This is a genomic window from Roseisolibacter agri (assembly GCF_030159095.1).
Classification (GTDB): domain Bacteria; phylum Gemmatimonadota; class Gemmatimonadetes; order Gemmatimonadales; family Gemmatimonadaceae; genus Roseisolibacter; species Roseisolibacter agri.
The window spans coordinates 115,343-173,013 of the sequence record NZ_BRXS01000008.1; the positions used below are offsets into that span (position 1 = coordinate 115,343).

Sequence of the window (57,671 nt, forward strand, 5' to 3'; positions counted from 1 at the left end):
ACCTGTGCGGCTTGTGGACACACGGCGTCGGAGAACCGCGAGAGCCAAGCGGGGTTCCGGTGCCAGCGGTGTGGCCACGCGGCGCACGCCGACGGCAACGCAGCCCACGTGGTGCGCCAGCGCGTGCTGGTCGCTCTCGGGCTACGCCCGGCCGTCGGATGCGAGACCGCAGGACCGTCGCCGCCGGATGGGCGGAGACGTAAACCGCTGGGGGAGCCGGGGGCTGCGCGAGCCCTGGCGGGGAACCTGGAACCTGCTGAGCGGCCGGTCGCGTTCGCGCGCGCTGGTTGAAGACTCAGGAATCCCCCGGCTTCAGCCGTGGGGAGGACATCAAGAACGAGATCCGCATCGTCCGGCATGCGGAGCACTGCCTGGTCTACGACCAGCCCATCCCCGCCGACGCCTTCGGTGGCATGACCTGGTCCGCTGGTGGGGCGCCCGGTCCCACGACGCCCCCCACGAGGCGCCCGACGACGCGAAGGCGGAGCGCGCGTTGTACCGACGCCTGCGGGCGTCCCTCGACGCGGGGATCGAGCGTCCGTTCTTCGAGCACTACTTCAAGGCCTGTCGCGCACGGCTCGGGGACCGGCTACCGGCGCTCGTGCCGCAGGTGTACCTCCACTACGACCCGAAGAGCGTGCACGAACGGGTGCGCCTCGCGGCGGCCGCGCCGCGGCCAGCCGCCACGGACGGCGACGCCCTGCCACTCCCACGCCAGCGCATGGACTTCCTGCTACTCCTGCCCGGGCAGGTGCGCGTCGTACTGGAACTTGACGGGCAGCAGCACTACGCCGTCGGCGCCGACGCGGGCGCGGCGGCGAGCCCCGCGCAGTACGCGCGGATGGTCAGCGCGGACCGCGACCTGCGGCTCGATGGCTACGAGGTGTACCGCTTCGGCGGCTACGAGCTGCAGGCCGGGCGGCTCGACGACGTGGTCGGCTCCTTTTTCGCCCGGCTGTTCGCCCGACACGGGGTCGCCTGACCGCCCGCGGCTGCGCCACCACCCTTTCGCCCTCCCTCACGATGTCGGACACGCCGTCGGACCCGTTGCACTCCGGTCGCGGCGCGCGGACGTCTGCGGAGCCGGACGCACCGACGCCGGCCGCCGCTGACGTCGGGCCGCAGGTCCCGCCGCAGGTCCCGCCGCCGCTCCCCGTGTGGGCCGGCGCGGGACGCCCGGCGTCGGCGAGCGCCCGGAACGTGGCGGACATCGAAGCCGCCACCGCGGACTACGCCGCGCGCGCGCGTGCGGAGAACACGCGCCGCGCCTATCGGGCGGACTGGGTGCACTTCGCGGCGTGGTGTGCGCGATACGGGGCGTCTCCGCTGCCGGCGGACCCGCGCCTCGTGGCGCGGTACCTGAGCGCACACGCCGGCCCCGGGCCCGAGCAGCTGAAGGTGTCGACGCTGCGGCGCCGGCTCTCCGCCATCCAGCACGTGCACCGGGAGGCCGGGCTGGACTTCGACAGCCGCCAGCGCGACCTCCGGGACGTGTGGAGCGGCATCCGGCGGACGCACGGCACGCAGCCCGCCGCGAAGGCGCCGACCGTCACCGAGGAGCTCCGCGCGCTGCTGGAGCCCCTCGGCACCGAGCGGCTCCTCGACCTCCGCGACCGCGCGCTGCTCCTCGTCGGCTTCGCGGGCTGCTACCGCCGGTCCGAGCTCGTCGCGCTCGACGTCGCCCACCTGGCGCGGCACCGCGACGGCCTGGTGATCGCGACGCCCCGGTCGAAGACCGACCAGGAGGGCGAGGGGATCGAGAAGGGCATCCCGTTCGGCGTGCACGCCGAGACGTGCCCCGTGAGCGCGCTCACGCGCTGGCTCGAGGCGGCCGGCATCGCGGACGGCCCCGTCTTCCGCGAGGTGACACGCCACGGTCGGGTGCAGCCGCGGCGGCTGTCGGACCGCGCGGTCGCGCTGGTGGTGAAGCGCTCGGTCGAGGCGGCGCGCCGGGTCGCGCTGCAGCGCGGGCAGTGGGGGTTGGCCGAGACGTTCGATCCGCGCCGCTACGCGGGGCACTCGCTCCGCGCCGGATTCATCACCTCCGCCGCCGCCGCGGGCGTGCCCACGCACGACATCATGCGGCAGAGCGATCACAAGCGCGAGGAAACGCTGCGGCGCTACATCCGGCACGCGACGGTCTTCCGGCAGAACGCGGCGGCGAAGGTCGGACTGTAGTCATGGAGGCGCGCCCACCGCGCCGAGCCACCACGCCGAGCCACCACGCCGAGCCACCACGCCGAGCCACCGCGTCCCAGTGCCACGCAGGGGCTGGACGTTTCCTCATCCCGGGCGCCTATTCGCCCGTCGCCCGCGGGGCGGCCTGGTCGCGACGTCGCGACCGGGCGCCTGACGGCGCGACGTAAGGCCTCCGACGCGTGGGGACGCCATGGCCGCGGCACACCTGAGGCGCTTCGCGCCGGCCCGATCCAGCACTCGCCCTATTCGCCACGCCGTCGCGGCCGCGACGGCAGTCCTCACGACGCTCATCGCGGGCACGACGGGGTGTGCGCTCCGCCCGACGGGCTACCGCGTGAACGACCACGCGGTGTTCGTCCACCCCGACGGGCGCGCGCTCCAGGGGCTCGACCCGGCGACCGCCGCGGGCCGCGGGCGCCCCGCCGGCCGGCCGTTGGGGGACACCGCGTATCGTGCACAGCTCCGCGTCCTCATGGACTCCATCCGCGCGAGCCCGCACGACGCGATTCTCGTCTTCGTGCACGGAGGCCTGGTCTCCCACAAGGGCGGCTACGAACACGCGGAGCAGCTCGGGCCGGCGATGGACAGCGCCGGGTACTACCCGGTGTTCCTCAACTGGAACGCCTCTGCCGGGTCGACCCTCCGCTCGCACCTGTTCCGGATGCGGCAGGGCGAGGACGATGGGCCTATCCTGGGTCTCCTCACCGCGCCGTTCGTGATCGTGGCCGACCTCGGGCGCACGGTTGCTCGGGCACCACTCGGCTGGCTACACCAGTCGGGCGACTACTGCCGGACGCTCACCCGACGGCTCAAGCGCGAGGCGAACGCCCGCCTCCCGGGCAACCAGTTCTGCCCGATCCCGGGCATCGACAAGTTCCGCCGCGCGGAGCGCGCGAAGGAGGAGCGCCTCGTTGCGGAGGCGCAGGCGCGTGTGGCGCTCGGTCCCGCGGCGGCCGGGGTCCCGCCGGACCCGCTGGAGATCGGGTTGGGCGACTACAACCTGACGGTCGGCCAGACGGTGGCCCGCGACCTGACCGGGGTGGTGACGTTCGTTCCGAAGCTCGTGGTGGGGCCTGTCGTCGACGGCTTCGGCACGGGAGCGTGGGCCGAGATGCGCCGCCGCACGCAGACGATGTTCCGCGCGCCGGTCGAGTTGCAGGCCACGCCCCGGGCCGCGCGCCGTTACCGGCAGCCGACGGGCGCCGCGTACGTGCTCTTCGACTCGCTGGCCGCCCTCATCGCCGCGCAAGGCGCCGACTCCGTGCCACCCGCGCGGCGGCGCGCCCGCCGCCTGGTGCTCGTCGGCCACAGCATGGGCGTCATCGCGCTGAATCGCGTCCTACAGGCGTTCCCGGCGCTGCCGGTCGACACGATCCGCTACATGGCGGCGGCTGCCAGCGTCGCGGAAGTGGAGGCGGCGGTCGTCCCGTTCCTGGAGCGGCACCCCCGCACGGTGTTCTTCCACGGGATGCTGCACCCGTACGCGGACGCCGGGGAGTGGCAGCCAAAGTACCTCGACGTCGTGCCACGCGGCAGCCTGCTGGAGTGGATCGACGACTACCTCACCGCGCCGGAGACGCCGCTCGACCGCACGGCGGGCAAGTGGCCGAACTTGATCCTCGCGGAGCACGTGTTCCCGGCCGCGGTGCGCGACCGCGTCGTCTTGAAGGCGTTCGGCGTGCGCGACACGCTGGACCGGGGCTCCCGGGTGTTCCGGCGCCCGGCGCGACACGGCGACTTCTCCGACCGGCGCATCGCGTTCTGGTCGGACAGCGCGTGGGCCCTCGCGCGACCCGCCGCCCTCTGGACGCGCTGAGCTTCGCCCGCGCGAGCGCCGACGACAGCGGTCGCACGCGCGGGCTCGTGCGCGCGGGCTCGTGCGCGCGGGCTCGTGCGCGCGGGCTCGTGCGCGCGGGCTCGTGCGCGCGGGCTCGTGCGCGCGGGCTCGTGCGCGCGCCGTGCACCGGTCGCCTCAACGGACTGTCTACTCGCATCCTCCAGCGGCGCGACGCCGGCTGCGGCTCCACCAGCGGGGGCCGTGGAGCGTCGGACGCCCCACCGGCGCGGCGGGCGTCGCGTCGTGTGTGAGCCGAACGCGCGCTGACGTACCGGGGCGGCCGCGCCGGACGCCCCCACGTCCTGCCCAGGTGCGGCGGGTCCGGCTGGCCGCCGGTTCCCGGCGGGCAGGTCGCGCCCCGACGCCGCCAGTCAGATCAACCCGTTCCGCGCCCTCATGACCGCACAGGGAGGACCGCCGCCGAGAAAGGGTCGGACGTCCGCGCCACCACCGGTGGGAGGCGCCGCGCCCGCGGCGTCCGCGGCGCCCGCCTCCCGAGGGCCGCGACGGCGCGACGCGCAGACGCAGGCGTCCCCTTCGCCGACCGACTCCCGGCGCGACCTCCACCGCGAGGCGTTCTGGCATGCGTACGGCGGGCAGTGCGCCTACCAGGGGGACACGCTCGGCGGCGGGCCGCGCAGCATGGCCTTCGAGATCGATCACGTGATCCCGCAGGAGCTCGGGCGTCGCCCGGACGAGCTCCGCGCCGTGCGCCACCGTTTCAACCTCCCGGAGACGTTCGACCTCGAGTCCTTCGAGAACCGCGTGCCGACGACCCGCCGGTTCAACAACGCGAAGGGCAACCGCACGACGGGTGTCTGGGAGGCCGTGATCCGGCACGGGCTCGACGTGGCGGCGGCACACGCGGCGCGCGTTCAGGAGCAGGTGCAGCAGCTCATCCTGCAGGATCGCGAGGAGCGGGCGCGCCGCGTCGCACGGCTCCACCATGCGCCGCCCGGCAGGCCGTTCTCCGCGCGCATGCCCTGGCCGATCCGCACGGACCTACTCGGGGAGGATCACGTGCGCGTGTGGCTCGAGGACGTGTACCTCGACTGCTTCCTCCCCAGCCCACAGCGGTTCCGCGGCTCGGCCCTGCTGCTCGTGGCGGCGGCCGGCATGGGGGAGTACCAGAGCACGTTCGACCACGGCGACGTGGTCGAGACCGTGCTGGCCGGGCGCGAGACGCCGCTCGACCGGGGCCGTCGTCCCCTGCTGCTCGCGCAGGGCGCCGGCCCCGTCACGCTCCGCCTGCCCAGCGCCTGGCTGCAGATCCGGCGCGATCACGCGGCGCGCGTGTGTGCCGCCCTCGACACGGTAGCGCACCGGTACGTGCGCGCGATGCGGCGCCTCGAACTGGATGTGCTGCACAGCGCCGGCGCCGCGGTCGGCGCGGCGGGCACGTGTCGCCTCCTCACGGTGCAACGCTCCCTCTGGCGTGCTATCAACGCATTCGCCGAGGCGGGCGAGGAGCAGCGGGGGCCCGCCGGTGAGACGTGGACGGTCATGGGCAGCCGCGGCTTCGGCGTGTTCACGTCGGCCGGCCACGCCCCGCGCGCGCTGCGCGCCCGGGTGGCGCCCGAGGCCGGCGGGAGCGTGCTCGACGCCACTGACGACCCCGACGTGCACCTCTGCTGGCACCCGCCGGAGCACGACCGCGCGTCGCTCGAAGACGACCTGCGGGCGGGGCACGTGTGGACCGTCGCCGAGACGCAGGCCTGGTTGCGGGACACCCTGATCCCGCACGTCATGCGGTGGGCCGACGCGCGCGAGCTGTTCGTGCAGCGCGAGAGCATGCACAAGGCGCCCCGTCTCCCCTGGCACCGGTCACGCGTCGTGCCCATAACGGTGCGTCGTTCGCCGCACGTGTCCCAGCCGACGCCGACGCTACCACCGCGCTGGGAGAGCATCCGCGATGACTTCGAGCAGCTGGCCGCGTGCGTTCCCACCCTGAGCGAGCCGGCGGAGTGGTCCCGCGACGTGGATCCGGCGGCCGTCGGTCGGCTGCGGGCGCTGCTCGCCGGCTGGGTGACGCGCGGGTGGATTCCCAGGACGGCGGAGCCGTCGTTCCTCCACGCACTCGGAGCGCCCGACCTCTCCCGCGCGGGCCTGACGCTGGCCGGGACCGCGCCGGCCGCGGCTTCGGCGACTGCCCGGCAGGTGTTCGCGGCGTTACATGCCGTCACGCGCGGGGCCGCCGCAGGCGCCGACGTCACCTCCGCGCGCGCGGCCCGTGAACTGGCGGACGCGCTCGCGCCGTTCTACGCCCGCTGGTGGGAGTCGCACCTGCGGGCGCGCGTGTGGACCGACGGCCGGCGGTGACACGGCGACGGCCCTGCGACGACACGGTTCCTTGCGTGCCCAGCTCCCCGATGCCGGGTCAGTTGGCGCGCCGGGGAGCGCGCGAGCGGGCGCGCTTCGACGGCGGGGAGGGGTCGTCGACGGGGCCGGCGTTCGGGACACGAGCGTCGGCTGCAGCGGCTTCGGTGGTGTCTCCCACGCCGACTCCGCCCGCCACGACGGGGCGCCCTTCCAGCGCGGCCGCACTGCTCGCGGCGACCGCCGCGCCGACCCGGGCCGCCGTCGCGCGTGTGACGCCGAACTCTCGCGCACGCTCGGGCCACCGCCGCACCGCGTCCACGACGGCCGTAACGATTTCCCCAGTCTCCGCCGCAGTGATGCCGGCAGGTTCGGCCACCTCCAGCAGGTTGCGATAGGTGGGGCGCCGCCCCTCGGTCCCGACCATCATGGAGTGCTCGCCGCCGGGACCCGCCGCGTACACGAGGTCGTACGCGGGACTCAGGCGCCAGGCGCCGTCGGGGCCGAGGAGGAACGCGAAGTTCTTCACGTGATCGTCGCGGTTCGAGGCGGCCACGTTGAACACCATGCGCCGGAACGCCTCGAGCACTTCGCGCCGGTCGCGCGTGAGCGCGGCCGTCGACCGGAGGTACTCGCCGTACGTGCAGCCGAACTCCCGATGGCTGGCGTGCAGGAGCCCGCCGAGCGTATGGACATGGCGCCGTTCGTGCGCGACGGGCCCGCCCCCGGCGCCCGCCGGCTCGGCGCCGACGGGCACCCGGTCGAACCGCTCGACGCCGAAGCAGCGCCTCCCCGCACGCGTCGTGAAGAGCCGCGTCGGCGGCATGTCGAGGCCGGCGTCGCGCGCCATCGCCGCGTACGCCATCTCCAGCGCTCCGATGTCCTCACCGTCCTCGCGCGTCGGAAACTTGACGAGGTAGTGCCGGTACCCGGCGGGGACGTCCTCGGCGCCCGAACGCATGGCGCCCGTGTCGGCGTTGTACGCCACGAGGACCTTCGGCCGGGCGCCCGCCGGCGAGCCGCCCGCCGCAAGCAACTCGGGGAGCACGTCTTCGGGGCTGCCCTCGTAGAGACGCTCGGCCTGGTCCGCGAGTGCGTCGAGGTCGAGGGGGGACGGGTCCGCGTCGGGGCCCAGAGCCGGCTGGTATACGAGGGCCCCCATCGCGCGCGCGCCGACGAAGCGGAGGCGCTCGACGGGTGTCACGGTGGCCGGCTCGATCCCGAGGCGCGCGAACTCGCGGTCCATCAGTCGCAGCCCCCACCCGTCGGGGAGCGAGTCGGCGAACACGCCGTGCAGCCCGTCGAAGACGCGGGAGCGCTCCTGCAGCCAGTCGAGCCGTCGCGGCAGGCCCAGAGGGGAGAGATCGAGGCCAGTGGCGACGAACGTCGGGTCGTAGCGGAACGCGATCTCGTGGCCGCGCTGGGCAAGCTGGCCGACGAGCAGCGACCCCGGCCGGTCGGCGAGGAAGACGTGCAGCGTGAGGTCGCGTGACCGCGCGCCGGCGGCCGCCGCGCCCCCCCCGGGCGTACGCCCTGGAGGCCTCAGCGACCGCCGCGGCACGGCCCCCCCTCAGTCGGCCGCGGAGGCCGGTCGGGCGCTCGTCCCGTCTGCGGCAGCTGCCGCAGCTGCGGCGGTTGGGATCCAGCGGCACGGGTCGCCGCCACGGCGGGCGGCCGGGCCACGCAGGCTATCCGGTGGGGCGCGCTGCGCGCGGCGCTCACGATACGCTCCACCCGAGGTTAGGGCTGCCGGGGCGGCCGCGTCGTGCGGCCGCGCTGCCGCGGGACCGCGGCCTCGAACGCCTCAAACGCGCCGACTCCGCGCGTCGGATTGGCCGGCGCGAGGACGCGCGCCATCTCGTCGAGCGCGCCGAGCGCGTCGAGCAGCCGCAACAGTCGGCCGAGTGAAATACTGCCCGTCTCCTCGAACTTGCGCAGGGTCGCGAGCGCGACGCCGGACCGGGCGCTCAACTCCTCCCGGCTCCAGGCGTGCTCGAGCCGTCGTGCCCGGACGCGTTGCGCCAGGATGCCGGACAGCTCATCGGGAGAGGTATGACCAAAGGACAGCATGATAGCACTTGTCGGCGAGTATCGGCGATAATGGTTATATATATAGCCAATATCGCTCAGAACATCAAGCACAAAACCGCTTCTGCTTTATCGCACAAGCGGACGCATCAGGAGAGACGTGGTGCGCCTACGCGCCGGGCCCAAGGCACCGCAACGACACCGCCACCAGCCCGCGCGTAGGGCAGGCCCGCGCCCCCAGCCGAGGCGCCCGTAGTCGACGGCAGCCGACGGCAGCCGCGCGCTACGCGCCGAGGCGCAGCGGGATCTGCGTCACCGGACGGAGCGGCTCTAGCACCGTGCGATAGCGCTGCCGGACCCGGTCGTAGAAGCGCGGCTCGCTCGGGGCGCGCACGGTGATCACCAGCGCGTACGGGATGTTCCGCGAGAGACTCGGCGCGTTGCGCCCGCCGACGCGCGCGTTGTAGTGCACGTCGAAGACCGGGTCGCGGAGCCGCGTACCGCGGAGCCGCCGCGTGCGGTGGAGCGTCGTCTCCCACTTGTGCGCGTCCCGCCGGAGCTCCCGCTCCGAGAGGTAGAACGCCCGGGGCTGGAAGAACGGCTCGGTGTCCGCGTCGCGTTGCTGCTCGTCTTCGCGCCGGTCGGCGTCCGGGCGGAACCGCACCTCGAGCCCGCTGCGCGTGTAGTTCACCGGGTCATGCGGGTCCGTGGCCGCCGCGAAGCAGAAGGTCGCACTCACCGTCACCAGCCCGGCGATGGGGGGTGCCGGCACCGGGATGCGCATCCGCACCCACGACCCGGGCTCGAGCTGCCCCTGATACACGACCCGGGCGGTGTGGTCGTCGCAGAGCACGAACTCGTCGAGGACCGCCGGCAGCCGCCCCCATCCGCACTCCGCGCGCTGCTCGAGCGTGGGATCGGCGCACACCGGCTCCGCCGCGTGCACCAGCAGCGCCTTGATCGCCACGGGCCGCAGCACAGGGCCGAAGAGCGCCCGCATCCCGAGCGCCGTGCGCAGGGCGAGCGGCGCCGCGTAGCTCGTGCCAGCGTCGGCGTGGAGCGCGGACGCCCCCACCTGGGCGCCCGGCGCGAGCAGGTAGAAGGGCTCCTCGGCGCTGCCGCCGAACGCCAGCACGTCCGGCTTCACGACGCCGGGCCGCCGCCCGGGCCCTACCGAGCTGTAGGGCGCCCGCGCCCACTGGGGTGTGGTCGACCCGCACGCCCCGACCGTGAGGGCGTTGACCGCGTCGGCCGGCGGACAGATCCGCGCGAGCCCCGCGGCCCGGTCGAGCGTGCCGTTGTTCCCCGCCGCGACCGTGGCCAGGATCTCCTTGGCCGCGAAGAGCGGGTCCAGCACGGCCGTCCACGCGTGCACCTCGTTGTCATCGACCGGGAGGTCGGGTCCGAGGCTCAGGTTGATGAACTGGTAGTCGCGCGCGAGCAGGGTGTCCCGGATCCGCCGGAGCACGGGAAAGAACTGGGTCTGGTTGTCCTGCGCCGTGTGGACGTCCAGCACGCGGACGTGGTCGACCGTGGCGAATGGGACGGCCGCCGCCTCGCCCGGCCGCAGGGAGCCGAAGAGCAGGGCGGACGTCACCCCGAGCCCGTGACGCACCAGGTCGGGCGCGGGCTCGGCGGTGCCGGGTGGGACGACTTCCCGCACCCATCGCGCGAGCGGGCCGCGCGCCGGCACGCCGCCGTCGAACACGGCCACCTGGACCCCTGAGTCGTGCGCGGGGGCGGCGGGCAACTCCGGCACCGGACCGACCAGCGGGCGAGCCCCCGCGCGCGCCGCCGAGCCCCCGCTCGTGCCCCGCGGAGTGCCCCCCCGCGCAGCCCCGCGCGGGGGAACCCCACTCCCCCGCACCGCGCCACGCGCGCCACCGCGCCCAGTCCCGTTGGGTCCGTCCCCGTCGGGTCCGTCCCTGTCCGCCGGCGCAACACCGGACACGTCGATCCGACGCAGCGTGGGCATCTCCCGGATCACCCGCACGAACGTGAAGTCCGCGACGGCCGGCACGTTGACGCGCGGTACGCGCACGGGCAGGAAGCACAGCCCCTCGGCGTAGAGTCGCTCGTCCAGTTGTGGCTGCGCGTCGAGCCCCGCGAGGAATCGGGTGAACGCCTGCAGGATGCCGTCGCCGTCCCCGCCCGCGCGCGCGTGCACGACGACCTCGAGGAGCGGCATGTCGGCGGCGGACCGGAGGGGCTGCACCCGCTCCGCGGCGGGCTGGACGCGGATCTCCTCGATCTTCACCAAGTCGTCGGCACCCGGCGTGTCCTCGGTCCACTCGCCGAGCGCGCGCGCGAGCGCGCGGAAGTGGACGCGCGGCCCCGCCACGAAGAGCTCCGACGTGGTCTCCGGCGCAGCCGCCCCCGCCCGCGTGTGGCGCTCCGGGGTGATCGTCCGGGCGCGCCCGCCGAGCGGGTCCAGGCCGGCACTCCGCAACAGCCGCGAGGGGTAGAAGCTCTTGGCGATGTATGCCGGGTGCAGCGTCAGCAGGGCGACCGCTTCGTCCCCCGGGCACAGGCGCTCCGGCAGCGCGTCGAGCGCGCGCGCCGCCGCCTGCGCCTGCGGGGCGAGGCGGGCGCGCGCTTCGGCGAACGTGTACGGGTGCCGCTTCGTCGGCACGCTCCGCGGCGCCGCGATGGGTTCGACCAAGCGCTCGCCGAAGCCGAGCAGGAAGTTGAGACGCTCTGGACGGTCCGGGCGTTGGCGGTCCGGCATGGGCGGGCGCGGGCAAGAAGAACGGGGGGACGATGGAGCGCGATACAGGCCGCGAAGACCTCGCGAACGGCCGCCGGCGCGGGTCTGGGCCTCCAGGAGCTACAAGACCCTACGGGAGCCGTGGCGCGCCGCGCGTGACTGCCGACCGCCGGGGCGGCCGACTCGCGGGGGCGCTGGGCGGCAGGCTGGGGGGAGCGGTGGCAGTCCCGCCGCGCGCCGCCAGCCCCTCCGGGCGGTCGGTGCCGCGTGCGCGGACCGGGCGTGGAGCCGACGGGGACACCGCGTCGGGGGTGGTTGGCGTGCGCTCGAGCTTGCGGAGCGTGTCCCGGCTCACGCCGGTCAGCTCGTTCACCTGACGCTGCGAGAGGCCGGACGACCGCAGCGCCCCCGCCAGCCGCTGACGGTCCGCCCGCGCGAGCGCTCCCGCGTGCTCCTGCACCAGGCGCACGGCGTGCCGCGCGAATGGCTCGCCGGCGACGACGGCGCCGCGACGCGCGCGCAGGAGATCGCGCTCGATGTCGGAGAACGACGCGCCGGCGAACGTGAGGGCGAGCGCGTCCACGAGCGCGCCGGACGCGAGGCCGGCCGCCTCGGCGGCGCGCTGCACCAGCGCGTGCACCTGGCGCGTGGTCGGCATCGGGAACTCGACGCGCACGTCGAATCGACGCCACGCCGCCGGGTCGAGGAGGTCGGGGTGGTTCGTCGCCGCGAGCAGCAGCCCGCTCGGCGGCCAGTCGTCGACCTCCTGCAACAGCACGGTGACGAGCCGCTTGAGCTCCCCGATCTCCTGCGCGTCGTCCCGCCGCTTAGCGAGCGCGTCGATCTCGTCGAGGAGCAGCACGCCGCGGACCCCCTTCGCGTAGTCGAGCACGTGCCGCAGGTTGGCCCCCGTGCGACCGAGGTAGCTGCTCATCACCGCGGCGAGGTCCAGGATGAGCAGCGGTCGGCCGAGCGCGCGCGCGACCCAGCGCGCCGCGAGGGTCTTGCCCACACCCGGCGGCCCCGAGAACACCGCCGTGCGCGTTGGCGTGAGCCCCGCCGCGTCGAGGGCGGCGGCTTCCTGGCGCTCGCGCACGAGCTGCTCGAGGGCGGCACGCACGGGCGGCGCCCAGAGGGGCTCGTGGTCGAGGACCGGCACCGGCTCGACGCGCAGCAGGTCCAGGCGGGAGTCCGTGTCGACGGGCACCGCCGCGACGGCCCCGCCGCGCACAGGGGAACTCGGGCTCGGGAGGTCCCGGAGAAGTTGGGCGAGTTCGCCGGCAATCGCCGGCGCGGACACGCGGTATCGGTGGGCGATCCGGCGCACCACGGCTTCGACGTCCTGGCGGCGGCCGGCAAGGGCAAGGCGGGCGAGGTGGACGAGTTCCGGCGGCAAGGCCGTCGTCTCGTCCACGCGCTCGGGGTGGGGAGCGGCTGTCATGGTACGAGCAACATACCGGGCGGGTGGACGAGGCAGCAACGCGACGCGTGACACTCGTCCACGTCCGGGTGGACGCCGTGCGCGCCGGATGGGCCGGCAGCGCCTCGTGGGCTCCAGAGCGGCACGCACGACCGGCCTGATCGGCCTCACGCGCTCTCCGCGCGACAGCGCACGGGGCAGTCGTCGTGGTGCGGCACCGGTGCCGCCCACACGGCACCCGAGGAGTCCGGCTGCAGCATCGCGCTGAAGACGCTCTGCGCCGACAGCGGCGCCGGCACGCCCGCCGCATACCGCGCGAAGAGCGCCGCCAGCCAGAGCCCCGCCCAGTGCGACACCACGGCGAGCGTAGGCAGCACGCCGCCGCCCGCCGCGTCGGTCGGATGCAGGCAGCCGGCGCAGGCGGTACCGTGGCGGTGGAAGGAGGCGACCGCGAGGTAGTGGTCGGTGGCGCCGACGCCGAGCCACGACGGGCGCGTCCGCTGCACGGCCCGCTGCACGGCCCGCTGCACGGCCCGCTGCACGGCCCAACGGGTGGGGATGTGGTCGACGCCGACCAGCACCGCCGGCGCCAGCGGCGCGAGCACGGCCTCCGTCGTCTCGTCGTAGCGCAGCGGCACGGGCGTGACGGTGATCCCGCCCAGCGTCTCCGCCGCAGCCTGCGCCGCGAGGTCGTCTACCTTCCGCAGGCCGACGCGCGAACGCCGCAGGAGCGCGTACCGGTTCACGTTCGTCAGGTCGTTCACGTCCGGTTCAATCACCCGCGCGGTGGCGCGCACGTCCGCGATCCGTGCGAGCGCGAAGAGCGCGGCCTGGGTAATCGCCCCCCCGCTCACGAAGTCCACCGCCCCCAGCAGGGGCGACGGCGCGGGCGTCCCCGGCGGCGCGAGCGCGACCGACGCCGATGCGACGGGCGCGAAGAAGCGCGGGAAGACCGCCGGAGCGAGGGCGGCCGGAGCGAGCGTCCGCATGGCGGCCTTGAACGCCTCACCGGCCGCGAGCCCGCCGGCCGCGAGCGCGCCGAACGGGGAGGCCTCGTCGCGCCAGCGAGTGCCGCCCATCGCCGCCGGCGCGATGGCGCCGGTCCACGCGTCCCCCGACAGCCGGATAGCGAGCGCGGCGCGGTGGCGGCCCGGGACCCACGGCGTGTCGCCGATCAGTACGGCCACGTCGGCGTCGACGCCGCCCGGCAGCCCCTCCAGCGCCGTCTGCCCGGGAACGAGGTCCGCCGTCGTCTCGAGCAGCGCGCCGAGGAGCCGGTCGCCCGTCAGTGGCGGTTGGGCGCCACGGCGCGGCACGTCCGGCAGGTCGAACACGAGCTGCGCGCCCGAGCGGGCGGCGAGGAGGCCGGTGGTGACGAGTGCGGTCTGGCCCGCGGCCGTCGCCAAGTTCGCGCGGTCCGCCACGAGCAGGACGCGCACGCCGAGCAGCGCGTCGACCAGCGCGCGGTCCGGTGCCGCCGAGCCCACGTGGTCGCGCATCAACACGACCGTGCGGTCGAGCGCCACCTCGGCGCCACCAACACCACCAGCGCCAGCGCTGGCGCGTCCGACGCCCTGCGGCGCGCCCGGCAGCGCCCCCGGTGGGATGACGGGCATGTCGGGCGTCATGGGCGCACCTCCAGGTAATCGGCCGGCGGCAGCGACCGCCAGCCGCCGCCTGACGTGATCTGCGCGAGGTAGGTGTGGATGAGCCCCGCGGGTCCCTGCGCGAATCGCGGAACGACGAGCGACAGGAAACCCGGGGTGTGAATCGCGGGCCAGGCGTCGTCCGTCGCGCTGTGGAACGCGCGACCCGGGTGGCTGTGTACCTGCGCGCGGATCCCCTCGCCGCGCTGCGCGAGCTCGACGAAGAATCCGGTCAGCCACGCCGGATCGATCTCGACCTCGGCGGCGCGTGCGCGGTGGGTGGGGTGCACGACGCGAGTGACCGTGTCGGGCGAGTCCCAGGAGACGACCCAGAGCACGGCGCACTCGCGGCAGTTGCCGCCGCAGCGGCGAAGGATGTCGAACGTCTCCTGGAACACACGTTTGGGGACGCGGACCGCGGCGTCGGCGTCGAACCCGGGGACCGGACGGGGCGACCGCGCGGCGACCGCCGGCGGCTGCGCCGCGAGATGCGCAGGGAGGACTGGGCCCACCGGCCCAGGGCCGCCCGCCATGCCGGCGGGCGACACACTGGGACGGTGGCTCACAGGAGGCGCCCCGACGTGGGACGACCGGTGGAACCGCCCGCGCGGACCTGCAGGGGGCGGAGGATGAGCGTCGCCCCGTCGGGCACGCCCTGGTCGCGGAGCGACCGGTTCGGGTCGAGCTGCACGTTCGCGTCGGTGAAGAGCGCGAAGTTCGGCTGGCCCTGCAGGCCGAACGCGTGCAGCGCGTGGTTGAGCAGCGCCTGCACGGCGGCCTGCGGCTGCGCGTCGACCTCCGTCGACACGCCGTTGTAGATGACGGTGACCGCCGACTTCTTCGGGCCACCAGGGGGGGAGTGGGGCTGCTGGAGCGTCGACATACGAGGGTTCGCAAGAAGAGAAGAGCCGGCCGAGGACGACCGAGGATGTGCTTGAAATCTAAAGCGGCCGCTTTGCGTGTCAAGCGGCCGAGCACGCACGCGCTAAGTGATTGCCATGCCGGCACCTGCTCGCTTGACGCCCGAAGCACCTCGTCGCTAGGTTCTCTCTGCTTCTCAAGTAAAGCGCCCCTCCTACCACTCACCCTATGCCATCACTCGGGCAGATGCTACGCTCCGCGCGCGAAGCGCGCGGGCTCTCGCTGCGCGACGTGGAGCGCGCGACCGAGGGGAAGGTCTCGAACGGCTACCTGAGCCTCCTCGAGTCGGACAGCGTCAAGCAGCCCTCGCCGAACCACCTGTACCACCTCGCACAGGCCTACCGCCTCGACTACGCGGAGCTCATGCGTTTGGCCGGGTACTTCGTGCCGAACCCCAGCACGCCCGCCTCCGGGGCCCACCACGGCGGGGCCGGCGCGTCCCGCATCACCCGCTCGGCGGGCCTCCCCGGCCGCCCCACCCCGCCGCCGGCGTCCGGCATCGCGCTCTCCGCGGATGGGCTGGCGCCGGAGGACGTCGCCGACATCGAACGGTACGCGGAGTTCCTGCGGGCTCGGCGCCAGGCGGCTCCCGGTCCGTCGGCCGCTGCCCCAGGCGCCGCGGCCGCCCGACCGTCCGCGAGCGAGACGCCGCGAGGCGAGCGCGCCGCCGGCGACCGAGCGCCCCGGAGCCGGGCGAGCCGTCGTGGTCCCGACACCCCCGACCGCGGGTGACGACACGGGTGAGCGCAGGGACGACGGCGCGCGTGGCGGTGCCCCGCACGCGCGCTCGGGGGACGTGCAATGCCGCGCGCACTCGCGCGTCGGCGGCGGGCGGCGCGTAGCCGGTGCGCCTCCGGAGTTGCGGCGCGCTCCTCGAGCAGACCGACGACGAGATCCGCGCGGCGGTCCGGCGGATGCTGGACGCGTGTGACGTCTACGATCCGCCGACGCCGCTGGACCGCCTCCTCGACTACCGCGGTCTCACCACGGAGGAGCGAGAGGCGCTCGACACCAACCGCTTCCTCCCGCGCGCGATCCGGCGGGCGCTGCACCGGATCAGGGGGCGGGTGCGGGGGATTCTGGACCTCCAGGCCCGACACGTCTACGTCGACGCGACGCTGCACCCCCACCGCCGCACGTTCCTGTACCACCACGAGGTGGCACACGACGTCCTCGAGTGGCACAACGCGCTCTTCGTCATCACGCCCGAGTGGGCGCTGCAGCCCGACGTGCGCCGCGTGTTCGAGGCGGAGGCCAACCGGTTCGCCGCCCTGAGCCTCTTCCAGGTCGACGATCTCGCGCGCTGGCAGCGCGGGCGTCGACTCGAGGCGAAGGATCTCGCCGCGCTCGCGGCGCGCTACGGGACATCACTCAACGCCACCGCCCGTCACTACGTCGCCGAGCAGGACCTCCCGGCCGCGTTGGTGGTCGGCAGTCCCGAGCGGACAAGCGCGGGCCGCCAGCAGATCCGCCTGTGCTACGGCGTGGCAAACGGGGCGTACCTGCGGCAGTTCGGCGACCGCCTGTTCGACGCCGTGTTCCCCCCGACGTCGGCGCCGGCGGCGGTCGTGAACCCGGGCGGCGCACCCATCGTGGAAGAGGAGTTCGACCTCACGGACCTCCGGCGCGAGCGGCAGCGCATGGTGGCGGAGACGATCTACAACGGCTACGACACGTTCACGCTCGTGCACGTCCGCGAGCCCGTGCGTCGGCGGTTCGGGTGGCTGCCGTCGCTCGGCCGCTCGGCGCCGGCGGCCCAGTCGCTCGGATCCGGGCGCGCTACCTAACACCGCGTGACTGGCCGCGGCCCGGGCGTGCCGATCACCCGCCCCGCCGCGGTGCCGTCGCGCGCGACGCACTCCGATTCGGCACACTCCGGTCAGTCGTCGCTGCCCCCGTCTCCGGATCGGGTGCACCCGTCGGATCGGCGGTGCCTGCCGGGGTGGGGCCGACCGCCTCCGGCACTGGACCCCCTACGTGCGCCGCGAGCCATTGCGCGGCGGCGCGGACCACGGCGTCCGGACGCTCCCCCTCGACCGTCGGCACGTAGACCACGTATCCCCGACCGGCCGGACGCGCGAAGACGTGCCCCGGCTCCTCCGCCATCGCGCGGTCGACCAGGCAGCTGATGGCGGGCAGCATGGCGTCGAGGTACTTCGCCGCGTCCTGGGGCGAGACCTTCTTCAGCGCCCCGGGGAGGTTGATCCGGAAGCCGCCCTCCTCGTAATACCGGTCCGCCAGCACCTGCTGCGAGTCGAGGACGCCGGCCTTCCGGCGAGCCGGCGTGGGGTCCGCCGCCACCTGCCGCAGGCGGTCGGCCTCGCGCGCGAGGAGCGCCACGCGGGTGTCATCCGACGCCGCCTTCGCGGCCTTCAGCAGCACGCTTTTGCTGAGGCGCGCGATCCGTCCGTAGTCCGGGCGTCCCTCGGCATCCGCGAACCCGGCCCGGGTCAGCAGCGCCTCGTCCACGCGGTGCGCGATGGTCATGTACTCGTGCACCACGCCGATGGCGCGGCCGATGTAGTCCGAGAGCACCTCGTACCCCGGGTCCTCGCCGCGCTCCTCACGGAGCACCTCGGCGACGTTCCGGTACGCCAGCGCGGTCTCCCACTTCGAGAGATCCTCGCGGTCCAGGTTCTCGCGCGCGGTGATCGCGCGCGCCTGGAGGTCGCTCACCGCCTTGACCACCACCGGCACCATCATCGCCGGCGTCTCGGTGCGCGCCGCGAGTCGGGAGAGCGCGCGGAAGCGGCGCTCGCCGGCGATCAGCTCGTACCCGCCGCCGGACGGCGCGGGCCGCACCGTCAGTGGGTTGATCAGCCCCTCGCGCTCGATGCTCGCCGCCAGGTCCTCGATGGCGGTCGCGTCGAAGTGCCGGCGCGGCTGCCCGGGGAACGGCCGGATGTCGGCGAGCGGCACGTGCGTGTCGGGCTTCGCCGCCTCGCCGCTCGGGTCCAACTGGCCGAGGTAGTCGGCGACGTTGCTGCCGACCGCGAACGGGTCGAACCCATCGTCGGCATCCGCGAACTTGCGCTTCGCGCGGCCCACCTTCAGCGGCGCGCCCTCGATTGCCGGCGTGGCCTCGACCGTCTTGGCGGCAGCCGTGGCGCTCGCGGACGACCGAGAGGCGGCACGGCCCTTGGCGGGGGTCGGCGTCTTGGGACTCACGGGGCGCTCCTACGGCGCGGCCGCAGACGCGGCCGCAGACGCGGCGGTGGTGGTCGTCTTCTTCGGTCGCTTCAGCCCGAGATCGCCCGCGATCTCGGCGCTCACCGCCTGGTACGCGCTGGCGGCGCGGCTGCGCGGCGTGTGGGCGACGACGCTCAGGTACTTCTCGCTGGCGTTGACGACGGCGGCGTCGTCGGGCACCTGCGTGCGGTAGAGCGTGCCGGGGAACTGTCTCTCGACCTTGGCGAGCGTGCGCGCCGTCGCGCCACGCCGCTCCTGCACCATGGTTGCGAGGGCGCGGAGCCGCGCGCCCGCTTTGACGTGCCGGGCCGTCGAGAGCATGTCCGTCAGGCCCGGCAGGGAGTAGGGCTCGGGCTTGAATGGCACGACGACGAGGTCAGCGACGTCGAGCGCCGCGAGGACGCTCTCGCTCACCGCGGGCGCGGTGTCGACCAGCAGGATGTCGAGCTGGTCGCGCAGCTCCCGTCGGGCGAGGTGGTTCCGGACCTCGGCACGAGTCGCCGAGATGAGCGTGCGGCCGCCCGCGAGCAGGAGGCAGCCGTCCGGCCAGCCCGCGCTCTCGACGGCGGCGGGGGCGGTCCGCAGCGGGTCGGCGACGGGCGGGCGCCGCATGCCCAGCGTGGCGGTGCTCTGCGGGTCGCAGTCCGCGACGCCGACGCGGTACCCCGCGGCGGCGAGGGCGGCCGCCAGATTCAGCACGGTCGTGGTCTTCGCCGTGCCGCCCTTCGCCCCGACGATGGTCAGCGTCCGCATGAGGTCAGCATGAAGTCATGCGCTCGAACGGGGCGGGCGCGCCGCAAGCAACAGGGGGCATCGGGCATCGGAGGGGTCTGCGCTGGCACCGCGGGCAGACGCCTCGCGCGGTTCGTGAGTACGGGCGTGCTCGGTAAACGCCGAAACGACGAAAGAATAAGCGTCTGCCTCCTTCCGCGACAGGAAGCCGCCATGCGAGGCGTACTCCGTGTCGAGCCACCAGCACTTTCGGTCACCGAAAGGGCGACGCGCGGACCTGTCGTGGATCGGGTCTCAACCGGGTCTCAGATGAGCTCGCTCATCGTCACGGCGACGCGGCCCGCGATGTTCTGACGATTGTCGTCGTAGACCGCCAGCGTGCGGACATCCGCGTGACGACTGAAACGCTGCACGTCGCGGAGGGGGAGCCCGGCGTCGAGCAGGGCCGTGATCGCCGTGTGGCGGACGCCATGCGGGCGGACCGTACCCTTCACCCCCGCTCGACGCGCCAGCGCCGCTAGCAGCTTCGCCACGCCGAGCCCGGTCAGACGCGCCCCGAGCTCGCGCGGCTGCCCACGACGCCCAAGCCGCCCGGCCCCCGGGTCCAGCGCGGTGAAGAGTGGAGCGGCGCGAACCGCGTCGGTGCTCGCGGTACGCGCGCCGGCGCTGGCGGCGGTCGGATGGTGCGCGAGCCAGGCCGCCAGCGCGGCCGCGGTCTTCGGCGGCAGGGTGAGGGGCTCGCGGTCTGTGTGTCCCTTCCCCTGGACGTGCACCGCCGCCGGCATGCCCGAATCGCCGAGCTCCACGTGCGCGAGGTCGAGCGCCACCAGCTCCCCGCGCCGCAGGCCCAGATCGGTGAGGAGCCGAACGATGGCGACGTCACGCGCGGCCCGGGCGGGATCCTCGGCCGCCGCCGCCGCAGCTAGGACGCGCCGGAGGGCCTTGAGCCCCGGGCCCCGGGTGTCTCGATACCCGCGCGCCTTCTCGTACCGGAGCTGCAGGCGCCAGTCGCAGAGCCCCGCCTCGCGCAGGAACGCGACGACCGCGTGGATCGCCGCGAGGTGCCCGTTGATGGTGGACGGTGCGAGGCGGCGCTCGTCCCGCAGGTATGCCTTCCACGCCTGGACGCTGAGGTGTGACGGCGTCCCCCCGCGTTCGAGAAAGACGCCGGGCAGCTCGGGCAGCGCGACCCCGAGCCACCGGGCATACGCCGCGAGCTTGCTCTCGTAGGTGCGGAGCGTCGTGCCCGCGAACCGCGCGAAGAACGCGGCCGTCAGCTCGGCCGTCTGCGGTGCGGCGGAGCGCCAGTCCGGGACGGCCAGGGGCGTGGCGACGCGGGCGACCTCGGCGTGCGGCGCACGGGGAAACGCCCCGCGCGGTGCCGGGCCGGGGAGCGGGGGCTCCCGTTCGGCGCTCGGACCGGGCGCAGGTGTGGGTGCGGACACACGCGTGGGCACCGGCGTGGGCACCGGCGTGGGCACCGGCGTGGGCAGCCGCCGCGGGGTCACCGCATGGGACAGGGGGGTCGACATGGCCCCGGAGGCTACTCCACACCCTTCCTGGCGGCAAGGTATCGAAAAACGGCATTCTCGATACCTTGGGCGGGAGCCGCCCTTGCTTTACCGGGTAAACGCCGGCAAAATCCGGCACCCACCCGGCTGCCCTCCACTGACCGCCTGGCCCTGACACCGCGCTGGCCGCGCAAGTGCCGGTGCGCTGGGCAGTTGCAGGGTTGCCGCCCGACGACCGGTCGCGCCCCGCGGCCCGCGGCGTCTGGCACCGCGGCAGTTTTATCGAGCAAGCGTCCGTCGCACCCGGGACGGGGCGCCGCGGGCGATGGTTGGACTCCCGTCACGCGTCGCGCCCCCCGATCCCCATGTCGTCCCCCCCGTCGCGCCACAGCCGACCGGCGGCCGCCGGCCAGGCCGCCGATCCTGGTGCCCAGAGGGGCACCCGCCGCCCCACGGGACGCCCCACGGGACGCCCCACGGGACGCCCCACGGGACGCCCCACGGGGGCCCCGCGCCCGACGGCGGCGGCCGCGCGCGGCGGGGTCCACGTGGTCGACGCGGCCCTGATGTATGCGGAGCTCGAGCGGGGGGGCGCGCTGTCCCAGGCGGACATCGCGCGCCAGTACCGGAAGAGCGCCGGGTACGTGTCGATCCTGTGCCGCCTGGGACACGCCCTCCGCCCGCTCGGGCCGGACGAGCGGGCCGCCCTGCGCGTCCCGCACGTGACTTTCAAGGCCGCGCAGGCCGCGGTCAGCCGCGAGCGCGACGCGGCAGCGATCCGACGCGCGCTGACCGCGCTGGCGGCGTCCCACCCGGCGCTGCGGCGGCGGGACCTGGGCGCCTCGGTCGTCGTCTGGCGCGCGCCCGTGCCGACCCCGCCCGACCAGGCGCCGCTCGATCCGCTCCCCCTGTCCCCGGCAGAGGCAACCGCGCGGCACGCCGCCTGGCACGCGGACTTCGTCTTCCCATGGGACGAGGGCGCCGCGCGGCAGGACCCGGCGGGCGTCCTCGCCGCGTACGAGGCGTTCGTGCGGTCGTCAACGGCCGCGGTCATCGAGCGCCTCCGGCGACTCGTGGCGGCTCCCCGCCCGGTGTCCCGCGGCGGCGCCCCGTCCCTGGGAGCCGAGCGAGCGGAGGGAGCCGCGCGGGCCGAAGGCGCCGCGGCGCCGAGCGACGACGCGGTCCCCGGGCGTGTCCCGCTGTTGGGCTGGGAGTTGTCGCTCCGACAACTCGACGCCCGGGTCGGCGCCACGCTGTCGGCGCACCGCGCGCGGATGGCGGAGTTCCTCGCGGAGCGGACGGCCGGACATCAGCCCCCACGCCCGCGCGGCATCCTCGACGCTCGGCCGGGCGCCGGGCCGGGCGCCGGGCCGGGCGCCGGACCGGGCGCCCCCGGGCGGGATCGCGCGCTCGCTCCGATTCCGGTGTCGGCCGCGGAGATTGAGGCGGACCTGGCGGACTGACGGCCGCCCGCCGTGCAGCGCGGGGGCTCCCGGGGCCTTCGCCGGCGGGCGCGATCCTGGCCGACTGCCCGGCAGCCCCCAGGTACACCGCCGCGGTGCTCCTCGCCCGCGGTGCTCCTCGCCCGCGGTGCTCCCAGCGTCAGCGCGCGGCCCCCGCGAACCAACACGCGCGGCGGGGCGCACGTCGCGTCGACCGTGTACGTGCGGTCCCGGAACGGCGGCGTGGCCGCGGAGGTGGCGGGGGTGGCGGCGTTGGGCGTGGCCGGCCGGCTCATCTACGGTCGATACGGACCGCGGGACGCAACCGCAGCGGCGTTGGGCGCTGCGCGCTCAACCGCCCGCCCCGAAGGGCGGGGCCTCCGACGCGCTGAGGTGACCGCCGCGCTCCGGCGAACCCTTCGGCCGCTCGACCGCCAAGAGCCCGGAGATCCGGCACGTCGGAGTCGGCCGCGCTCGGAACACGGTCGGACCACCCGCCACGGTGGAACGACGAGCCACCGATCTCGTCCCGCTTTCGGTCACCGAAAGCGGGTGTGCGGGCGCCCCCGCAGCTGGTCGCGCCAGCGCATCGCGTGTCCCGCCGGGGCGGACTGGGCCCGGCGGTGACGCCGCGGCGCACGACCCGGCAGGTGGCGCGGTGGACGGCGCCGGACGGGGCGCCGGGCACCAGCATCCCGGCGGCTTGCCGCGCGCGTCACCTTTAGGCATCGTAAAGCGCCCGCGTCGTTCTTCTCGCGGCGGACCTGTGTCCGCGGCGCGGCGCCTCACGCCCCGCCGTTCCCCCCCGTGACGCCGCCCCGGACCGTCCCCCTCAGCCATGGTCGGGCTGGAGCGCGCCGCCCCCGGCCCCTGCCAGTCGAGCGCGCGCGGGAGGCAGCCGCCACGGCAGCCGCCGATGCCGTGCCGCCCGCCGTGCTCCTGGTCGATGATCGAGCGGAGAACCTCCTGGCGCTGGAAGTCACCCTGGCTCCGCTCGCCGCGGCCGCCGGGGTCCGACTGCTGCGGGCGCACTCGGCCGAGGAAGCGCTCCGCCACGCGCTCGCGGAAGGCGACCGGTTGGCGGTGGCCCTCCTCGACGTCGACATGCCGGGCACCGACGGTCCGCAGACCGCGCGTATGATCCGGGCGCGGCGGAAGACGGAGCACGTTCCGGTCATCTTCGTCACGGCCCTCGACGAGGACCGGCGGCGCATCACGATGGCGTACCAGTCCGGCGCCGTCGACTACGTCGCCAAGCCGTTCGACGCGGACGTGCTCCGGGCCAAGGTCGAGGCGTTCGTGGAGCTCCACCGGCGGCAGCGGGACGCGCGGGCGCTGGAGCGGCGCCGGTTCGCCGATCAAGCGGCGGCGGAAGCGGCGGCTCAGGCGGCCGCGGCGACGGCCGTCGGCGAGGCGCGGCTCCGTGCCGTGCTCGAGACGGTGCCGGACGTGGTGGCGGTGCTCGATGCGGAGTGGCGCTGCCGTTACCTGAACCCAGCGGGCGCGGCCCTGCTCCGTCGCCTGGACCGCGACCCCTCGGCGACCGAGGGACGGGTGCTCTGGGAAGCCGTCGCCGGACTGGCGGGCACCGCGCACGAGGCGCGACTGCGCGCCGCCGGGGCCTCCGGCACCGCCCAGACGTTCGAGGCGTTCTGCGCCGCACTCGGGACCTGGTTCGACGTCCGCCTGGTCCCCGGACCGGAGGGGTCGTTCACGCTCTGGCTACGCGACGTGACGGCGCGCCGTGAGGCCGAGCAGGAGCGGGACCAGCTGCTGCGCGACGCGGACGCCGCCCGCGTCGCGGCCGAGACGGCGCGCGCCGACGCGGAGCGAGCCAACACAGCGAAGTCGCACTTCTTGGCCACCATGTCGCACGAGTTCCGCACGCCACTGAACGCCATCAGCGGGCACGTGCAGCTCATCGAGATGGGGGTGCACGGCGCCGTGACCGGCGCGCAGCGGGACGCGCTCGCGCGCGTCGAGCGCGCGCAGCGCCACCTGCTGGGGCTCATCAACGACGTCCTCGACCTCGCCCGCCTGGAGAGCGGCCGGATCGACTACCGCCTACAGCCCGTCTCGCTCGCGGAGGCGATCCGGGATGCCGCCTCGATGGTCATGACGCAGGCGGCCAACAAGGGGCTCGCGCTCGACGTCGCCGCGCCGCCCGCGGCGGTGCAGGTCTGGGCGGACCCGGAGCGGCTCCGGCAGGTCCTCCTCAACCTGCTCTCCAACGCGGTGAAGTTCACGGCACAGGGACGCATCCGGATCGAGGTGGACGACGCGGGGTCTGACCAGATCGCCGACGCCACGCCCGGCGATCACCTCACGGTGCGGGTGATCGACACCGGGATCGGCATCGCCCCCCAGGAGGCGGCCCGGATCTTCGAGCCCTTCGTCCAGACGGACACTGGGCGGGCGCGGCGCTACGAGGGTACAGGACTCGGCCTGGCCATCAGCCGGGATCTCGCGCGCGGGATGCGGGGCGACCTCACGGTCGAGAGCACGCTAGGCGTCGGCTCGGTGTTCGTGCTGACCGTACGCCGCACGGTCCGCGCCGACGGCGCCCCCGTCGACCGCAGAGCCCGAGACGAGCGCCGCGAGGGACCCGAGCGGCGCCAGGAGCCTCCCAGGCGGCGCGCCGGCGACGACCGCCACGACCACCGCCACGACGACGTCCACGGAGATCAGTAGGCGTAATGGCCCGACGCAGCACGGCCCGGTCTGTGAGCCATCGGGTGACCCATCGGCGCGACGGAGCGGCTGACTTTCAGGTCCTGCGCCACCGGGCCCCGCGGACGCCGGCGGCTGGGCAGTGGTGCGGTGAGACCGACTGCACCCGCGTGCGGGCACCCGCATCCTGGCGCCAGCGTCGCCGCCCACGCCGCCGTCCGCCGTCGGTAGGTACCCCCCGGCATTTTCGGTGACCGAAAGTCGGCGGCGCTGGCCTGCCCGTAATCACGGCGGCGGAGCCGGCGTGCCCGACGGCACGCAACTCCCCGCGCCATGGTGTGCCCCCCAGGACCGCGGGGACGCCGTGGCCTGATGGCCAGACGCCGCATCTGCCGAACCGCACCGACACGCAGGGCCGGACCGCCGTGAGCAGCCACTCGCTCACATCAGCGTCTGACGCACCACGCCGGCCCCTGAGGTCGGCGCCGATGTCCCAGCTGTACTCGTGTCGCACCGGCCGTTCAACGCTGGGCAAATCGGCCTGGTCCGATACGCCGATCAGGAGGGTCTTACCACCCGCGCCCGCGAAGGCGACCACACGCTGCGGCAGCTCGATGGCCTTCAGGGTGTCCGGGGCCTTCGGGCATCACGCCGTGAGCTCGACCTGCCCGGCCGCGCCGCCCTGTCGGCGCAAGCTGCTCAGGCGATTGCAGGGTCCCCTCCGGGCCCGGGCTGGGCAACTCGCCGTGTTCGAGGGTAGTATCGACTTGGGGTATTGCCGGCACGCCACGGAGGCTCGCGCCGGTCGGAACCCGTACGCAGGAGGAAGCGTGTCCGGTATGCGAGACGTGATGGTCGAAGCACTCGTGGGGGCGGAGGCTGCCGCCGAACGGCCGAATGCGCCGGCGGAGTCCATGCCTACGCACCGGGTCCGCCGTCTCCCGCTCGACGCGTCGACCCAGCCGCTCGTCCGGCTCGTCGAGCAGGCGGACGGACCATACGATCTCGTGCTGACGTCGGCCGAGCACGACCGGGTGGTGCTGGTATCGGCGGCGCGGTACCAAGCGCTCCGGGCGTACGAGGCCACCGCAGAGGCTCAGGCTGAGGCGCGGGCGCGCACTGATCTTGAGGCCCGGTATGCGGCGATGCAGGTCCAGAACGCGCGCATGTCGGGGCATGACGTCCATGCCCTCTTCACGCCCGAGGCCCGCGCCGAGGCGGCCGTGCGGTCGGTCGACGCCGCCGGAGGGGACACCACCCGAGGGGACACCACCCGAGGGGACACCGCCCGAGGGGCCAGCCCAGCAGCACGGACGGGACGGTGACCTCTCGCCCGGCAGACGGGCTGCCTGCCCCAGGGGCGGGGGAGCCCATCCGGGTGTTCGCCGGCGTGAACGGGGCCGGCAAGAGCAGCGTGCCCGGTGCGACCTTTCGGCAGGCGGGCCTCGACTACTTCAACCCGGACGAGGCCGCTCAAGCGCTGATCGCCGACGCGCCCTCGTTCTCGCCGCTGGAGGCCAACGCTCGGGCGTGGCGGATCGGGTATGACCGGCTTCGCCAGGCCGCGGACATGGGCGGCGCATTCGCCTTCGAGACCACGCTCGGCGGGGAGACGATCACGCGGGAACTCCAGCGTGCCACCGGCCTCGGCCGCCCCGTGGACCTCTGGTACGTGGGCCTCGACAGTGCCGAGCGCCATATCGCGCGTGTGCGGGCCCGCGTGGCGCGGGGCGGCCCGACATCCCGGAGGCGAAGATCCGCGAGCGCTACGTGCGGAGCGCGCAGAACCTCCGCCGGCTCTTGCCCGGCCTGCGGAGCCTTGCCGTGTTCGACAACAGTGCCGAGGTCGACCCCGTCACGCGCACCGTGGCGACCGCGCCTGCCCTCTTCCGCCTGTACCAGGGCCGCCTGACCGAGGTCGTCCAGCCCGACGATGTTCCCCCCTGGGCGGCGGATCTGGTGACCGCGGCGGTCGCCGAGCATCGCGCCCGTGGGGGCGGAATGCCGGTGGGGTGGGACCTCGCCCCGCCGGGCGCCCGTCGGACGAGACCACGTCGTTGAGTAGGCGAGGGCGTCATGGTCGAGGAGGTGGCGTCGGCGATTAGGCGGTCCGGTCACTTCCGCGGCCGGCCAGTCGCCTCCGGCCAGGGCGGAAACGGTGCGAGGAGCGCCCACTCCGCGTCCGACAGATCGGAGGGGGTACGGGCGGGGGGACTCGGATGCGGGTGCCTCCGGCCGACGAGACATCCGGCGTGGATGCGTAACGTCACACCAGGTCAGCGACTTGCCCTTCCCGCACTGGGTCTACTGCGGGCGGAAGGGCCAGCGCTCGGCGTCAATGCGGTACCAGAAGCTCCCGTCGGGCTCCCGCTCCAACTGCGGCCTCGCGTCGGGGAGCAGTTCCCACCGCACCCCGTCGATCTCGACAACCGGCAGCGCGGCGGTCTCGGCCGGCCCGCGCAGGGGGATCCGCACGTTCCCGATTCGCCGCATCGGGACGCCATCCGCGCCGCGCTCGAGCCGAGGCTGGACGCCGGCCGGCAAGGGCCACGCGATCCCGCTGACCTCGTACACCGTGACCGCATCGCCCGTCGCCAACGGCGGCGGCCGGTGTGCAGGACGACTGGTGAGCGCCGGCGCGGACGGCACACGTCGGTCGTGCACGCTCGCATCGACTCGGGGACGCTCGAGCGGGGCCGAGGACGCGTCGCGCGCGGGGCTCGCACGGCCTCCGCTTCCACTCGGGAGCGCGGTCGCAGAAGCGGCGGCGACGGGCGTGTCGCCTACGGAGCCAGCATCCGCGGGTTCCGGGGTACGGACCGGCGCCGGCAGCACGCCGAACGCGGGCGGCAGGAGGCGGTGCCACGAATCGACCCGGTCGCGGGTGCGACTCTCGACCAGGGCGGTGGCGTTCAGCGCGGCGAGCGCCTTCTGGATCGTCCCCTTGCTGGCGCCCGTCGCCGCGCCGAACTCACGCAGGCTGATGGGCACGACCTCGCCCTGGGCCCGGCGCTCGGGCGTCGTCCGCCGCGCGATCTCGCGGACGAGGAGCAGCGCGACCGGCGAGACCTGCGTGCCGAGGGCCCGCCGCACGGTGCCCCAGTCCACGGCCGCCACCACGGGCGCGTCCGCAAAGACGTCCGGACGGAGGCGGACCACGAGCTCGTCGCCCACGCGGCGCTCGAGATCGAGCAGTTCGGCGGAGATGGCGCGGTCGGTCGCCCGGCGCACGGCGTCGCGCGACAGCGCGGCGCGCTGCTGGAGGTCCAGGGGTTCGCGGGGCACCGGGACGCCCCGCTCCCACGGCGGCAGCGCGTCGGCCCCGAGCGCCGCCGTCCCGGCCTCGACCAGGGCGCCGAGCAAGAGCACCACCTCCCGCGACGTGGCGTCGAGGTCGGGCCGCTCCTCCACCGGCAGCAGGCCCACCCACGCGCCGAGCTTCGCCCGGACGACGTCCGGGGACACGGCAAGCGACGCGACCCCGCCGAGCGGCAGCACCCGCGCGGCGTCCCCCCGCCCGCGCTCTTCGAGCGGAAGCGCGGGCCGAAGCGGCATGCGGAGCCGGCGCCGCTCGCTCACCGGCTCACGCGGATCCGGCGCCCACGGTGCCGGCCGACCGTACGCGAACCGGCTGGAGCAGGCGGATGGCCGTGACAGTCCGCCTCATCTGTGCCGCATCGAGGAAAGCTCCTGGTCGACCGTGGGAGAGCACTGTGACGAACCAGCGAAGTCCGGCAACCGGCGGCCGGTGGGTCCCGATCCGAACGGCCACCCACCCCTGCATCGCGCAGCCATCCGGCCCCGCACATTCCGGCGACCGGCAGGCACGACGGCTTTCGGCCACCCGACCCCGCACCTGTCCACGCCGGCCGGCCGCACCGCCGCAAGAATAGCGCACCGCTGTCCACTCATGCAAGGAACGCCGGCGCCTTTACTGCGTAACCGATTGGCTTGTAGCAGGATAATAGTCTCGTGCCGCTGTCCGCTCAGCCAGCCCTCGACGAGCAGCCGCTGTCCACGGGCGTGCCTTGTCCAGGCGCGCCGGGGATGCAGACGCCAATCAGCCACGCCACCCCGCAGCGGTGCTCCCCTGCCCGGCGTCCCGCGCGACCGCTTCGGTCGCCGGCTGCCCTCGCGCGGCCACTGCGGGCGGGTCCGAGCGGCATGGGTGGCGCCGCTCGCGCCTCGTTTGACCCAGCTGCGGGGTCGGGTGGCTGATTGGCCGCGCGGCGCTCGGCCGCGGGGTCGGATGGCCGCGGATGGCGCGGGGGCGAGTGGCCGAATCGCCCGGGGCTGGTTGGCCGGTGTGGACAACGCCGCCACGCCTGGGAAACCGCAGCGGCCCTGGGTAAAAGTGGCAGGGGGGAGCCGGACGGTCCTCCCGGACCCCGGCTCCCCCCTGACGTAGGTGGGTTGGTGATGAGTTGTACTCTTCTCTATCTACCCAGGACCCTCCTCACCACCAGCCGCCCGCCGGATGACGGGTCCTCCGGCCGGGCTGCCGACGACGACGCGCACCGGCGCGCCGCCGAGTTCCGCGGCGAGGACCGCGATCCGGTCGGCGAACTTCTTCCCGATCCACTCGGCCGAGAAGCCGTCCGGCGCCTCGAGCTGGAGGTCCCCACGCTCCGCGTCCACGTCGTCGCCGCAGCGTAGCGCCTGCAACCAGGTCCGATAGACCCGCGGATCGAGTTCGGCGGCGAGCCGCGCCCGCACGCGTCCCCACAGGGTGGGCTCGAAAACCTCCGGCTCCTCCGTTGGCGCAAGCGCGTCGTCGGACACGGCCTCCGACCCCGCGTCGGACCCCGCGTCGGACACGGGCTGGAACGCCGCCGGGGAGGGCGGCGCGGCCGCGGGGCGTCCGGTCAGGCCCAGCTGCTCGGCGTCGCCGCGGGTCAGCCGGCGCGGGTCGACGAACGCCGGCAGGGGATACCCCCGCAGGCGCGCGTCAAGCCACGCGGCGTAGCGCGCGTCGAACTCGAACTCGTAGCCCTCCTTCAGGGCGTCTTTCACCCAGCCGCTCCAGCTGGACTTGGGCTCCCAGCCGACGTCGCAGAGGTACACCGCGCGCTGCAGCACCCGGAGGGCGACGCGCGGGTTCGCCTCGGCCCAGTAACGGGCCTCCGCCAGCGAGAACCGCCACGGGCCGTGCTGCAGGGCCCAGACGAGCCGCGCGAGCTCGGGCCGCTCCTCTGCCCGGACGCCGGTATACGTGCGGGCGGCGAGCAGCCGCTCCCCGGGTTCCAGGACCACCCGGTGCCCGTCACCGCGCCCGGGCACCTCCCGCCACGCCCCGAACACCCCCTTCTCCTGGAGCATCGGGAGCTTGTCCGCCACGAAGCGCCGGGTGCGCGTGCGCACGTCGGCGACACCCCACGCGCGCAGGAGGTCATTGATCGACACCTCCCAGGGCTCGTGCGCGCTCCACATCGGGTGGCGGAGGATGCGGACCAGCGCGGTCTGGTACAGGAGCTTGGCGTAGCGGTCGCTGAGCGCCCGGTAGAGGGCGAAGTCCACCCAGGCCGTCGCGCCGCCCGCGACCGAGTCGAGCCAGACGGGGTCGAAACGGATGCCGCCGACCACGTCCCGGGTGCCGTCGCTGTTCGCGTCGACCGCCTCGTCCAACCCGACCTGCAGGAGGAAGTGCCAGTGGCGCTTGGGCCGCACGCGGCGCGGCAGCGCCTCCGGCAGGAATGGCCGGGCGCGCCCGGCGCTCGCCTCCACGGCGCGCTGCACCTGCGCGAAGTCGAAGTCCGTCGCGAGCCGGAACCCACTCAGCCGGTCCAGGCTGGCCATGACGTCGCGGAGGAACTCCCCATTCTGCTGCGACGCGGGCACCCCGAGGACGCGGCCGATCTCGCGCAGGCTCACGCCCGAGAGCACCTCGTCGCGCCCGCGGCCGCGGTCGGCGGCGATTACGCGCGTGGCGAAATACACGTCGAGGTCGAAGAGTGCGAGCAGGCCGAGCTTGGTATTCCCGTGCAACTCGACGTTGATGCCCAGGCCGTTCGGATACCGGACCGTGTACTCGGATCGGACCGCCGTCGGGTCGGGGTAGAGCAGCGGCCGGACCAACTCCAACAGGTGAAACGCCACCGGCACCGGCGACACGAGGGCGTCGGCCGGAACGAATAACGCGTCGAACGAGTCGGTACGCGTCGGGAGCGCGGGGCGGCGGGGCAGGGTCGCCGGCGCGCTCGGGGCCGCGGGCCTCGGTGCGCTGAGGCGCCCGCCCTGACCCAGGAGCGCCAGTTGCGACCCCGCGATCACGCCGACCGGGACGGCCGGCCCGGAGGCGGCGCCACGCGTAGCCGCTGGCGTCCGCGGCGGCCGGTCCGAGCCCGTGGGGTGCGTGTCGGACACGCGTCCGCGGGTCATGCGCTCCTCCGCACGCGGGGGCGGCCGTTCCGCGAGGGCTCAACCACGCCAAAGAGCTCCAGGACCGCCGGCGCTTCCACGCCGACGGCGCGGGCCAGGCGATCCGCCCACGCCTGGGACATCCGACCGTACGCCTCCGCCTGGGCGAACACGTCCGCGAGGCGGGATCGGGACACCGGCGGCTCCACGCGCTTCGCGAGCTCAGCCATGGTCCAGCCCGTCAGCGCGAGCAAGCGCGCGTGCGGGTGCGCCTCACGGATCCGCTGCAGCGCGAGTGCTGTGATCGGGTCCAGCACACCAGCCGGGCGCGGCCGGCGCCGCAGCGTCGAGACCTTCGCGGGGTCGTGTCTCTGCGGTTCGGCTGGCGCGGTGGTGTCGTCGCTCATCTCGTCGTCCCAACGGGGATCGAAGGCCTCGTGCATCCGGCCGGGTCGGCCGCGAGGGATCGATACGTGTATCCAAGCAACAGCCGTCCCGCCGAAACCTGCCCCGGACGCCGGCAGCTGTCAAGCGAATCTGGCCGTGTGTCGACGTGCGCGTGATGGGTGACAGGGTGCCGCTGCATCCTGCAACCCCTTTCCTCATGACCCGACGACGGCTGTTCGCGGCCGCTCGACGCGGCGCGCCGCCGCCACTGGCATCGTACCGGCGTTCCCATCCACCTGTGGGAGATCGGCGCGCCGTGGCGAGGCGGGGGCATCGCGTGACACGGGCGTGACCGCCGCCGAGACCCGTGGGCATAGGCCCCCTCCACCATGCGTCCGAGCCGTCCAACCTCCCCCGCCGGGCGCGGCGAAGGACCGCACGCTGGCACTGCCCGGCCTCGCGGCTGCGGTCTTCGGCTGCGGTCTTCGGCTGCGGTCTTCGGCTGCGGTCTTCGCCGGTTGTCCGGAGGCTGCCTCACGGTGGCTGCACGCGCCGCACCCTGGGCTGCTCGGTGCGTCCCCGCGGCGGCCGCGTGGTACAGCGACCGGTGTGCCGAGCACAGCATGCGTCTCCGGGTCGCGACCGGCCGCGGGGGCGGCGCCTGTGGGACGGCACCCAGGCCGACGCGGATCGTGTCGCCGGGCTGCTCGAGGCGGTGGCCGCGCTCCGCCGGCGCGACCCGGAGGCCGGCGGCCCACCCGGGGTTGACGGCGAGTCCGTGTGAACGTCCCGCTCTGCCGCCGGTCGCGGCGTTCGGCCGTGGGGACCGGGCGACGGGGCGGCCGCGGCAGGACACACGGCGGGACACACGGCGGGACACACGGCGGGACACACGGCGGGACACACGGCGGGACACACGGCGGGACACACGGCGGGACACACGGCGGGACACACGGCGCGCAGGGACGGCAACCTGGTGCCTGCTCGCGCCGCTCGCCGCTGACTGGGCCGCCGTGCCGAGAGACGGAGCGCGAGGCCGGCGAGGCCCACGTGGCGGGACCTACGGGACGGGGTCGAGCCGCGCCGCCAGCACCGCATCCCCGGCGACCAGCGCCGCCCGCATCGGGGGGAGCGTCGCCTTCGCCCACGCGGTGGCGTGGGCGACCTGCGCCGCGGTCGCCTCCTCGGGCGCGTAGTCGGCGTCCCGGCGGTCCGCGCGCACTTCGGCCGAGGTCATCTGCAGATCGCCGAGGCCCGGGAGCCCCAGGGCCGCGACGGCGGCGAACGTAAGCTCGTGGTGCCCCTGCTTGGCACGGACGCGGAGGTGGCGGCTGCCCAGGAGCGCCACGGCACCGATCCGGCCTGCCGCGTATGCGGTCTCGAGCGCCGTGTCCGTGCTGACGCCCACGATGCCAGCGTCGCGCAGCTTGCGCACCGCCTTGGCCCACAGCGCGAGCACCTCGGCCCGGCTGAAGGCCACCTGCTCGACCTTGTCCTGCATCCACCCCAGCTCGGCCGGAAGCGGGTTCGGCCACCCGGGCTGCGCAGGTTCGGCCAGTCGCGGGTCCGTGCTTCCCGCGCCACCACCGTCCGAGACCGTCCCCGCAGCCGTGGAGGCTGCCGGTGACGCGGTGGGACGCTGTGGCGCCTGCTGCCGGCCCTTCTTTCGGGACACCATTACGGCGCGCTCACCGGCCAGCCATGGGCCGTCCAGGTGACGTCCTGGGGACCGTCACGGGATGCGCGCCACCCCGGCCGCAGCCGCGAGCGGCGCGAGGGCCTCGCCGTTCCCCACCACCCACTGCTTCGGCCCCGCGAGGACGTCGCGCAGGAACCGACGGCTCGGCGACGCCGGCTGCGTCAGCCGCTCTCGCAGCACGGCCGGCGTGTAGACGTTGGGGTTGACCTCGCGGCCCGACAGGACGGCGACCTCGCTGAGCGCGCGGTGGAGCCGCGCGCGGTCGACGCGCTCGCCGACGACGAACACGTCGACGTCGCTGTCCTCCCGGGCCGTGCCGGTGGCGAAGGACCCATACACGAACGCGGCGTCTACCCCGGTGATCCCCCGCAGGGCCTCGCGCGTCAGCGTGGGAGGATCGGAGAGCGTCGCGATGACCTGCCGGAGCGCCCCCCAGAGCGGCCATGCCCGCACCACCTCGTACTCCACGCGCCGACCCTCGACCGGCTCCACGCGACGGATCGCGCCGACCTGGGTCAGGTCGCGGAGGTCGCGCTGCAGTGACGCGCTCCGCTCACCGAACAGTCGCTCGAGCCGCCGCAGGTAGACCCGCTCGCCTGGATGGACGGTGAGGTAGCGCAGCAGGTCCCCCCGGCTGCCGCTTACGCCCAGCAGAGTCAGCGGGTCCGCCGTGGCCGTAGGCCGCCAGGTCCTCCGCGTCTCGCGCGTCGCAGGCGTCTTCCCCGGCACGGGACTGTCGTCCCGCCGGTCGGCGATCCGAGCGCGCGGGGATACAGTGCCGGTAGCCATGCGCTCAATATGAGCGCATTCGCGGGGGCCGGCAAGCGCGCTCCTCGAAGCAGGGGCCCTGCCGGCACGCCTCGGCCGTCGCGCCGCACCGAGCCCAGGAGCGCATGTCGCGGCTCGGGGGTGCGGCGAGTTCCACCGTCCGCCAGTAGGCCGACCCCACGCCATGGCGGCACCCATGGGGTCGGGCTCGGCTGCGGGCTACGCGGCGGGGTCACGGTCCTGTGCGCTGCCCGCCGGAGGCGCGCACGGGAGCTGGGGAGATCGAGCGGGAGCGCCGCCGGCCCGGCCGCGCTCACGGTGTGGGACCGGTGGCCGTCGTGTCGCCGCCGGCGGTCTGCGTTGTGCCGCCCGTCGCTGCCTCCGGCGCCCCCTGCTTCGCGGCCTCGGCGGCGGCCTCGCGTACTCGGCGGTCGATGAGGGCCCGGCGGAGGCGCTGCATCGGCGGGGAGTCCCGGAGCGCTTCGTCGCCGAGACCGTCGATCACGTCGACCACGGTGTCGAACTCGTCGAGGTCCCAGAGCGACGTCGCGAGCTGGCCACCCTCCACCGCGGCCGCCACGTCGTCCAGGATCTCGACGCGCCGCGGCTCCGGGACATGGACCAGCGTTCCGAGCGCTTCGTCCATCCATCCGGTCTTGAATCGGACGGCTCCGTCGTCGTTGCGGAAGCACTCGGCGACGACGCCCGCCAGGAACTCGGGCGGCCAGGCCTCGTCCGGCGTGCGCGACGCGAGCGTGCGCAGGAACGCCGCGGCGTCGCGCGCCGACCCGTCTGCGGACTGCAGCACGTTGTTCCCGAGCTCCCGTTGCGCCGCCGCCGGCAGTCCGGCGACGCGGCCGGGCCCGATGTTGCGCAGGACGGCGACCGCGGCGTTCTGGGCGTACCAGTTGTGCCGCTTCATCTCGGCGATCACGCGCCCGACGTACCGCGCGGGCGCGACGGCCGTCTCGGCGAGGTCCTTGAGGGGCACCGCGTCGAGGGCCGCGTCGACCCGCGCGCGCTGCCGGTCATCGAGGTGGCCGGCGTCCAGCAGGGCGTCGAACACGGCCAGGAAGGTGGCGTTCCCGCCGGCGATGTCGAGCACGTGCCCCACGACCATGTCGCGTGCGATCTTCGGGAGGTGCGGGAAGAGGGCCAGATCCGTGAGCACCGGCGCCACCAGCCGCGCGTGCGGCGGCAGAACGACGCTCCACTCGATGCGTCGGATGAGCGCCTCGCCCCCCGTCCGGAGGTACGCGAGGCTGAAGCGCCGGCCGCGGCGGACGAGCGCCGCCGCGGCCGCGTCCGGCACCTTGGGGGTCAACGCGTCCCACAGCTTGGTGAGCACGTAGGGGTGCAACTCGTCGGCGACGCGGCCGTACATCTCCTCGGCGAACTCCGCCACCACGGCGCGCACGTCATCCAGGAAGTGCGCGTCGCCGGCGAGCAGCGCCACGCGCTCCGCGATGAAGCCGTGCCGCAGTTTGGTCGTGCGACTGAGCACGGCGTCCACCACCGTGCGGCCCGCCGCCAGCAGCGCTTCCGGCGTCGGCGCGTGCTCGTATGGGTGCGCGAACACGGAGCGCATCTCGTACACGTGCTGGAGTTGCGCGTGCTCGGCGTCGCTGACGGAGCCGTACGTCTTGGCGTCGTCGAGCAGCGTCATGTCCACCGCGCGGTGCTGCGCCTCGGCCTGTGTCACCTTCTGCAGCACGGCGGCCGCCTTCTTGTCGCGGGCCGCCAGCTCGCGGAACTTGCGCTTGAGCGACTCGGCCGCGCTGATCCAGGTCATCACGTACGCCGCGCGGAGCGCCCCGGCGTCCACGCACCGGGTCGCCTCCTGAAACAGCACCTGGTCCTCGGCCGCGATCACCCGGGCGGCGTACGCCTCGAACTGCGCGCCGAGCGGCACGCCCGGCGCGCCGCCCGATACCGCCGCCCCGGCGCGTGGCGCGTCACGGGCTTCGGCCGCCGTGTCGGCCGCCGTGTCGGCCGCCGTGTCGGCCGCCGTGTCGGCCGCCGTGTCCGGTGCCCCGGCGCTGGCCCCGGCACCGGTCTCGATGGGAGCGCGTCGCGTGGCGTCGACGATGGCGCCGGCCGGGGTGCCGGCCGGGACGCCGTCGGTCAGGACAGCGGGCGTTTCGGCCCCAGGGGTGGGCTCAGTGGTGGGCTCAGGCACGCGGGGCGGGAGTAGCGGGCGGGATGGGCGTGGCGAAGACGGCTGCACGGCTGCGTCGTACCCGCACCGCAGCCGCACCGCAGCTGCATGGGATGCCGCGGGCGGACCTCCCGGGCGTCAGGCCGCGTCCGACGGGTCGTCAGGCGCCTGCCGGGCGCGAAGCGCGCGGCGCGCGGCGGCGCGGGCCTGGGCGGCCGCGTGGGCGTCCGTTGTCGGCTGCCGAGACCGCGCGACCGCCCGCGCCAACTCGTCGCGCGCGACGGACGCGTCGACCGACGGTGCGATAGACGCGTCGGCCGACGCCGCGGCCGGATCCGAGGACGGCCGCGGGGCCGGCGCGGCGTCCGCGCCGGCACGGCTTGCCAGGCGCCGCCGCAGCAGGCGGTGCAGCCACGGGAGCAGGGAGCGCACGAGGTGACGTCGGGGAGTGGTGCCGCAAACTACCGCGCGGCGCCCGCTCACGCTGCCTGCGGCGCGGCCCCGGCCTCGAGTCCAGGGGCTAGCCAGGGAGCAGTCCCCGCCGGAAAAGGTACGCACGCACCGCCGCCTGGTCCGACGGGCCGAGCGTCGCGACCCGGCGCCACACCTCGCGGCGCATCGCGGCTTGTGCCCGTTGGAAGCGACGCTTGACGGCGGTCTCGCTAGTGTTGCACGCGGCGGCGACCTGCGCCCACTCCGCGCCGGCGACGAGTCGCGTCCAACACAGGGTCGCCACCCCGTCGCGCGCCGCGTCGCAGGCTTCCACGGCGAGGCGCAGGAGCAGGGCGTACGCCGGTTCGACGTCCGGCACCCGACCCGCGCTCTCCTCGTACGACTGCGCGAGGGCCGCCCACTCCGCGTCTCCCGCGGCGGCGCGGCCCGAGGCGCCCGCAGGGCCCGAGGCGCGCGCGCCAGCGAGACGCCACTCGGGCGAACGCCACGTGTCGATCAGCACGTGCTGCGCGGTGGTGAGCGCCCACGCCAACACCTGCGGGTCGGTCTGCGCGCGGCACGTCGGCGCCCCGCGGGCCAGGCGGATGAGGGTCTCCTGCGCCACGTCGGCGGCGAGGTCCTCCGCGTCGCGGCGCCGACGCACGCGGTCGCGAACGAAGCGCAGCACGGGGCCGTGCAGACGTGTGAGCAGCTCCTCGAGTGCGGCCTCCGGGTCGAGCCCGCCCGGGTCGAGCCCGCCCGAGGCGCGTGCCGCGGCCCCGAGCGCCTCGGACCCCGGGGAGCCCGTGCCCGCACCGGCGGGATGCCGGGAGCCGGTTGCGCCCGCCGTCGAGCGCGCGCCTCGATGGGCATCGGCGAGCAGTGCGGCCAGGGACCGCACCGCGGGCGGGGCGCCGGCGCGTGACGCGTCCCCCGCGGCGGGCGGTGCGGCGGGGGACGCCGTGGGCGGCACGGGGAGAGGCACGTGCGGGCCGTCGGCCGCGTCGGGCCGAGCCGGAGGCCGGCGGAGCAGCAGGGTCGCCATCGTGTGGGTCGTTGAGGGCAGGGCCGGCCACGGGGACACCACGGCGCGCTACGGCGCGCGCGTGGGCGCCAGGAGTGGTCGTCGGGCGCCGCAGACGTCGCAGCCTCGGCCGGGAGCCAAGCGGGGGCGACGAACGCCCCTCCCGGGGCCGTCGACGGGTGGTGATCACGGGAAGCGCTCGCCGTCGATGGGCGGGGGCGGGCGCGCTCCGTCCGGACGCCGGCGGCTCACGGCGCCGCGCTCCCGACGGCGCCCGTCAGGCGCGATGGGAAGTCGTCCGGGTGGCAGAGCCCGCGAAACGCGCAGGTGCGGCACGTCGCGGGGTTCGTGGCCGGCGCGAACGCGTCGGCGGCGAGCGGGAGGTTGCGCCGGACGTCGCGCAGCAACGCGTGCATCGCTCCCACGCCGTCTCGGATGCGCGCGGACGCCGCCTCCAGGTCGTCGGTCGTCAGCAGGACCGTCGTCTCGCGCTCGCCCGGCGATCCGGACAGCGCCACGACGCGTCCGACCATCCCGTCGTCGGCGTCCAGCCCGAGCCCCTCCCGCGCGGCGACCGCGTACGTGAGCAGCTGGTCGATGACGTGGTCGGGCCGACCGGACTTGAAGTCGGTCACCTCCCAGCGCGCGTCACGCGCCGGTCGCACCAGCAGGTCTGGCGCGGCGAACACCGTGGTGCCGTCCGGGGGCAGCTCAAAGTGCCAGAACGGATCGAGAACGATCACGTCCTCCGGCGCCGCCCTGCGGACACCGTCCCAGAGCGCGTCGACGGTCGTGAGCGCGCGGAGCGACCCGTCCAGCACCGCCCGAGCCCGGTCGAGCGCTTGGGCGTCGGGGCCGTGGCCGTACAGGAACTCGTCGAGCATGCAGACCGCCGCCGGGCGCCGGAGGAAGGCGGTGATCCCGTCACGGGCCTGCCGCCACCCGCCGTTCAGCTCGGCGGCCGCGGTCGCCCGGAGCGCGCGGTAGCTCGGGAGCGGCCCACCCGCCGCGAGCGTGCGCGCGCAGGTCGAGGCCGCGCGGTGAACGGCGACGCCGACGAGCGCCGGCAACGTCGTGAGCTTCTTGAGTCGGTAGGCCAGCCACGACGTCGTGCCCGCCGGCGCGCGCCAGCCCTCGTGCGCGGCGTAGTAGCTCAGGTAGTACGCCCGTCGGCACCGGCGGAGGAGTCGCGCACGGGACTCAGACCACGAGAACTGCGGCCCGCGCGCGGAGGCGTGGCGTTGGGCGACCGGCGCTGGGTCGCCGGGTGAACGCGCGACGTCGGACGGCGGGGGCGGAACCGACATGCGGACCTCCGCGGTGTCACCGCGGTGAAGCCCTCGCGGCACCGTCGACGGCGTGTCGACGCGGGCGCGGCGGCGTGCACCCGGAGAGACGGATCCGCGACACCGTCGGGGCGCCGCCGCGGTCCCCGGTCGCCTTTCGCCGCGGGGAGGTCTCCCCTGGGCGCCACGCGTGGCAGGCCAGGGCGCGGGCCCGCCAGCATCGCGTCGCGTCGGTACTCGTCGGACCGACGGGGGCGGGGGGTTGCCGCTGGGGCGCCGGGCGGACGGGGGGGGACAGGGGAGGACGGTGTGGCACGAGCGAGGTGCGGTGCGAGGGCGTGCGAGGGCGACGGTCCGTCTGCGCGAGACGTCGCCGGCGGGCACGCACCAAGACGGAGGCGCGACACCGCCGACGTCCGCAGGCTGGAGCGGGCTGGTCTCGGCGCGGCGGACCTCGGCGCGTCGCACTGGCGCCGGCCGTCTGACGGCACCCGGCACGGCCGGTGGCAACACTCGTCGCGGCGCCGGTGACCAACAGCTGGGTCGGCGAGCGTCGCCACCGGTCACGGCGTCCGTCGCACCGGTCGCCCCCACGCCTCTTCACCCCGAGCCCCACGTTCTATGTCGCGCGCTCCCGTGCTCGCTCCCGTGCTCGCTCCCGTGCTCGCTCCCGTGCTCGCTCCCGTGCTCGCTCCCGTGCTCGCTGCCGTCACCCTCGTCACCCTGCTCGGCGCCCCCGTCCGCGCGCAATCGTCCGCGGGGCCGGACTCCGCGCCGCCGAGCGCCAGGCCGCATCGCGCCGGCGCGTTCTTCCTTGCGGCGGGGACGGACGCCTTAGGCAAGGACTTCGGCGACGCCGCGCCGGGGTTCGCCGCGCAGGCGGGCTACGAGCGCCGCATCGGCGGACCGCGGTCGCCGTTGGCGCTCCGCGTCGCGGGCGACTACTGGCGCGCGGGACGCACCTTCACGGGCGATCTGCGCGACGGCCAGGGGCCCCTCGACGTCCGGCGCACGACCACCCTGGTTGGGGGCAGCGTGCTCGGCGTGGTGCGCCTGCCGGCGCTCGGCGCGGTGCGGCCGTACGCGTTGGCGGGCGTGGGTGTGCAGCAGTACGCCAACCGCAACGAGACGGACTGGGTGCCGCACGGCCCCAACACGGCGTCGAAGGTCGTCTACCTCCCGCCCGTGCGGGTGAACACGGTCTCGTACACGGGCGGGCTCGGAGCCAGCGCCCGATTCGGCGCCGTGACACCGTTCATCGAGGGCCGCATCCTGGTGCTGCCAGGCCTCGGGAGCGCGGGCGCCCAACAGGTGCGCGCGCCGCTCAGCGTCGGCCTCCGTTTCTGAACGAGCGGCTCCGGGCGCGCGGCGGGCCGCGGCGGGTGACGCGGCAGCCGCCTCAGGTCCGGTCGGGAGGCGGCGACCCGGTACCCGGCGACGGGGGGCAGGCCCGTCCGATCACCGCACGGCCGGGAAAGGCTCGGCGCCGCGCCCCTCGGAGGTCCATTCGAGCTTCCGTACGGTGTCGTTGTCGAGCGTCGCGTTCCACGATTTGATCATGAGCGCGGCGACGTACGGGATGCGGAGTTGCTCGCGCGCGCCCCGGCCGGATCGCCCGTGGAGCAGGCGCTCCCGGAGGTGCCAGGCGGCGTCGGTCTTCTTGAGGCCCTCTCCCTCCTGGACCATGGCGAGCCACTGCGCCGCGCGCCGCGGGTGCTTTTCCTTGGCGAGCGTATAGACGAAGGCGAGCACGCTGGCCGGCTGGAGCGACGGCCGGTAGGCGTGGACGTCGTCGACGGCGTCCGGCATCCGGGGGTGCTCCTCGAGCACCTTCGCGAGGAGCGCGTGCGACACGGCGCGCCCCGACGAGAGCATGGACCCGTTCTCGTAGTGCCACACGTACTTGGCCGCGGCGGCCACCCGCCGCGCGTTCTCCTGCCCCCGCATGTGCAGGACGTCGGCGAAGGACCGCGATTTCCCCGCGTCGACGGTGGCGAGGGCGTCGGGGTCGACGTTGCGGACGACGAGAAACCGTACCGGGCGCCCGCTCTCGACCACGGCGGAGAGGCGATGCTGGCCGTCGAGCAGCGTCCCGTCGGGGGCGATCTTGATCGTCTCGCCGTTCTCCTCCTGCCAGTCGCCGTTCTGCATGTCGGTGGCGTAGCGCTCGACCAGCGCGCGGTTGAGGCGCCGGTTGAGCTCCACGTTCCGGGCGAGCAGCTCTTCCGCCATCTTCGGCGTGATGCGAACCAGTTCCGTCGCCAGCGTCGCCGGCATAAGGCTCCTCCCGGTGGTGAAGGATGGGTGGCGGGCGGCGTCGCCCACTCGCACGGAGACGGCCACGACATGCGGCAACGTGCTGCAACGTTGACATGACGTGGCGCAGCGTCCGAACCCGTCGGGCGGCATGGTATGCGTCCGGTTCGCCGAGCGAAAGATGGCGCGGGCGACGTCGTGCGACACAAGCGACACGAGCGCTCGGGGACCCACGCTCCGACGCACCGCCAGATTCGTCGCAGCAAGGGCCGATTGCCGACCGCCGTGGGATGGTGGCTGCCTGTCGACGCATGTCGGACGCGCCTGCGAGGTCGGGCGGCGCGCACCGTGAGGCGCGCCGGCGACCGGCCGACCGCCGTGAGCGGCCGGGCCAGCGGGGGACGATTCGCGCCGCGGCGCGCGCTCCTGCCGTCGCGCGGTCCTGGGGCCGTCCGGGGCTGACAGCGGGGCTCACACGAGACACGTGACGACTCGCGGACGACACCCTGCAGTCGTCGGGCGGCCGTAGCGGGCGGTGCCTGCCGCCGGTGTCGGGCGCTTGACGAGAGCCTCGGCACGGTGCCATCGTGCATGCCTCGCTGGCGACGCGCCCCGTTAAGGGGCGCATCCCGAGGGCGTCTGGACATGCCCCGGGCCGCCAGGTCGGAGTTGAGATGCGGGATCCGCACAGCGCACGGTAGCGAACGCCCCGAGTGTCCGGTGGCGGACGCCGTACAGCCGGCGATGCGGGTGCCTGCCCCACAAGGCCCATCGGCCGCTCGCGTGCACACGCGCGAGCAGCGACGGCGGGTCCCGCCTCAACGTCCGACCTGTGACTCCACGTCGCATCGTTGACCGCCCCGCGTGTGTTCCGGGGCGCCCCGACGACACCCCGCGGCCAAGCACCGCCCGCGAGCCGCACGGGCGCACCTCGCGCGGAGCGGTACACGTCGCTTGGCCCGACGGAAGTGCGCGGGCCCTCGCGCACCCACGCGTCGCGAACGCTCCCGAACGGGCAGCCTCCCGCCGCGGCCCGCGAACCGCGCCGCGGGACCGCCGCCTGAATGCACCGCCGCAGCGCTGTGCTGAACAGCCCGAGCACCGCGCGCAGGCTCCAACCCCGAGACCGCGACGCGGCGGGGGGTCGGCTCCGGTCCCGTCGCTGCGTGCCTCGTCCGGCTGGGACGGCTTCGGTCAATGGGAGCTGCCGAATCGCGCATCCGTCGGAGCGTGCGCAGCGCGTCGCGGGTGGTGGCCCGAGGTCCACCCCCGGCGGAGCAGCGCACCGCGCGCGGCCCGCGCCGCATCGCGTTCGCGGGCACATCCAGACGTCCGCGCAGCCAGAAGGGGAGGGGATTGGCCCTGCGCGAGTTCTGAGTGTGTCGCCGCAATGCGGGCACTCAGCACGGTAGACGGGTGCGCGACACCGTCTGCCGCGGCCTGGTGTGCCGGGCGCCACGCCCTGACCCTCCGGACGAATCTGGTGCGGCACGCCCCTGCATCCGCACAGCTCGCGGTACGCGTGCGCGAGCTACCGCAACCAGGACACGACCGCGTCGGCTCAGGCCAACTGCCGGAGGGCACACTTCAGTACAGCCATAGGTGCCTCAACACCTATGCGGGTACGCGTCGGTGCACGTCAGCCGTTGGCGCGACGCTGCTCAGGACCCAGGAGCGCTGATGCAGCCCGACGTACCTGACGGCCTGCGTCTGCTCTCCCTGCAGGCGGATGCCGAGCCGCCGGCGGTCAACGTGACGCTCGACCGTGGTGCACTCGCCGACCCCGCGTGCCTCGGGGCCGCGCTCGCCCTCTGCTTTGCACCGCTCGAACTCGCTTCCGTCTACCGCACGGCGGCCCGCCACGTCGCGAGGGCACTCCGCGAGCGCACGACGGAACTGGCAGGCGCTCCAGCCGCTGTCTCCTCGCGCCCTCACGTCAGCACGTCATCCCTGTCTGGCGCGTTGCCGGGCGATGACGGCGCCGACCGCGCGGTGCTGACCGCAGCCCCAGACGAGGGACCGACCGGTCGCTCGCTGCCCGGTGTCGCACCGTCGTCTTCCTGTCCGAAGGGGGACACTCAACGCGGTTCGGCGTCCCGGGTCATCAAGGGCCCGCAGGCGGAGCGGACCACACGGGAGGAACGGATGTGACTCGGCTCGACCACACGGCTGGGGCGGATGTGCCGCGCCCCACGCTCATCATCCCACCCGTGGCGCAACGGGAACTCCCGGGCTGGGCCCCCGCGTGGACGCCCGGCGCGGTCCACCCAGCCGACGAGCGCCCCGCGTCCGGTCTAGTCCTGATTGGAACGGCCGAGCCGTCCCTCACGTCGCGGGCTCCCGCAGCGTCGTGTGGTCCCCACCCCGTTCCCGGGCTGTGCGTGGACAGCGGCGCATCGTCGGTGTCGGGCGCATTCGCGAGAACCGTCCTCGCGATGCCCGCGATGCCGTCGTTCGACCGCCGGCGTGCCGCGCACCTCGGCGAGTGGCTTACCCTGGCGGTCACGCACGTGCTGGTGCGCCGGGGCGCCGTCTCCGCTGCGCGGCTGTCGGGCGTTGCCGCCGCCTGCCGCCAGGCGGTGCGCGATGGGCTGTGTCCGGCGGGCGACGCTGCCCCCGGCGCGCGCCAGGGCGCACCCCCGTCCGACGCCGCCGCCGGCCACGCGGGCTACCCGAACGGTTCATCCCCCCGGTCGGACTCCCCGTAGCCCGCTGCAGCCCGCTGTATCACACCACGAGCCGCGGCCCTTCGGGCTCGGCGGTACCGAGCGCCCTCCCGCGGACGTCGCGACGTCCGCGGCTCGCCCCCCACCGGCCCGGCCACGAAGCCGACGTCGACCCCCAGTCCCGAACGGTCCCCGCATGTACACGACACACCTGGAGAGCTTCGACGAGTTGCGCGCGCGCACGCTGGAGCGCTGGGACGGCCTACTGGCCCGCGGCATCATGGTCCTGGTCCGGCAGAGCACCGTCAAACAGGCTCGCGAGTACGTGCACTCCGCGCAGTTTCAGTTCCGGCAGGTGCAGGTGGCCGCGCGGTTCGGCATCCGTGACGAGGACATCACGGTCGTCGATCTCCGCGGGGAGTCCGGCAGCCGGCCGGAACGGCGGAAGCTCTTTCGGGTCGCGGCGGACGTGATCGAGCGAGGGGGCTGCGGCGTACTGATGCTCGCGGACCACAACCGCCTCGGGCGTAACGTGCACGACGCGGCGCGGGTCTTCAGCGCCATGCAGCGCCACCGCGGCGTGATCATCGTCGACGGGCAGCTGCTGGACCCGTGCGACCCGGGGGATCTGAAGACGCTCTACGACATGGCTGTCGCCGCGGAGATGGAGAACCGCTCGCGGGCGGCCTATCAGACGAAGATCAAGCGCGAGCTGTCGGGGCGCGGCGGCTACCGGTACCAGCTCCCCTCCGGCATGGTGTGGGCGTCGCCGCATGATCCCGCCTACGTCAAGGCGATGGAGCACGCCGGGCTGAGTGATTGGGTGGCCGATGCGTTGCGCGCGCTCGAACGCGGCGATGCCTACACGGCGCGCACGACGGTGTCGCGGTTCAAGGAAGACCACCGGCTCGCCGGGCACACGCTCCTGCCGATGCCCTTCCCCGACGCGGACGTCTACCGCAGCATCACGCTCCGCTTCCAGTGGCTGGTCGAGGAGGGGTCGCTCACGGGCCTCATGCGCCGCGTCGAGGAGGACGCGGCGTGGCCGGTGGCCGGCAAGTACCCGTCCACGCGGAGCAGTGCCTGGCGTCCGTCCTCGTCCGTCCGGTGGCGCCCGTGGTGGCCGAACCAGCTCCGCATCTGGTTCCAGCGGCCGGCCCTCTACGGTCGCTACGCCATCACCTGGCGGCAGCACAGCAAGATCTCCGAGTCGGTGATCATGGAGGCGGCGTCGGCGCGGCGGTCGCACGCGTGACGCCGTGACACGCCGTGACACGCCGTGACACGCCGTGACACGCTCCGGCGGGCATCCGGCGCACCGCCTCGTCCGCGGCCCGGCACAACCACCCAGCCATTGGCACCCGACCGGACCTCATTCCCTCTGGCCGCTTCGGCGCGACCACGCGCCGGCGCGCGCCGGCGCCGCGCCCTGCGCCGCCTCACCTACGCACGCTCATGAGCAACATCTCGCTTCCGAACGCGTTCCCGTCGTTTCAGCCGCCGGAGGCCGAGGCCATTGTCGCCCGGCTGCTCCGCGAGGGGCGGCGCCGCCGCCCGGCGCGGACCCCCGACGACGAACGTCCCCACCTCTTGCCAGACGTCCGGTGCGGCTTCGTGAAGTCGGACGGCGCCCTGTGCGGTCGCCGCCTCGCCACGACGCTGCCGGATGGCGCCGCGCGATACCAGAATGACCTCTGCGTGCGCGAGGGGCACGGGTGCTGTATCGGGAACGTCACGGAGCGGGCGACGCTGCGCGTCGTCGCGTCGGTGTTCGACGCGGTCACCTTCGACGGGTATGCGAGCGCGGTGCTCGCACGCGTCCGCGGCGGCGACGGCGCATACGCGGGAGCCGTCAACCAGTCCGCCGACCTTGCGTCGGACGTCGAGTTCTACCACAAGGAGGCGGCGAAGGCCCAGCGGCTGGGGGACGAGGCCTCCGCCGAGCGGTGGGCCGCCTCGGCGAACGGCGCCGCCCGTGAGCTCAAGGCGATCCAGCAGAAGCTGGACACGCTCGTACAGAGTGCGGTGGACGCCGAGCAGGTCGCGCGGGTCGAGCGGGATGCGATTCTCGCCTGCGCGCGCACGGTTCGCGAGGCGCTCGCATCCGCCCTCGAGGACCCGCCCATGGCGCGCCACCTTCTGCGGGCGATCCTCGCTGGCCCCGTGTACGTCCGGCGCCGTTCGCCACTGGTCGTCGACGTGGGGGTGGCCCTCAATCGCGAGCGCCTGCTGTGGTTCCCGTCGGCCTCGTATGCGGTCCGCGTGCCCGTGGTCGCCCGCCAGTGGCTGCTGGGCGCCCTCGAGCGGGGCGAGACGCCGGCGCACGTGGCGGCGCGGCTCGACCAGCTCGAGGTCGGTCGACGCGCCGAGTGGAGCCCGGCGCACGTGGAGGCGATGGCCGTCGTGGCGGCCGAGGAGGCGCTCGCCGCCCGCGACCCGCGCTTCGGACCTTCCGCGTCGAGTGCGGTCGGGCGCCAGTCGTTCGCGCGCGACCTCCTGCAGTTGCAGGAGCGGCACGCGGGCGACGTGCGGCGCTCCGTCGAGTTGGCCGCCGCGCGGGCTGCCGAGTACGGCGCCGCGGGCATCCGCGGGCGTGATGGCATCACGCCCGATCCCATGGGCGAGGAGCTGCCGGGCGAAGTGCCGGTGGCGTGGCGCGACCAGCGCGTCGGCGTGCCGACGCGTACCCGTCACCGACGCGCGCGGCCGCCGCGCGGCGGGGCGAGCAGTCGGCCGGGCGCCGCGGGGCGCGTCAGTGTCGCGGGCACCATGGCCTCGGCCCACTCCTGGGAGATCCCCGCGCTCGCGGCGCTCCTGGGCGAGTCGGAGGACGCGGTGTGGCGCGCGGCGCTCAACGACCGGCTCGGGCCCGGCGGGTGGGAGGGCGATCACTTCCGGGTGGCCGTCGCCCCATCGCGCGCGTGCGAGGTGTTCCCTGCGTTCGTGCGGCGCGTGTCGGCGCACGCGGCCGGGGTGGAGCCCGCCGCCATCGTCCGCTCGGCGCTCGCCGCGCGGGCGTCGGGCGTCGACTACTACGGGCTTCTCGGCGCCGCCCGCGCGGGTGCCGGGGTGTTTGTCGATGCGCTCGGGCGCCAGTGGGTCGTGGCGGACGACGTGCTCCCGGCGGCGCTCGTCGCCGCACTGCGCCGCGGATCGGAGCCGGTGGGACAGCTCGCCTGGGACCAGTGGGGCACGCTCGGCCACGCGGCAGGGGTGACCGGCGAGCCCCCCAGCGTGCTGCGGGCCCGCGCGCCGCGGATTGACGTCGTGGTCGGCGGCCAGCGTACGACGTACGTCTGGCTCGCGCGCTGGTACGTGGAGCGCGCCACGCCAGTGGCCGCGGCGGGGGATCGCGCCGCCCAGCCGGACGCCACCCCGGCCGACGGCCCTGCCGCCCCAGAAGTGGGGGCGACCACAACCCGGACCGCAGTCGAGCCGACCCCCGCTCGGGTGCCCGGGGCCCGCGGGCGGAAGCCGGGCGGCCGTCGGCCGGGTGACGGCGACGACGTCGGGGCGGCCACGCTCGAGGTGGCCGTGGGTGCGCTCGACCATCGACTCGGCGGCGCCGCCCTCGACGCCTCCGACTTTCGGCCGAGTGAGGAGGTCCGGCGCAGCCTGGCGCAGCGGTTCGGCTTTCCGAACCGCGCGTCGTGGTGGCGCGCCGTGCGCGAGGGACGCGTGCTGGAGGTCTGCGTCGCGGACCCGAGCGCGCCCGCCGGCCGCGCGTTCTACGTGTGGATGCCGTCGCACGTGTGGGGAAGCGACGATCCGCTCCTCGTGCGCCGGTGGTTCGTCGGGGAGGAGAAGTCGCTCGGGCGGGTGTTCGGCGCGTTCCGCCCGCGGAGTATGCCGCGGCCGTTGCGGCGGGGCGCGGGGCCGATGTCTGGCCCCGCCCGGGCCGAGGCGGCGGAGGACCACCTGGTGTAAAGGCGAAGCGGGTCGGCGGGGTGCGGTCATCCTCTTGGCGCCGCGCCCGCGCCGGGCCACCTCACCCCACCAGGCGCACCACCGGGGCCACGGCCTCGCGGCGCGCGGTCTCCTCGCCGTGCACCACGGTGGTGGGGATGAACCGGAGCGCGGGGGTCGTGCGGCCCGGGCCGACCCAGTAGAGATGCCAGTGCGCCGCCCGCAGGTGCGGGCGCACGGTCCGGCCCGGGGGGCTCGCGGGACCCGGACGACCTCCCATCGCCGTCCCGTGCTCACGCGCCGCCGCAGCGATCCCGTGGCGCCGCACGGCGGCGGCGTACCGCGTCCCCACCAGATAGACGTCCGGCTCGGCGAGGTCGGCCGCCCGGCGGGCCTCGGGCCTCTGGTCGCACGCCGGTGGAGGCGCCGCACGCAGGTGGCGGACGAGGCGCGGCCCCTGGGCGCGGGCGTCCGCCACCGTGCGCACGACGTCCGGCTCCCCGAGCACGTAGAGCAGCGTGTTGACCGCGAGGCGCGCCGCGGGGCTCGTCTCGTCCCACGCGTCCGTCGCGTCGAGGACCGCGCGCTCGCGGGCCGGCAGGTGCGAGTGGTCGGGCGCCCCTCGGGCGGCGTGCGTCTCCGCGACGGCGTGGCGGATGGCGCCGACCGCGTCACCGAGGGTGCCCCCGCCCAGCTCGATGATCGCGAGCGGGCGCAGGCGGAGCATGTCCGCCGACATCTCCAGCTCGTGCACGAGCACCGCGAGCCGGGTCGCGACGGTGGGCGACTCAAGCACCGAGAGGTCCACGTGCGCGGTGAGCGTCCGTGCGGGCTCGCCGCGCGCGGGGTCGGCCGGCACCTCGAGCACCACGCCCGCGTCGGGCAGGCGGAAGTGCGCACACGGGTACGCGCCGGGCCAGGGGACGTCCCGCAACTCGGCCGCCAACTCGGGGGTCAGGCGGTACACGCGCTTCTCGCGGCGCCACGCCCCGAAGAACGCGGTGACCGTGTCGAGGGCGGTCACCGGGACGTCGAGGGAAGCGACCCCCTGGAGCGCCCCTTCGACCAGGGCGCGGTCCGCGCGCGCCAGCACGCCGCGTCGCTCCACGACCTCGGGGAGGCTCTGCACCAACTCGAACGGCGCGACGCTGGGCAGGGGCACGGCGCGTCGGAACGCGCGGACTCGGTCGGCGGGGACCCCGTGGGCGCGCATGCGCCTCCAGTGGTTCTCGCCGACGACTTCCGCGAGTTGGAGGAACGGGGTGTAGTGGCGGCGAAAGCGCCGCCACGCGAGGTCGGCGGGGATGAGGGGCACGGCGGATTGCTGCAGCGGAGGGGGCGGTGCGACCCCCTGTGGTCGCCGCGGCAGTCTGAGGGGTCCCGGCGGATCGCGCCGGGGCCGGCCCCTGAGGCCCCTGAGGCCCCTGAGGCCCCTGAGGCCTCTGAGGCCTCTGAGGCCTCTGAGGCCCCTGAGGCCGCGCGGCCAGTACGGCCCGCGCGTCGGTCATTGGGCAGAGAAATAATCTTGCGCGACGGTGGGAAGTCGGCAGTGTCGCGGTGCTGGCGGGAGGCAGCGCCTCGGGGCCCGCGGAGCCCGGTGCTGCCTAGGCCGCTCGCCCGCGGGTCCAGGCTTGCCCAGCGGCGCCGGCGGGGCGGGGGCAGTCGGCGGCGCGGCGGCGGCGACCGGGGCTGAGGGCACGGCGGGCAGGTGACCGTTCGGCTGTCGGGCAGACGGCGCTGCCGACCCCCGCCACGCCAGCAGCGGTGGCACGCATGCGGCTGCGGCTCCCAGGAACTCCGGGAGCCGCAGGCTCGCCACTGTAGCCGTGGAGGCGACGACGGGCCGCCCCGTCACGCAGCGGGCCCGACCGCGAGCCGCCTCTAGCGATGCCTCGCTCGGCTCTCCTGTCCATGTGGCCGCGGCTTGGCCTGTGCCGCGAGCTGCAGGCAGAAGGCGCCCGCGCGAACGGACGTTGGTGCGGCGGAGTCGGCGAAGAGGCGCTGCGCGACGGTCTGTAGCCGGGCTCCAGCGTCGGGGGGAACGGGGGCGGGTCCAGCCGCCATCCCGAAGGGGATCACTGCCTCGAGGTCGCAGCCGGCCTCGTTGGTGGCTGTCATGGCCCGATCCACAGGCAGGTAGTCGCCCTTGCCGAGGTACTGTCGCACCAGGACAGCCATCGCCTCCACCCGCGCGCGAGGTGCGGCGCCCGGGTCCTCGGCGAGGGCGAGTGCTGCTACGTAGATGCGACCGTCACGAGTCGTCGTCGAGCGGCGCCTCGTCGCGTCGCTCAACCGGGGGGCCTTGCTGCGATGCGCAGCGGTGATCTCGTGAGCGACCGCCAGCGCCTCCCCAGAGTCCGCCGTGGAGGCCGGCGAGCGCGTGGGCGCGGGCAGGGCCCCCTCATTCGGCGGCGCGGTGACCGGCCCCGTGATGATGCGTGGAACGACCATCGAGCTGTCGCCGGCGAGGCCTGGTGTGCCGCGGTCGCTGCTTCCGCGGGCGTCGACCCACGACCCGTCGGCGGCGCGGCCCCCTAGCCGCGCCGCGCCGGCGGCGCCCGGACCACCGCGGCCGCTGGCGGGAGGAGCGAGGCCGGGGCCGAGGGTGCCGAGTGCGGTCATCGGGCCGTCGGCCGACTGGGTGCCGCCGCAGTGCCCGGCCCGCAGGACCGGCTCACCGGCTACTGGGTCGGCGAAGACCAGGTACGCGCGCCCGGGCACGAAGTGGAGGTCGCAGTCGGTGGCCCGCCCGTCGGCGAGGCCGATCCCGACCGTGAGCGTGTCGGTCGTGAGCGGCGTCCAGCTACGGGCCACCCGGAGTCGCGCAACCGTCAGCGTCACCGGGATTCCGGCGTCCCCGACCACTTCGCCGGAAACGTCGCGGCGGCGGACGGTGAGCGTGTCGACCGCCTCGACGGTCGCCAGGACGACGGCGCCGCCGCGGGCGCGGACGGCGGCAGCGCGGTCAGCGAGGCTGCCCCCGAACGACTTGCAGCGGCAGACAGCCACCGCGCACTTGGCCGGCTTGGGCGCGGGCGCGGCGCCCAGCAGAGCAGCGAGCAGGGGAAGCGGGAGGATCAGGCGATTGCGCATGGGCCCAGCGTACGGGCAGCGGCAGCCGTGCGGCGAGGCGCCGGCCAAGGTGCGGGCAGCGCGGCGCGGCGGGGCAGCAGCGACGGGGCCTACGGCTTGGCCGGGACGGCGCGGATGATCGTGCTGTCGCGCAGGCTCCCCACCCGGACCTCCAGAAGCGTTGCCCCTGGGTGTCGCCCGATCACCGTGGTGATCGTATCCCTGAAGAGCACGTCGGCGCTCAGCCCGCCCTCCAGAGGGGCGGCCAACATGGCTCCGTACGTCCCTACCACCTGCCCGCGGGAGTCGCGCGCGAACGCCTGCACCCTCGCGGTGTCCCCGACGCGCAGCGTGACGAGGTGCGTCGCCCACGCCAGCGTGGCCACGCGCGGGAGCACCGTCGCAACCTCGGTGGTGGTGGCGACCGCATCGCGAAGGGAGATCGTGACCTTGCCGGGCTTCACGCCGACGACCCAGGCGTCTGGCCAGCGATTCGGGCGGACGATGGCGATGGAGGTGTCGGACGAGACGTACGATGCTGCCATATCCGGCGGCATACAGAGATGGGCGTCACTCCCGTCGTGCTGGAATCGGGCGGAGTGCGCACGAAGTGAGTCCCCCGCAGCGATGATGAGTGGCGCCTGGCCGCAGGCTTCCCACTCCCGGCTGAAGGCGCCTCGAGCAGGGCCGCAGCCGAGGGTCGCCGCGCCCCCGACAGCCGCGAGCACTGCGGGGATGACCCTCCGCGTGTCGAGCCCCATCACGATCCCTCCTCGACTCGCCGCATCGCGCGGAAGCAGGGGCCCGCCACAAGGACGAGCCACACCATGATCCCGACCGCCGCCGCCACCGCCGAAGCGGTGCGCAGCGTCTCGGCGGACGTGAAGTCGTCGCAGGACCTGATGTGCATCGACCCCGGCGGATTGCAGGCCCGCCAGCGGCCCTCGATCCACCACAGGCCGAATCCGGCCGGGGCCAGGTAGACGGGGAGAGCGCCGAGCACGTAGCACAGGCACCGAGCCTTCAGGTGCGACGCGCTGGCGATCAGCGTTGCCCCTTGGCGCGCAGCGCCCACGATGACCGCGCAGCCGAGGAGGGCTGCCGGTAGCAGGAGGATCAGCACCAGCCCGTCGAGCTCGTCGCGTCCGGCGAGCCAGAGTCCACCGGCCATGATGGTGGCGCCGGCCGCCGACCCCGCGGCCCCGGCGATCATGTGCGCCAGGAGGAGCGCCGCGTCGAGCAGCGTGATAGGCTCCCGGCTGGGGGCGGGCGACAACGGGGAGGGTAGGTCGGCAGAGGCGGACATGGCCGACCGTAGCGCGACGGACAGCCCCTCGGCGACCGGGAGACCACTGATGCGACGCTGCTCGCGGCCGCCGAGCCGGTGGAGGCGGTCAGCGGGGCCGGCCCCGCGAGCCGGACGGCGAGGCCGCGGCGCCGGGCGGCGCAATGACGGGTACCGGGCGCGCAGCGTTCCGGGCGGTCCCCGCAGCACTGCGTAGGCAGCGCCCCGCGCGGCGCAAGGGCGAGGGGTCTGCGGTTCGCTCCGACTCGGCGCTGATCGCGTCCGCCTCGGCGTGAAGCGCGGCCAGCGGCGGCGGCGCGGCGGGGCGTTCAGAACCTGTCAGCAGCCCGACGGCAGCCGTCAGCACGCGAAGTCATGTCTCGCGCGCTGGCGCTTCTTGTTCGCTGTCCGAAGAACTGCTCGTGCCGTTCCCGCCCGTGTGGGTGGCGCTGCGGTTACGGAAAGATGGGACCACGATGGCCAGCAGCCACGCGAGGATGCCGAGGAGGGTGGCGGCCGCGAGCACATACGGCTGCGGCTCTCCGCCCCGGTAACAGCTGGCCCCGATCTCCGAACACGCCGACGGGAAGAGCTCGAGGCCCGCGAACTCCGCCGCCGGGAGCAGGAACGGCGGCAGTGCGCCTAGCGCGTAGCTCCAGCGACGCCGGGCCGCCCGGACCCCTCCCCTGTGGCAACCTACCGCGTACACGGTAATGGCAGCGACGAGAGCCCCGACGCCGCCGAAAGCCAGGAGGCGACCAGACGAACCCAGGCCCGTAGTGGCGAGGAAGTCGCCCAGTGGCCACACGTAGAACTGGCCGACCGCCGCGACGAAGAAGCCGAGGAGGGCAGCGGCCCCCGTGACCGCGGCGTGGCCGGCGGCCCCCCGGCGAGCCTGGGGAAGGGGGGGCGATGGGGAATCCGAGAGACCACCGGGGGTAGCAGGCATGCGTCCAGCCTACCCTGGTTGCTCCGCACTCCGCAGGTACAGCAAGCGCACCCACGTCGCTGCGTCAACGACGCCCCCGTCCCCGCCGCCAATCGGACGGTAGGGACGGGAGCGTCGTAGCGCGCGGCTGTCTGCTACGCGGGATCGCGCACGCCGGCGGCGGCGACGCAGGCGGCGGCGGTTCGCACGGGGGGCGGGGCCCCGAGGGTCCCGGCGAGGGCCTCCACGGCCGTGCGTACCTGCGCCCGCCGAGTGACGCCAACGGTGGTAACGGCATGGGGGGCGAGTCGGCTTCCGGCGGTCGGCCAGCAGTCTGCCGGAGCGGTGAGGGCGACCAGGCCGGCGGGGGAGAAGTCACGCCCCGGCTCGTAGAACCCGAGCAGGGCGTGGATCGCGTAGACGCGGCTCGCGGCTGTACCGGTGGCGTTCAGCGCCACGTCAGCCAGTGCCTCGAACACCGCGGTGTCCCCGGTGAGGGCAGCGCTGCCGAACATCTCGGCGAGCGTGGTGCTGTCTGTCGTGGACCGGGCCGTCCGCACACCGGCGGCCAGCGTCTGCCGTCCGCTCTGCCCGCAGCGGGACAGATAGGTCGGTGCCCACGTCTTCCCGGCCTGCCAGGTGCCGGCGGTCACCGCTTGGATGGCCGTGTCGCAGACCTGGGCTCGGAGCGCGACGGTGTCGGGCTGCGCGGCAGCCGGTTCGATGGTGAAGGCGAGCAGGACGGCGACCGCGAGGAGGCGCGTGAGCCAGGCGAGACGGGCTTGGTTTAGGCGAGGCATGGTAGCGGTGCTCAGTTGAAGGGCCAGTCGAAAAACGGATCCTTGTCGAGCTCACACCCCGTCGCCTGGTGCACGCGGAAGGCGTCGTAGTCGGTCGAGTCGCGTTGCGCGATGGCCGCCGCCAGCGGGCCGGCGTGGAGGCTCCCCCACACGGCGTGCACCCGCTTGCGGAAGAGGTAGTAGGTCGGGCGGTACATCGCGATCCGCTCGTACTTCACATGGACCGCCTCGTCGACGAGCACCCGGCGAAGGTCGCCCTCGTGGGAGTCCAGGGCCACCGTCATGCCCTCGTGCCGCCGCACGTAGTCGCGGAAGAGCGCCAGGCCAGCCGGCCCGCAGTAGGGCAGCCCGGACGGACCCGTCGTTCCGAGCATGCCGCGTCCGTCCTGGTTCTGCCCCCACGTTCCGAGGCCGCTCAACGCGGGGTGCAGGCGGATCTTCGACTTCGGGATGATCGGGGCGGCATCCAGCAGCCAGAATCCAGCGTTCGGCCCGCTTGCCACCACGTGATAGTTCTGCACGTGGATGGTGTCCGGCCCGGCGTTCGTGTGGAGGCCGTAGGCTGCCTTGCCCGAGGTGTATAGCGACGGCAGGTCGGAGGCAATCGAGTCCGGGGGGCCTGCCGGCGCCACCGTCGGCCATGACCGAGGCGAGGCCGTGAACGAGGCGGTGGCCGTGAGCGGGACCTCGGTGCCGTAGTAGTGCGCCGTAGCGGCCAGGTTCAGCACGGAGGTGACGGCAGCTTCACCCGCCGTCGTCCAGGACGTACCGCTGGCCTGCTCCACACCGACCGTGTCGGTGTGCGGCCCCTCGGTGCCGCTCGGCACCACCTGCAGACTGGTCACGCGGTATGGCGTCGCGGGCGACACACTCGCCGTGCAGGAGACCGTCGCGCCGCGCACGACCGTTCCGGGTGTACACGAGAAGGCCATCTGCGGGGGGGCCGCGCTGGTCGGGATGCTGACCGCGATGGCCTCGGTGATCCCTGGCCCGCCGAGTGACGCGTACATCCTCCCCGGCGACGGGGGAGCGTAGCTGCACTGCGTCATGTTGTTGCACGCGGGCACCTGGGTCAGCCAGGGCCACGGGTAGTTCGCGGGTGTGGGGCCGGTGTCGTTGGTAGGGCTGAAGGCCCATGCGATGGTCGTCGCCGGCAGATAGGGCCAGCTGACGGTGAAGGCCCGTGTCGTCGTCCCGGCGGCCGGCGCGCTGATCGCCATGGTGGGGGCGCTGATAGGCGTGATACGCACCTCCTGGGCGCCCGCGAGAGTGTACGTGCCGGCTTGCCACTGCGCAGTGCCGCCAGGACAGGCCAGCGCCAATGGCGAGTAGCACCCGGCGCCACCGGTGATGTTCGTCCGCTCGATCCAGAGCGCGGCGCCTCCCTTCCACCTGCCGGCCGCCACACGGGTATACGGGTCGCCGGCCTTCGCGACGGTCGCGAGCTGATACTCCCCGAGCACGGTGGACTGCACCCAGGTCCGCACCAGCAACTCCGACTGCGGCGACCCGACGCCCATCGGTGTCGCCGTCTGCCCTGCATAGGGCGTGGAGCAGCTCGGGCTGCAGTACGCCATGTACTCGGGGTTCTGCCCGATGGCGATCCCGCCGGAGACTTCGATCATCGCGTACGCGCCGTCCGGCACGGCGATGCCGGAGTTCCGCTTCGACAGGCCGCCGCCGTTCGTGTTCGTCGGCGGCACCTCGAGCGGGAAGGACTGGCTGGTCGCCTCGGGGGTCGTCGAGAGCGACGGGCGGGCGCTGGGCGTTGGAGCGGTCGGGCCGCGCCCGTCCGGCCAGCAGGCGGCGGCGCTGAGAGCGATGGCGACGGTGGCCGCGAGGCCGCCCAGTCGACGGGATGCACGGAGGGCGCGTCTCGCCAGGGCGAGCGTGGAGAGGTGGGGCATGGAGGGTTCGAGGCGGGGGCGCGCCGGTCGCCCGGCGCGCGTGGTGCGCGACGGGTCCGACTGGTCCCAGGGTCGGGCGGCGGCGTGCGGGTGCCGCGGCGGCGGGGGCGCCGCCGACGGGGGCGGCCGCTACGATTTCCGGGTGCCCGGCCGGCCCCTGCCGGCGGCCCCCGGCGGGGCGGGCGCGTCCTCATCAGGGAGATCGCCTTGCCTGGATCACAGCGCGCATCGGGTACCTCGGCCGCCGCGGCGCACGGTGGCAAGCCGCCGAAGGTCGTGAAGCAGGGGCCGGGCGCCGGCCTCGTTCGCCCCCGCACCGCGAAGGCGGACAGGATGACGGAGATCGGCCGTCTCCACGACCTCGACCTGCGGCTCGGCGACGGGACGGTCCGCACGGCCGTCGGCCTCGCGGGCTGGCGCGTGCTGGACCTCGCGGCGCACCTCGGCACGACCGGGCAGGAGGGGTGGCCGGCGGCCCCGATCATGTTCGGGGCGTTCCAGGCGGTGGCGCGCCCGGCCGCCGACGCGCCCCCGGGGGCCGACGCCGCCCTCGCGCCGCTCCACGTGGCCGGGCTGCCGTGGTCGTACATCGCGGGCGAGGACGCCCGCCGCCCCGAGCTCTCGGCGATCCCAGCGACCGAGCCGCGGGCGGTGATCGCGCGGGGGACGGCGTGGGTGGTCCGCTGGGAGCCGGCGACTCGCGGGTACCCGGCGGCGCTCGCCAGCCTCGCGGCGTCCGACCCACGCCTGATCCGGGCGTTCCAGCAGGAGGTCGACCCGACGCCGCTCCGCGCGGCGCGCCGGCTCGTCATCCTCGACACGCTCTACGTGCACCCCGCCGCCCGCGGGCAGTCGCTCGGCCTCGCCTTCCTGTGGGGGGTGTTGGCCGGCATGGGGTTCAGCGCCGGCGACGCCGTGGTCGCCGACCCATGGCCCATCGGCACGCCGTGGGCGCCGCTCCCGACAGCCACCGAGCCGACGACGGCCGCGGAGATGGCGACCGCGATGACGGCGATCCGGCGGCTAAGCGCGTACTACCGAGCGCTGGGGCTGACCGGGCTGCCGACGCGGATCCCCGGGCTCCCGCCCGAGATGGTGCTAGCGGCGACGGCGATCCCCGGTCTGTGAGGCTCCGGTCGGCGCCGGCAGCCGCTGATCCACGGCGGTTGGCCCAGAGGCGGGCGTCCCCGTACACTCTGCCGCGTACCAGTTCGGACCGACCGAGCCGGCGCGCCGGTGATCCGCCGTGAGGCCGACCCCCGTCCCTTAGAGTCCCGGTGCTGCCCGGGAGGATGACTCCGAGACGCATGACCAACGCATCCACGACGCCCCGGCCGCGCGGGCCGAACCGCGTCCTCGGCCCGCAGACCGGCCTCGCCGAGGCCGACGAGATCGAGCTGAAGGAGAGCGTCATCGACGACGCGCTCGAGGACGTGTGCGCGTTCGCCAACACCGCCGGCGGAACCGTCTACCTCGGGGTCGCGAAGGACGGGCGCGTCGTCGTCGGGTACGACGTGTCGGACGAGCGCCAGCGCGTCGTCGGCCAGAAGGTGCGCAGCGCGTTGCAGATCGACGTCGGGATCAGCGTGTGCACCGTCGAGGGGCACGCGTATCTCGCGGTCCGCGTCGACCGCAAGAAGAAGCCGGTCTACCTGCGGCAGGTCTACTACCACCGCGTCGGGACCGAGACGGTGGCGGTGACCGACACGGCGGAGCTCACCAGCATGCTCCTCGTGAGAACGGGGCGCACGTGGGACGCCCTCTCGGCGGACGTCGCGCTGGCCGACGCCGTGGACCGGGCGCGGCTCAGCGAGTTCGTCCGGAACGCGCAGACGCGTGAGAATCCGCGGCTCTCTGCGGAGGTGACGGACGGCCACCCCGTGGAACACGTCCTCAACCACATCGCTGACGGGCTGGCAGTCGACGGCGAGGCGTCGAACGCGGCGGTGCTGCTCTTCGGGCGCGAGCCGCAGCGGGTCGTCCCGCACGCCCGGGTGAAGGTGATCGAGTTCCGCAGCACGGACGACCTGACCGAGTACCCGGAGTGCGTCGGGACGGTCTTCGAGCAGATCGACGAGGCGCTCCGCACGGTGATGCGCGCCAACCCGCCGCACGTCGGGTT

41 protein-coding genes (2 of these 41 running past the window's edge) are annotated in these 57,671 nt (G+C 74.6%); 16 read left to right on the forward strand and 25 right to left on the reverse strand.

From position 1 onward, the window contains the following. From rosag_RS23605 to rosag_RS23625, 5 genes are all read left to right on the forward strand, one after another. Positions 1-291, forward strand: the final stretch of a protein-coding gene (locus rosag_RS23605) for an RNA-guided endonuclease InsQ/TnpB family protein (RefSeq protein ID WP_284352644.1). It extends 1,089 nt beyond the left edge of the window; 291 of the gene's 1,380 nt are visible here — the last part of the coding sequence; its start codon lies beyond the left edge, outside the window; its stop codon occupies positions 289-291. 202 nt (positions 292-493) lie between these two features. Next, positions 494-982 carry a hypothetical protein gene (locus tag rosag_RS23610; protein ID WP_284352645.1) on the forward strand — a complete coding sequence of 163 codons (489 nt, stop codon included), beginning with the start codon at positions 494-496 and terminating at the stop codon, positions 980-982. Between the two features lie 218 nt (positions 983-1,200). Further along, complete coding sequence (locus rosag_RS23615; RefSeq protein WP_284352646.1) at positions 1,201-2,178, forward strand: site-specific integrase; 978 nt, start codon at positions 1,201-1,203, stop codon at positions 2,176-2,178. Positions 2,179-2,389: 211 nt separating this feature from the next. Continuing rightward, a complete protein-coding gene (locus rosag_RS23620) occupies positions 2,390-4,015 on the forward strand; it encodes a hypothetical protein (RefSeq protein WP_284352647.1) in 1,626 nt (541 codons plus the stop codon). A gap of 729 nt (positions 4,016-4,744) precedes the next feature. Next, entirely contained in the window at positions 4,745-6,355 is a 1,611-nt protein-coding gene (locus tag rosag_RS23625; protein ID WP_284352648.1) for a hypothetical protein, read from the forward strand. 58 nt (positions 6,356-6,413) lie between these two features. On the opposite strand, the gene rosag_RS23630 is transcribed toward rosag_RS23625, so the two are convergent. From rosag_RS23630 to rosag_RS23660, 7 genes are all read right to left on the reverse strand, one after another. Beyond that, positions 6,414-7,913, reverse strand: coding sequence for a type II toxin-antitoxin system HipA family toxin (locus tag rosag_RS23630; protein ID WP_284352649.1), 1,500 nt, complete (start codon positions 7,911-7,913; stop codon positions 6,414-6,416). 179 nt (positions 7,914-8,092) lie between these two features. Beyond that, positions 8,093-8,494: a helix-turn-helix domain-containing protein gene (locus rosag_RS23635; RefSeq protein WP_284352650.1), complete on the reverse strand. Its 402-nt coding sequence runs from the start codon at positions 8,492-8,494 to the stop codon at positions 8,093-8,095. Positions 8,495-8,663: 169 nt separating this feature from the next. Further along, on the reverse strand, positions 8,664-11,108 hold the full coding sequence (locus rosag_RS23640) for a S8 family peptidase (protein WP_284352651.1): 2,445 nt from the start codon (positions 11,106-11,108) through the stop codon (positions 8,664-8,666). A gap of 109 nt (positions 11,109-11,217) precedes the next feature. Then, positions 11,218-12,294 (reverse strand): AAA family ATPase, encoded by a 1,077-nt coding sequence (locus rosag_RS23645; RefSeq protein ID WP_284352652.1) that lies wholly within the window; start codon positions 12,292-12,294, stop codon positions 11,218-11,220. Positions 12,295-12,674: 380 nt separating this feature from the next. Then, on the reverse strand, positions 12,675-14,135 hold the full coding sequence (locus tag rosag_RS23650) for a ThiF family adenylyltransferase (RefSeq protein WP_284352653.1): 1,461 nt from the start codon (positions 14,133-14,135) through the stop codon (positions 12,675-12,677). Further along, entirely contained in the window at positions 14,132-14,551 is a 420-nt protein-coding gene (locus rosag_RS23655) for a hypothetical protein (RefSeq protein WP_284352654.1), read from the reverse strand. The genes rosag_RS23650 and rosag_RS23655 overlap by 4 nt, the downstream gene beginning before the upstream one ends. Before the next feature lie 164 nt (positions 14,552-14,715). Then, on the reverse strand, positions 14,716-15,036 hold the full coding sequence (locus rosag_RS23660; protein ID WP_284352655.1) for a DUF2604 domain-containing protein: 321 nt from the start codon (positions 15,034-15,036) through the stop codon (positions 14,716-14,718). 206 nt (positions 15,037-15,242) lie between these two features. Here rosag_RS23660 and rosag_RS23665 point away from each other — a divergent pair, with 206 nt between their 5' ends. Both rosag_RS23665 and rosag_RS23670 read left to right on the forward strand, forming a co-directional pair. Further along, positions 15,243-15,806 (forward strand): helix-turn-helix domain-containing protein, encoded by a 564-nt coding sequence (locus tag rosag_RS23665; RefSeq protein ID WP_284352656.1) that lies wholly within the window; start codon positions 15,243-15,245, stop codon positions 15,804-15,806. 113 nt (positions 15,807-15,919) lie between these two features. Beyond that, positions 15,920-16,861 (forward strand): ImmA/IrrE family metallo-endopeptidase, encoded by a 942-nt coding sequence (locus rosag_RS23670; RefSeq protein ID WP_284352657.1) that lies wholly within the window; start codon positions 15,920-15,922, stop codon positions 16,859-16,861. A gap of 34 nt (positions 16,862-16,895) precedes the next feature. Here rosag_RS23670 and rosag_RS23675 read toward each other — a convergent pair whose 3' ends face one another. The 3 genes from rosag_RS23675 to rosag_RS23685 form a co-directional block, all read right to left on the reverse strand. Continuing rightward, the gene (locus tag rosag_RS23675) at positions 16,896-18,242 is read right to left on the reverse strand and encodes a ParB/RepB/Spo0J family partition protein (RefSeq protein WP_284352658.1); all 1,347 of its coding nucleotides are present in this window, start codon (positions 18,240-18,242) and stop codon (positions 16,896-16,898) included. Between the two features lie 9 nt (positions 18,243-18,251). After that, on the reverse strand, positions 18,252-19,016 hold the full coding sequence (locus rosag_RS23680; RefSeq protein WP_284352659.1) for a ParA family protein: 765 nt from the start codon (positions 19,014-19,016) through the stop codon (positions 18,252-18,254). 284 nt (positions 19,017-19,300) lie between these two features. Further along, a complete protein-coding gene (locus tag rosag_RS23685; protein ID WP_284352660.1) occupies positions 19,301-20,527 on the reverse strand; it encodes a tyrosine-type recombinase/integrase in 1,227 nt (408 codons plus the stop codon). A gap of 527 nt (positions 20,528-21,054) precedes the next feature. On the opposite strand from rosag_RS23685, the gene rosag_RS23690 reads away from it, so the two are divergent. The 3 genes from rosag_RS23690 to rosag_RS23700 all read left to right on the forward strand — a co-directional run bounded on the left by rosag_RS23690 (position 21,055) and on the right by rosag_RS23700 (position 25,943). Further along, on the forward strand, positions 21,055-21,969 hold the full coding sequence (locus rosag_RS23690) for a hypothetical protein (RefSeq protein ID WP_284352661.1): 915 nt from the start codon (positions 21,055-21,057) through the stop codon (positions 21,967-21,969). A 912-nt stretch (positions 21,970-22,881) separates the two neighbouring features. Then, positions 22,882-24,639: an ATP-binding protein gene (locus rosag_RS23695; RefSeq protein WP_284352662.1), complete on the forward strand. Its 1,758-nt coding sequence runs from the start codon at positions 22,882-22,884 to the stop codon at positions 24,637-24,639. A gap of 830 nt (positions 24,640-25,469) precedes the next feature. Next, a complete protein-coding gene (locus tag rosag_RS23700; protein ID WP_284352663.1) occupies positions 25,470-25,943 on the forward strand; it encodes a hypothetical protein in 474 nt (157 codons plus the stop codon). A gap of 979 nt (positions 25,944-26,922) precedes the next feature. Here rosag_RS23700 and rosag_RS23705 read toward each other — a convergent pair. From rosag_RS23705 to rosag_RS23740, 8 genes are all read right to left on the reverse strand, one after another. Next, positions 26,923-28,197 (reverse strand): hypothetical protein, encoded by a 1,275-nt coding sequence (locus tag rosag_RS23705; RefSeq protein WP_284352664.1) that lies wholly within the window; start codon positions 28,195-28,197, stop codon positions 26,923-26,925. A gap of 861 nt (positions 28,198-29,058) precedes the next feature. After that, positions 29,059-30,729, reverse strand: a complete 1,671-nt coding sequence (locus tag rosag_RS23710) for a DnaA N-terminal domain-containing protein (RefSeq protein ID WP_284352665.1) — start codon at positions 30,727-30,729, stop codon at positions 29,059-29,061. A gap of 263 nt (positions 30,730-30,992) precedes the next feature. Beyond that, positions 30,993-31,418, reverse strand: coding sequence for a hypothetical protein (locus rosag_RS23715; protein WP_284352666.1), 426 nt, complete (start codon positions 31,416-31,418; stop codon positions 30,993-30,995). Positions 31,419-32,422: 1,004 nt separating this feature from the next. Further along, the gene (locus rosag_RS23720; RefSeq protein ID WP_284352667.1) at positions 32,423-32,863 is read right to left on the reverse strand and encodes a hypothetical protein; all 441 of its coding nucleotides are present in this window, start codon (positions 32,861-32,863) and stop codon (positions 32,423-32,425) included. A 231-nt stretch (positions 32,864-33,094) separates the two neighbouring features. Continuing rightward, a complete protein-coding gene (locus rosag_RS23725; protein ID WP_284352668.1) occupies positions 33,095-33,790 on the reverse strand; it encodes a nucleotidyltransferase domain-containing protein in 696 nt (231 codons plus the stop codon). A gap of 352 nt (positions 33,791-34,142) precedes the next feature. Then, positions 34,143-36,008 (reverse strand): hypothetical protein, encoded by a 1,866-nt coding sequence (locus rosag_RS23730; protein WP_284352669.1) that lies wholly within the window; start codon positions 36,006-36,008, stop codon positions 34,143-34,145. A 499-nt stretch (positions 36,009-36,507) separates the two neighbouring features. Continuing rightward, a complete protein-coding gene (locus rosag_RS23735; protein WP_284352670.1) occupies positions 36,508-37,107 on the reverse strand; it encodes a sigma factor in 600 nt (199 codons plus the stop codon). Between the two features lie 584 nt (positions 37,108-37,691). Continuing rightward, entirely contained in the window at positions 37,692-38,750 is a 1,059-nt protein-coding gene (locus tag rosag_RS23740; protein WP_284352671.1) for a PD-(D/E)XK nuclease family protein, read from the reverse strand. Positions 38,751-39,350: 600 nt separating this feature from the next. On the opposite strand from rosag_RS23740, the gene rosag_RS23745 reads away from it, so the two are divergent. Beyond that, positions 39,351-40,076, forward strand: a complete 726-nt coding sequence (locus tag rosag_RS23745) for a hypothetical protein (RefSeq protein ID WP_284352672.1) — start codon at positions 39,351-39,353, stop codon at positions 40,074-40,076. A 111-nt stretch (positions 40,077-40,187) separates the two neighbouring features. On the opposite strand, the gene rosag_RS23750 is transcribed toward rosag_RS23745, so the two are convergent. After that, positions 40,188-41,006 carry a ParB N-terminal domain-containing protein gene (locus rosag_RS23750; protein WP_284352673.1) on the reverse strand — a complete coding sequence of 273 codons (819 nt, stop codon included), beginning with the start codon at positions 41,004-41,006 and terminating at the stop codon, positions 40,188-40,190. A 1,659-nt stretch (positions 41,007-42,665) separates the two neighbouring features. Between rosag_RS23750 and rosag_RS23755 the strand changes: the two genes are divergently transcribed. The 3 genes from rosag_RS23755 to rosag_RS23765 all read left to right on the forward strand — a co-directional run bounded on the left by rosag_RS23755 (position 42,666) and on the right by rosag_RS23765 (position 47,578). Beyond that, a complete protein-coding gene (locus rosag_RS23755) occupies positions 42,666-43,136 on the forward strand; it encodes a hypothetical protein (RefSeq protein WP_284352674.1) in 471 nt (156 codons plus the stop codon). Between the two features lie 744 nt (positions 43,137-43,880). Then, entirely contained in the window at positions 43,881-44,906 is a 1,026-nt protein-coding gene (locus rosag_RS23760; protein ID WP_284352675.1) for a recombinase family protein, read from the forward strand. A 335-nt stretch (positions 44,907-45,241) separates the two neighbouring features. Beyond that, positions 45,242-47,578 (forward strand): hypothetical protein, encoded by a 2,337-nt coding sequence (locus rosag_RS23765; RefSeq protein WP_284352676.1) that lies wholly within the window; start codon positions 45,242-45,244, stop codon positions 47,576-47,578. A 61-nt stretch (positions 47,579-47,639) separates the two neighbouring features. Here the strand turns inward: rosag_RS23765 and rosag_RS23770 are convergent, their stop codons facing one another. The 6 genes from rosag_RS23770 to rosag_RS23795 form a co-directional block, all read right to left on the reverse strand. After that, positions 47,640-48,719 (reverse strand): AcrVA2 family anti-CRISPR protein, encoded by a 1,080-nt coding sequence (locus tag rosag_RS23770; RefSeq protein WP_284352677.1) that lies wholly within the window; start codon positions 48,717-48,719, stop codon positions 47,640-47,642. Positions 48,720-49,438: 719 nt separating this feature from the next. Next, on the reverse strand, positions 49,439-50,650 hold the full coding sequence (locus rosag_RS23775) for a hypothetical protein (protein WP_284352678.1): 1,212 nt from the start codon (positions 50,648-50,650) through the stop codon (positions 49,439-49,441). 89 nt (positions 50,651-50,739) lie between these two features. Next, entirely contained in the window at positions 50,740-51,186 is a 447-nt protein-coding gene (locus rosag_RS23780) for a hypothetical protein (protein ID WP_284352679.1), read from the reverse strand. 203 nt (positions 51,187-51,389) lie between these two features. Then, positions 51,390-51,905, reverse strand: coding sequence for a hypothetical protein (locus rosag_RS23785; protein WP_284352680.1), 516 nt, complete (start codon positions 51,903-51,905; stop codon positions 51,390-51,392). Positions 51,906-52,997: 1,092 nt separating this feature from the next. Continuing rightward, positions 52,998-53,642 carry a hypothetical protein gene (locus rosag_RS23790; RefSeq protein ID WP_284352681.1) on the reverse strand — a complete coding sequence of 215 codons (645 nt, stop codon included), beginning with the start codon at positions 53,640-53,642 and terminating at the stop codon, positions 52,998-53,000. Positions 53,643-53,653: 11 nt separating this feature from the next. Then, a complete protein-coding gene (locus rosag_RS23795; RefSeq protein WP_284352682.1) occupies positions 53,654-55,549 on the reverse strand; it encodes a hypothetical protein in 1,896 nt (631 codons plus the stop codon). 207 nt (positions 55,550-55,756) lie between these two features. Here rosag_RS23795 and rosag_RS23800 point away from each other — a divergent pair, with 207 nt between their 5' ends. Both rosag_RS23800 and rosag_RS23805 read left to right on the forward strand, forming a co-directional pair. Further along, positions 55,757-56,677: a hypothetical protein gene (locus tag rosag_RS23800; protein ID WP_284352683.1), complete on the forward strand. Its 921-nt coding sequence runs from the start codon at positions 55,757-55,759 to the stop codon at positions 56,675-56,677. 179 nt (positions 56,678-56,856) lie between these two features. Next, positions 56,857-57,671 carry the 5' portion of an ATP-binding protein gene (locus rosag_RS23805; protein ID WP_284352684.1) on the forward strand. It continues 655 nt past the right edge of the window, so 815 of the gene's 1,470 nt are visible here — the first part of the coding sequence; its start codon is at positions 56,857-56,859; its stop codon lies off the right edge, out of view.

Bases quoted from the DNA above. Each gene is read 5' to 3' on its own strand.
- rosag_RS23620 (WP_284352647.1), top strand. From the start codon at position 2,390: ATGGCCGCGGCACACCTGAGGCGCTTCGCGCCGGCCCGATCCAGCACT.
- rosag_RS23640 (WP_284352651.1), bottom strand. From the start codon at position 11,108: ATGCCGGACCGCCAACGCCCGGACCGTCCAGAGCGTCTCAACTTCCTG.
- rosag_RS23650 (WP_284352653.1), bottom strand. From the start codon at position 14,135: ATGACGCCCGACATGCCCGTCATCCCACCGGGGGCGCTGCCGGGCGCG.
- rosag_RS23660 (WP_284352655.1), bottom strand. From the start codon at position 15,036: ATGTCGACGCTCCAGCAGCCCCACTCCCCCCCTGGTGGCCCGAAGAAG.
- rosag_RS23665 (WP_284352656.1), top strand. From the start codon at position 15,243: ATGCCATCACTCGGGCAGATGCTACGCTCCGCGCGCGAAGCGCGCGGG.
- rosag_RS23680 (WP_284352659.1), bottom strand. From the start codon at position 19,016: ATGCGGACGCTGACCATCGTCGGGGCGAAGGGCGGCACGGCGAAGACC.
- rosag_RS23685 (WP_284352660.1), bottom strand. From the start codon at position 20,527: ATGTCGACCCCCCTGTCCCATGCGGTGACCCCGCGGCGGCTGCCCACG.
- rosag_RS23700 (WP_284352663.1), top strand. From the start codon at position 25,470: ATGGTCGAAGCACTCGTGGGGGCGGAGGCTGCCGCCGAACGGCCGAAT.
- rosag_RS23715 (WP_284352666.1), bottom strand. From the start codon at position 31,418: ATGCACGAGGCCTTCGATCCCCGTTGGGACGACGAGATGAGCGACGAC.
- rosag_RS23720 (WP_284352667.1), bottom strand. From the start codon at position 32,863: ATGCAGGACAAGGTCGAGCAGGTGGCCTTCAGCCGGGCCGAGGTGCTC.
- rosag_RS23740 (WP_284352671.1), bottom strand. From the start codon at position 38,750: ATGTCGGTTCCGCCCCCGCCGTCCGACGTCGCGCGTTCACCCGGCGAC.
- rosag_RS23745 (WP_284352672.1), top strand. From the start codon at position 39,351: ATGTCGCGCGCTCCCGTGCTCGCTCCCGTGCTCGCTCCCGTGCTCGCT.
- rosag_RS23750 (WP_284352673.1), bottom strand. From the start codon at position 41,006: ATGCCGGCGACGCTGGCGACGGAACTGGTTCGCATCACGCCGAAGATG.
- rosag_RS23755 (WP_284352674.1), top strand. From the start codon at position 42,666: ATGCAGCCCGACGTACCTGACGGCCTGCGTCTGCTCTCCCTGCAGGCG.
- rosag_RS23775 (WP_284352678.1), bottom strand. From the start codon at position 50,650: ATGCGCAATCGCCTGATCCTCCCGCTTCCCCTGCTCGCTGCTCTGCTG.
- rosag_RS23780 (WP_284352679.1), bottom strand. From the start codon at position 51,186: ATGCCGCCGGATATGGCAGCATCGTACGTCTCGTCCGACACCTCCATC.
- rosag_RS23790 (WP_284352681.1), bottom strand. From the start codon at position 53,642: ATGCCTCGCCTAAACCAAGCCCGTCTCGCCTGGCTCACGCGCCTCCTC.
- rosag_RS23795 (WP_284352682.1), bottom strand. From the start codon at position 55,549: ATGCCCCACCTCTCCACGCTCGCCCTGGCGAGACGCGCCCTCCGTGCA.